The sequence below is a fragment of the Streptomyces sp. NPDC004542 genome (assembly GCF_040610035.1).
Taxonomy (GTDB): Bacteria; Actinomycetota; Actinomycetes; order Streptomycetales; family Streptomycetaceae; genus Streptomyces.
Map to the genome: position 1 here is coordinate 1 of NZ_JBEXLP010000067.1, position 41,396 is coordinate 41,396.

30 protein-coding genes and 3 pseudogenes are annotated in these 41,396 nt (G+C 71.5%); 7 read left to right on the forward strand and 26 right to left on the reverse strand.

The window, feature by feature from the left end:
* Positions 1–665, reverse strand: a 665-nt coding sequence (locus ABZX30_RS28010; RefSeq protein WP_355938216.1) for an ATP-binding protein, incomplete at its 3' end; no start/stop codon positions are given.
* Positions 666–1,114: 449 nt separating this feature from the next.
* On the opposite strand from ABZX30_RS28010, the gene ABZX30_RS28015 reads away from it, so the two are divergent.
* On the forward strand, positions 1,115–1,345 hold the full coding sequence (locus ABZX30_RS28015) for a hypothetical protein (protein ID WP_141357618.1): 231 nt from the start codon (positions 1,115–1,117) through the stop codon (positions 1,343–1,345).
* A gap of 201 nt (positions 1,346–1,546) precedes the next feature.
* Here ABZX30_RS28015 and ABZX30_RS28020 read toward each other — a convergent pair whose 3' ends face one another.
* The 7 genes and pseudogenes from ABZX30_RS28020 to ABZX30_RS28050 form a co-directional block, all read right to left on the reverse strand.
* Positions 1,547–2,374 (reverse strand): serine protease, encoded by an 828-nt coding sequence (locus tag ABZX30_RS28020; protein ID WP_355938218.1) that lies wholly within the window; start codon positions 2,372–2,374, stop codon positions 1,547–1,549.
* A 123-nt stretch (positions 2,375–2,497) separates the two neighbouring features.
* Positions 2,498–4,039: an RNA polymerase sigma factor gene (locus tag ABZX30_RS28025; protein ID WP_355938219.1), complete on the reverse strand. Its 1,542-nt coding sequence runs from the start codon at positions 4,037–4,039 to the stop codon at positions 2,498–2,500.
* 399 nt (positions 4,040–4,438) lie between these two features.
* Positions 4,439–5,326, reverse strand: a complete 888-nt coding sequence (locus ABZX30_RS28030; RefSeq protein ID WP_355938220.1) for a FadR/GntR family transcriptional regulator — start codon at positions 5,324–5,326, stop codon at positions 4,439–4,441.
* A 162-nt stretch (positions 5,327–5,488) separates the two neighbouring features.
* Positions 5,489–7,813 carry an ATP-binding cassette domain-containing protein gene (locus ABZX30_RS28035; protein WP_355938221.1) on the reverse strand — a complete coding sequence of 775 codons (2,325 nt, stop codon included), beginning with the start codon at positions 7,811–7,813 and terminating at the stop codon, positions 5,489–5,491.
* A 63-nt stretch (positions 7,814–7,876) separates the two neighbouring features.
* Positions 7,877–8,635 carry an NUDIX hydrolase gene (locus tag ABZX30_RS28040; RefSeq protein WP_355938222.1) on the reverse strand — a complete coding sequence of 253 codons (759 nt, stop codon included), beginning with the start codon at positions 8,633–8,635 and terminating at the stop codon, positions 7,877–7,879.
* 136 nt (positions 8,636–8,771) lie between these two features.
* Positions 8,772–9,031: pseudogene (locus tag ABZX30_RS28045) on the reverse strand (hypothetical protein); the annotation flags it as partial.
* Positions 9,032–9,088: 57 nt separating this feature from the next.
* Positions 9,089–10,570 (reverse strand): DUF4192 domain-containing protein, encoded by a 1,482-nt coding sequence (locus ABZX30_RS28050; protein ID WP_355938223.1) that lies wholly within the window; start codon positions 10,568–10,570, stop codon positions 9,089–9,091.
* A gap of 141 nt (positions 10,571–10,711) precedes the next feature.
* Between ABZX30_RS28050 and ABZX30_RS28055 the strand changes: the two genes are divergently transcribed.
* Both ABZX30_RS28055 and ABZX30_RS28060 read left to right on the forward strand, forming a co-directional pair.
* A complete protein-coding gene (locus ABZX30_RS28055; RefSeq protein ID WP_355938224.1) occupies positions 10,712–12,877 on the forward strand; it encodes a RecQ family ATP-dependent DNA helicase in 2,166 nt (721 codons plus the stop codon).
* Between the two features lie 232 nt (positions 12,878–13,109).
* Positions 13,110–13,730 (forward strand): hypothetical protein, encoded by a 621-nt coding sequence (locus ABZX30_RS28060; protein WP_355938225.1) that lies wholly within the window; start codon positions 13,110–13,112, stop codon positions 13,728–13,730.
* Positions 13,731–14,015: 285 nt separating this feature from the next.
* On the opposite strand, the gene ABZX30_RS28065 is transcribed toward ABZX30_RS28060, so the two are convergent.
* From ABZX30_RS28065 to ABZX30_RS28075, 3 genes and pseudogenes are all read right to left on the reverse strand, one after another.
* On the reverse strand, positions 14,016–14,645 hold the full coding sequence (locus ABZX30_RS28065) for a hypothetical protein (RefSeq protein WP_355938226.1): 630 nt from the start codon (positions 14,643–14,645) through the stop codon (positions 14,016–14,018).
* Positions 14,646–14,713: 68 nt separating this feature from the next.
* Complete coding sequence (locus ABZX30_RS28070; RefSeq protein WP_355938227.1) at positions 14,714–15,415, reverse strand: ribonuclease HII; 702 nt, start codon at positions 15,413–15,415, stop codon at positions 14,714–14,716.
* Positions 15,416–15,502: 87 nt separating this feature from the next.
* Positions 15,503–15,867: pseudogene (locus ABZX30_RS28075) on the reverse strand (TetR/AcrR family transcriptional regulator C-terminal ligand-binding domain-containing protein); the annotation flags it as partial.
* Between ABZX30_RS28075 and ABZX30_RS28080 the strand changes: the two are divergent.
* Positions 15,850–16,234, forward strand: a pseudogene (locus ABZX30_RS28080) (hypothetical protein); the annotation flags it as partial. The pseudogenes ABZX30_RS28075 and ABZX30_RS28080 overlap by 18 nt on opposite strands.
* Positions 16,235–16,413: 179 nt before the next feature.
* Here ABZX30_RS28080 and ABZX30_RS28085 read toward each other — a convergent pair.
* From ABZX30_RS28085 to ABZX30_RS28095, 3 genes are all read right to left on the reverse strand, one after another.
* Entirely contained in the window at positions 16,414–17,319 is a 906-nt protein-coding gene (locus ABZX30_RS28085; RefSeq protein WP_355938229.1) for an ADP-ribosylglycohydrolase family protein, read from the reverse strand.
* 12 nt (positions 17,320–17,331) lie between these two features.
* The gene (locus tag ABZX30_RS28090; protein ID WP_355938231.1) at positions 17,332–17,991 is read right to left on the reverse strand and encodes a histidine phosphatase family protein; all 660 of its coding nucleotides are present in this window, start codon (positions 17,989–17,991) and stop codon (positions 17,332–17,334) included.
* A gap of 119 nt (positions 17,992–18,110) precedes the next feature.
* Entirely contained in the window at positions 18,111–18,716 is a 606-nt protein-coding gene (locus ABZX30_RS28095; protein WP_355938233.1) for a YdbC family protein, read from the reverse strand.
* A gap of 153 nt (positions 18,717–18,869) precedes the next feature.
* On the opposite strand from ABZX30_RS28095, the gene ABZX30_RS28100 reads away from it, so the two are divergent.
* On the forward strand, positions 18,870–19,400 hold the full coding sequence (locus ABZX30_RS28100) for a TerD family protein (protein ID WP_355938235.1): 531 nt from the start codon (positions 18,870–18,872) through the stop codon (positions 19,398–19,400).
* Positions 19,401–19,449: 49 nt separating this feature from the next.
* On the opposite strand, the gene ABZX30_RS28105 is transcribed toward ABZX30_RS28100, so the two are convergent.
* The gene (locus ABZX30_RS28105) at positions 19,450–22,350 is read right to left on the reverse strand and encodes a vitamin B12-dependent ribonucleotide reductase (protein ID WP_355938237.1); all 2,901 of its coding nucleotides are present in this window, start codon (positions 22,348–22,350) and stop codon (positions 19,450–19,452) included.
* A gap of 164 nt (positions 22,351–22,514) precedes the next feature.
* Positions 22,515–23,063, reverse strand: coding sequence for a transcriptional regulator NrdR (gene nrdR / locus ABZX30_RS28110; protein ID WP_355938239.1), 549 nt, complete (start codon positions 23,061–23,063; stop codon positions 22,515–22,517).
* 505 nt (positions 23,064–23,568) lie between these two features.
* Here nrdR and lexA point away from each other — a divergent pair.
* Positions 23,569–24,348: a transcriptional repressor LexA gene (lexA, locus tag ABZX30_RS28115; RefSeq protein ID WP_355938241.1), complete on the forward strand. Its 780-nt coding sequence runs from the start codon at positions 23,569–23,571 to the stop codon at positions 24,346–24,348.
* Between the two features lie 150 nt (positions 24,349–24,498).
* On the opposite strand, the gene ABZX30_RS28120 is transcribed toward lexA, so the two are convergent.
* The 4 genes from ABZX30_RS28120 to ABZX30_RS28135 form a co-directional block, all read right to left on the reverse strand.
* On the reverse strand, positions 24,499–26,475 hold the full coding sequence (locus ABZX30_RS28120; protein ID WP_355938243.1) for an ATP-dependent DNA helicase: 1,977 nt from the start codon (positions 26,473–26,475) through the stop codon (positions 24,499–24,501).
* Positions 26,476–26,645: 170 nt separating this feature from the next.
* On the reverse strand, positions 26,646–27,440 hold the full coding sequence (locus tag ABZX30_RS28125; RefSeq protein ID WP_355938245.1) for a GNAT family N-acetyltransferase: 795 nt from the start codon (positions 27,438–27,440) through the stop codon (positions 26,646–26,648).
* A gap of 83 nt (positions 27,441–27,523) precedes the next feature.
* Positions 27,524–29,314 carry an IucA/IucC family protein gene (locus ABZX30_RS28130; RefSeq protein WP_355938260.1) on the reverse strand — a complete coding sequence of 597 codons (1,791 nt, stop codon included), beginning with the start codon at positions 29,312–29,314 and terminating at the stop codon, positions 27,524–27,526.
* A gap of 212 nt (positions 29,315–29,526) precedes the next feature.
* Positions 29,527–31,002, reverse strand: a complete 1,476-nt coding sequence (locus tag ABZX30_RS28135) for a diaminobutyrate--2-oxoglutarate transaminase family protein (protein WP_355938247.1) — start codon at positions 31,000–31,002, stop codon at positions 29,527–29,529.
* A gap of 289 nt (positions 31,003–31,291) precedes the next feature.
* On the opposite strand from ABZX30_RS28135, the gene ABZX30_RS28140 reads away from it, so the two are divergent.
* The gene (locus ABZX30_RS28140; protein WP_355938248.1) at positions 31,292–32,515 is read left to right on the forward strand and encodes a hypothetical protein; all 1,224 of its coding nucleotides are present in this window, start codon (positions 31,292–31,294) and stop codon (positions 32,513–32,515) included.
* A 95-nt stretch (positions 32,516–32,610) separates the two neighbouring features.
* Here the strand turns inward: ABZX30_RS28140 and hflX are convergent, their stop codons facing one another.
* The 6 genes from hflX to miaA all read right to left on the reverse strand — a co-directional run bounded on the left by hflX (position 32,611) and on the right by miaA (position 41,080).
* Complete coding sequence (gene hflX / locus ABZX30_RS28145) at positions 32,611–34,101, reverse strand: GTPase HflX (RefSeq protein WP_355938250.1); 1,491 nt, start codon at positions 34,099–34,101, stop codon at positions 32,611–32,613.
* Positions 34,102–34,423: 322 nt separating this feature from the next.
* Complete coding sequence (locus ABZX30_RS28150; RefSeq protein ID WP_355938253.1) at positions 34,424–35,941, reverse strand: M1 family metallopeptidase; 1,518 nt, start codon at positions 35,939–35,941, stop codon at positions 34,424–34,426.
* 92 nt (positions 35,942–36,033) lie between these two features.
* The gene (locus ABZX30_RS28155; protein WP_355938254.1) at positions 36,034–38,238 is read right to left on the reverse strand and encodes an HD domain-containing protein; all 2,205 of its coding nucleotides are present in this window, start codon (positions 38,236–38,238) and stop codon (positions 36,034–36,036) included.
* A 282-nt stretch (positions 38,239–38,520) separates the two neighbouring features.
* Positions 38,521–39,390, reverse strand: coding sequence for a diaminopimelate epimerase (gene dapF / locus ABZX30_RS28160; RefSeq protein WP_355938256.1), 870 nt, complete (start codon positions 39,388–39,390; stop codon positions 38,521–38,523).
* A 139-nt stretch (positions 39,391–39,529) separates the two neighbouring features.
* On the reverse strand, positions 39,530–40,033 hold the full coding sequence (locus tag ABZX30_RS28165; protein WP_355938262.1) for a hypothetical protein: 504 nt from the start codon (positions 40,031–40,033) through the stop codon (positions 39,530–39,532).
* Between the two features lie 108 nt (positions 40,034–40,141).
* Complete coding sequence (miaA, locus tag ABZX30_RS28170) at positions 40,142–41,080, reverse strand: tRNA (adenosine(37)-N6)-dimethylallyltransferase MiaA (RefSeq protein WP_355938258.1); 939 nt, start codon at positions 41,078–41,080, stop codon at positions 40,142–40,144.
* Positions 41,081–41,396 lie beyond the last annotated feature (316 nt).

Sequence of the window (41,396 nt, forward strand, 5' to 3'; positions counted from 1 at the left end):
TGGTGCAGCGTCTCCAGCGAGAGCTTCGCGTCCTTGAGGAAGATCTGCCGGTCGGCCCAGTACCGCACGCGCGTGCCGGTGCGGGTCTTGGGGATCTTCTTGGCCTTGCGCAGACCACCCTTGGCCTCGAACCGGGCGTCCGGTCCGTTGCTCGCGAAGGAACCCGGAACACCGCGCCGGAAGCTGATGGCGTGGGTGTGACCGGCACGGTCGACCTCGACGTCCAGACGGGCCGACAGCGCGTTCACCACGGAGGCGCCCACGCCGTGCAGACCGCCGGAGGCCGCGTACGAACCCCCGCCGAACTTGCCGCCGGCGTGCAGCTTGGTCATGACGACCTCGACGCCCGACAGGCCCGTCTTGGGCTCGACGTCCACGGGGATGCCACGGCCGTTGTCACGGACCTCCACCGAGCCGTCGTCGTGGAGGATCACGTCGATGTGGTCGCAGTAACCACCGAGCGCCTCGTCCACGGAGTTGTCGATGATCTCCCACAGGCAGTGCATCAGGCCACGACTGTCGGTCGAGCCGATGTACATGCCAGGGCGCTTGCGCACGGCTTCGAGGCCCTCGAGGACGAGCAGGTGCCGCGCGGTGTAGTTGGAACCGTCCCGGTCTGCTCCTGCCAGCAGCGCTGTGGACGGCACGGACGTCTCGGCGGTCACGCGGTTCGCTCCTCGCTGAATTTCAGGTGGACCCCACTTGGGTAAGGGTCCGGCTTCGGTCGCCGCTCAGAGGGTACCGAGGCCTGGTAGAGCCGTTGTACCGCCACCCTCGTCACGAACTCACCCTAGTCCAGGCTCGCATACACGTTCGATCCCTCGTTGGAGTGAAGCACACATCACGTTCCCTTCGAGGCATGAACCATTTAGGCTCCGGGCACGTCCTCTTGAACAACCGGCAAGCCAGCCGGGAGGACGGATACCTACTGAACACCGACAGCGCGAACCCGTAAGCATCCAAGACACGCAATACGGCACATTCGCCGCCAACCGGCAACAGACAGCCGCCCCGGGAAAGATTCTTTCGAGGAAAAGCCACGAGCGGGAACGTTTTCGGGCTGGTTGGATGTTGACCCTGGTACGACAGCTCGTCGAGCTAGAGAAGAGGCGACGTGACTACTGTTCTGACCCCCGCGAGCCCGCTGACGGCCGCCGATCGCTGCGACCGCTGCGGCGCCCAGGCATACCTGCGCGTCGTCCTGCTCAGCGGCGGAGAACTGCTCTTCTGCGCCCACCACGGCCGCAAGTTCGAGCCGGAACTCAAGAAGATCGCCGCTGAGATACAGGACGAGACGGAGCGGCTGACGTCCGTTCCCGCGAACGCGTCCGAAGAAGAGCGCTGACATCTCGCACATACGACGAGCCAGCTCCGGCACAGGCCGGTGAACGGGCGGCCGCTCCCGGCTGACAGGAGCGGCCGCCCGTACTGGTTCACCCTCTCGCCCGGGGTCCCGCCGCCATGGCGGCGCCGACCTTGAAGGCCGACAGGGCTCACAGGGCCCCTCAGGTGCCCTTGTGCGGCTCTCGGACACCACTGCCCCTGTTCACACCCACCCCAGGGCCCGCATGACGTCGGAGACCCGCGTGTAGACGCCGGGACTGCCCGGCCGTCCGCAGCCGTTCCCCCAGGACACCAGTCCGATCAAGCGCCCCTGGGCGACCAGGGGGCCGCCGCTGTCGCCCTGGCAGGCGTCAGGGCCGCCCTCGGCCTCACCGGCGCACACCATGGAATCCGAACGGTACGTGCCGTCCGGCCCGCCGGGATAGGCCCGGGAGCAGAGTGCGTCGGCCAGCACACGTACGCGTGCGGCACGCAAGTGCCGCGGGTAGTCACCGGCGCCGGTCGTGTCACCCCACCCGGAGACCGAGGCCTCCGTTTCCGGCGCGTACGCCGGATCACCCTCGGCCGCCATGGGCACGACGAAGCTCTGCGGCAGTGGCTCGGCCAGGGTGAGCACGGCGAAGTCCCCGGAGTCGGCTGCCTTGTCGTAGCCGGGATTGACCCACGTGTCGCGCACGGCGATCTCCTCGCCCTCGCTCGACGACAGGTCCGTACGACCGGCGATGACCTTGAGGTCGCGCGCCTTGCCGGGAGGTGCCCCCAGGACCTCCTCGGCCAGGCAGTGGGCCGCGGTCAGCACCGTGGTCCGCCCGACCACCGCCCCTCCGCAGAACTGCCCCGCCCGCGTACCCCCGAACCGGGCACGGCTGGACAGCGCGACCGTCCACGGGCTCTCGGACACGTTCACGGGAAAGCCCCCCACGACAACGCTGTCGGCCGCCACGGGGACCGCGCCGGCCAACGGTATGGCGGCGGTGACGGCCGCCAGGAACAGCGGCCGGAGCAGCATTCGGGCACAAGGTCGGCGCATAGAGGCTCCTCACTCCAAGGTGTGGTCAGAGCACCAAGAGTCATCCAGAGCGCGACCGCGCGCAGCACGAAGGCCCGGTCCTTCCCGAGGGGAGGACCGGGCCTTCGACGGAGTGTGGGGGACCTAGTCGAGGTAGTCTCGCAGCACCTGTGAACGCGACGGGTGACGCAGCTTCGACATGGTCTTGGACTCGATCTGGCGGATGCGCTCACGCGTCACGCCGTACACCTTGCCGATCTCGTCGAGGGTCTTCGGCTGTCCGTCGGTGAGGCCGAAACGCATCGAGACCACGCCGGCCTCGCGCTCGGACAGGGTGTCGAGCACCGAGTGCAGCTGCTCCTGCAGGAGCGTGAAGCTGACGGCGTCGGCCGGGACGACGGCCTCGGAGTCCTCGATGAGGTCGCCGAACTCGCTGTCGCCGTCCTCACCCAGCGGGGTGTGCAGCGAGATGGGCTCGCGGCCGTACTTCTGGACCTCGATGACCTTCTCCGGGGTCATGTCGAGCTCCTTGGCCAGCTCCTCCGGGGTGGGCTCGCGGCCCAGGTCCTGGAGCATCTGGCGCTGCACGCGCGCGAGCTTGTTGATGACCTCGACCATGTGCACCGGGATGCGGATGGTGCGGGCCTGGTCGGCCATCGCGCGGGTGATCGCCTGACGGATCCACCAGGTGGCGTACGTGGAGAACTTGTAGCCCTTGGTGTAGTCGAACTTCTCGACGGCGCGGATCAGACCGAGGTTGCCCTCCTGGATGAGGTCCAGGAAGAGCATGCCGCGGCCGGTGTACCGCTTGGCGAGGGAGACCACCAGACGGAGGTTGGCCTCCAGGAGGTGGTTCTTGGCGCGGCGGCCGTCCTCGGCGATGATCTCCAGCTCGCGCTTGAGCTTCGGGGCCAGCTTGTCGGCGTTGGCGAGCTTGTCCTCGGCGAAGAGGCCGGCCTCGATGCGCTTGGCCAGCTCGACCTCCTGCTCCGCGTTGAGCAGGGGGACCTTGCCGATCTGCTTGAGGTAGTCCTTGACCGGGTCGGCGGTGGCGCCGGCCGCGGCGACCTGCTGGGCGGGCGCGTCGTCCTCGTCCTCGTCGGAGAGTACGAAGCCCGCGCTCTCGGCACCCTCGGGCTCGTCGGCGACCTTGGTGTCCTCGAGAACCTCCTCCTCGAGGATCTCGGTGTCGTCCTTCTTCGCGCCCGTCTTCTTGGCCACCGTCTTCTTGGCGGCGACGGTCTTCTTCACGGCCGCCTTCTTGGCGGTCACCTTCTTGGCCGCGGCCTTCTTGGCGGGGGCGGCTTCCTCGGCGGGATCGACGGCGGAAGGATCGGGCGCGGCCGGAGCGGCCGTGGTGGCGGTGGCCTTCCTCGTGGTCACCGTCTTCGCCGCGACCGTCTTGGTGGCGGTGCGCTTGGCCGGACTCTTCGCTGCGACGCTCTTCCGGGTCCGCTTGGGTTCCGCGGCACTGACCATCAGCGTCACACCCTCTTCCTCGAGGATCTGGTTGAGGCTGCGCAGTACGTTCTTCCACTGAGTGGCCGGGATCTGGTCAGCTTCGAAGGCCCGACGCACATCGTCGCCGGCGATCTGCCCCTCAGCCTTTCCCCGCTCAATGAGCGCCATGACAGAGACGGACTCGGCGATCTCCGGCGGGAGCGTACGGGATGTGCTGGCCGACACGAACAACCTCTCGGAACGTTGGAAAACGGCTTCCGGCCCCGTCCAGGACGGACAGGAGCCGACCGCCGGCTTGGGGATGGGCCGACGGCGCGGGCGGAAAGCCGGGAAGATGCACAGCGCCATGCATGGCGTCCGTATTCCCTCCGCGGCTGTCACCTCTTAGGTCATCGCGTTGTTCCCACAAGCGTTACGCCCAATCTACGTGGCCCGAGTCACACCCCGTAAACATACAAAAACAGCCAGACGCGGACAGAAGTGGGCAGAAGTGGCCGTAGATGATCACGCCGCCGGATCCGCGGGTTCCCGAAGGATCCGGCGCGGTCCGGCGGCTGGCAGTTCCCGAGGCCGGCTCCGCCACGAGAACGCGGTACTCCGACCCCACCGCCCCCGAGGCGTGGGTCAGTGCTCGCGCGGGGCGGGCACCACACGCTCGACCTCGGGATGCACGGTGAGCAGTTGACGCATGGCCGCCTCGGCCGCCACCCCGTCCCCGGTGCCGAGCCCGTCGACGATCCGCGCGTGCTGGGCCACCGAGGCCTCGTTCGGCCGCTCGCAGCCGGTGAACGGACCGCCGGACACCTGCAGGGCGGCCGAGACGATGCCGTGGAGGTGCTCCAGCATGCGGTTGCCCGCGATCTGGATGAGCAGCGTGTGGAACTCGGCATCGGCACGGGAGAAGGTGAGCGCGTCACCCTGAGTCATGGCGTGGCCCATGATCTCGACCATGTCGGAGAGGCGCTGCTGGAGGTCCTCACGCCCGTGCCCGGCGGCCAGGCGCGCCGCGAGCGGCTCGATCGTCCAGCGCAGCTCGCTCAGCTCCCGGCGCTGGTCGTCCCGCTGCGGCCCGAAGGCGCGCCACTCGATGACGTCGGGGTCGAGGAGGTTCCAGTCGCTGACGGGACGCACGCGCGTACCGACGTTCGGGCGGGCGCTGACCAGTCCCTTGGCCTCCAGGACGCGGAGGGACTCACGGACGACGGTGCGGGAGACCTCGAAGCGCTGGCCGATCTCCTCGGGCACGAGGGGCCGGTCCGCGCCCAGGTCGCCCGAGACGATCATCTGACCCAGCTGCTGCACGAGCTGGCCGTGCAGTCCGCGGCCGCGGCTGCCCGCGGCGCGCCGGCTCACACGTCCCAGTTCGGGGTCCGCGCCCTCCCAGACGGGCGCTCCCACGCGGTCGACGGCGGAGGTCTCGGCGTAGGGGTAGCGGTCGAGTTCGCCCGGGCCGGACAGACCTGAGTCGGCGGAGCGGGCGGCGGTCATCATGGTGTGCGCAAGGGTACTCACGGATCCTTTGTCGGCGTTGTCTCCAACTCCCTTGAGGTCTTTGGTGAAAAGCACACGAAAGGGTGATCGCTTACCCCGTCGCACTTGACGCCTTATCGGAAAGAAATGGGCTTTCTGTGGGGAGTTGTGGGCATGATGAGCTCAGGCGAGCACGCACAGTAGTCACCGGAGCCTGCTCCTCAGGGTCGTGAGCAGATACGCGCAGAGCAGAGCGGTGAGCGACAACGCCAGCGCGCCGCCGACGGGTTGGGCGATGACCCGGGCCGCCGCGAGCAGATAGCGCTCGCCCCCGAAGGGCCACTGCAACAGGAGGACCTGATGCATGCGCAGCGGGAAGTCCGCCGCCATCCGCACAGCCGGGCCCCCGAGCGCCTTCTCCACGAGGGGGACGACCACGACCGGTACGGCGACCACCGCGGCGAGCCCGGCCGTGGTGGACCGGAAGACTCCCGCGGCCAGCACGCCGGCCCAGGCGCACCCGACGACGAGCCCGAACCAGCTCGCGCCGAGGGCGAGCCAGTCGCCGGGAACCTGCGTGAGCTCCCGTCCGTAGACGATGTAGAGCGCTTCGGCGTCACAGCCCACGGTGAGGAAGGCCAGCATCCCCGCCGTGGCACCGGAGACGAGGAGTTTCGCGGTCAGCAGCCCCAGCCTGCGGGGCACGGTGCCACGGTCGGCCGCCAGCGCGGGATGACGGAACTCGTCACCGAAGGCCAGCGAGCCGAGCAGCGCCGCGCCGAGGGCCGCGGGCGGCAGGGGCAGTTCCCGCGGCCATGCGGCGAACAGGCGCGCCTGGGGGGTGTGGCCGAGGCGCGCGAGCAGCACGGCGGCGAGCGCGGACACCACGAGCACGGCGCCGCAGGTGAGGAAACCCGTGCCGATGCCGCAGGCGCGGCGGAGTTCGTAACGCAGCGGGCGCAGGGGGCTGGGGGCGGCGCGCACGGCGATGGGGGGTGGGAGCGGAGACAGGGGGTCAGGGACGGGGCCGGCGGCGTCGTGTCCGAAGGCGGGCCCGGATCCGGCGGTGGGGCCGGCGCCGTTCGGGGCGGTCCGACCGTCTGCCGGATCATGCCCCTCGTGCGGCGCGTACGTCTCGGCGAGGGACGTACGGCCGGCCGCCGGGACGGCGGAGGTCTCCGCGGGCGCCTGGGCGGTGGCGGAGTCCTGAGCGGAGTGCGTGGCCGCGGCGGTCGTGACCGTCACCACGGACGACGGGGCGGGAATCGACGGTGCCGCGTCCCCGGCGGGTGAGTCGCCGTCGCTCTGCCGCTGCCCTCGCGTCCGGAGCGCGCCGCCCGTCGAGGCGCGGTCCGCCGCCGACCGCTCGGGGGTGGCCTGTGCCCGGTCCGGGGGCGGGGTCTCGTGTGCGCCGTGCGCTCGGTCGACGGCCGACAACTCGTGGGCGGCCTGCGCCCGGCCCGTCTCGGGCGCCTCGTCCGTGCCGGAACGCTCGCCCTTGCGCGGCTGTCCGACGACGGGATGGCCGTCAGCGGTCTGCCGCCGGCTCGCCGACGCGGCTTCGTCCGCGCCGCGGGGCCCGGCACCCGCCGACGGCCGGCCGACGGCGACTGTCTGCCCGTCCGCCGGCTGCGCTCCGGCACCGGGCCCCATGTCCCCCACCTCGTCAGCGAGTTGATGAACGAGGATCCCGTGGCGGAATGCCGTCTCGCCGACCTCGGCGGTCGTACTGCCGTACACGGACAGGTGGTTGCCGCCCTCCGGTACGACCTCGACGGAGCGCCGGGCGGTACGGGCCTCTTTGGCGAGGAGGGCGGCGAGGCGTGGCGCGTGCGGGCTGCGGACGGCGACGCGGGGGCGCAGCCGGGTGCGGCCGAACTCCCTGGCGTCCTGGTCGGCGAGGAGCCTGCCCCGCTCGAGGGTGACGACGCGGTCGGCGGCGCGGGCGGCCTCCTTGGGGTCGCTCGTGGTGAACAGGACCGTGCCGCCCTGTGCCGCGTGCGCGCGCAGCATGCCGTGCAGCCAGCGGCCTTCCCTGACGGACAGCCCGTCGGTGGGATCGTCCAGCACGAGCGTGTGCGGGTCGGGCAGCAGGGCGCAGGCCAGTCCGAGCCGACGGTCCGTGCCGCGCGAGAGCGTGTCCAGGCGTTCCTCGCGCAGGCTGACGAGTCCGACCGCCTCGAGCACCTCGTCGGCCCGCCTGGCGGGCACTCCCGCCGCGGCGCAGAGCATGCGCAGGTGACCGCGGACCGAGCGTGCCGGGTGTCCGGGGACGTCGCCGAGGAGCACGCCGACCTCGCGGGACGGGTGGGCGATACGATGCAGGGGCAGACCTCTGAAGTACGTGATCCCGCGCCCCGGTTCGAGTTCCAGCATCAGTCTGAGCGTCGTCGTCCTGCCCGCGCCCGGCGTTCCCAGGAGCGCGGTGACACAGCCCGGCCGCGCCTCGAAGGAGACGTCGTCGACGGCGGGCGGGCATCCCTTGCGGGCGTTGCTGGTCAGTCCGATGGCCTGGATCACCCGCAGCAAGATAGCGCGATATGTCCGAATTTTCGGGTACCGTTTCGCTGTCGTCGCCCGGCGCCGGAGTCCTCAGACCTCGGGGCGCAGCATCGGGGGGTTCAGCAGCGTGGCGCCACCGGCCCGGAAAAGCTGGGCCGGACGGCCTCCTTGGCGCGTGGTCGTACCGCCGGTGGGGACCAGGAATCCCGGGGTGCCGGTGACCTTGCGGTGGAAGTTGCGGGGGTCGAGTGCGACACCCCACACCGCCTCGTAGACCCGGCGCAGTTCTCCGACGGTGAACTCGGGCGGGCAGAACGCGGTGGCCAGCGACGAGTACTCGATCTTGGACCGAGCACGCTCCACCCCGTCGGAAAGAATCTGGGCGTGATCGAAGGCGAGCGGTGCCACCGGCTCCCCGTCGCGGCCGTATCCGCCCTGCTGCAGCAGTTCCCCGACCGGCGCCCAGCGCGCGTTGCTGGCGTCGCCGCCCGCGCGAGGTGCGGGCAGGTCGGGGGCGAGTGCCAGGTGCGCGACACTGACCACGCGCATGCGTGGGTCACGCTTGGGATCACCGTAGGTCGCCAACTGTTCCAGATGCGCCCCGTTGTCCTGGGCCGGCGCGTCCGGGTCGTGCGCGCGCAGCCCGGTCTCCTCGACGAGTTCGCGCGCCGCGGCCTGTGCCAGGTCCTCGTCCTCCCGCACGAAACCGCCGGGCAGGGCCCAGCGCCCCTGGAACGGCGGCTCCCCCCTGCGCACCGCCAGCGCGCACAGGTCATGGCGGCGTACGGTCAGCACGACCAGGTCCACGGTGACGGCGAAGGGCGGGAACGCTGACGGGTCGTAGGGCATGCCGCGATCATAGTCGTCTGCCTGACGATAAACACGTCCTTCGCCGGTCGCATCGGCGTCTGGTCCACTTCGGCCCGCCATGCGGCACATGGCCGGCTCCAGCTGGTGTCGTCCGCTGCGTCGTCCGAGGTCGCACTCCCCGTCGCAGGGCGTCCGCGGCCTCCTCGACCCTGGCCGGACCGAGTCTGCCGCCCCGTACGGAGAGGGGCGCGCCCGCGTCCCGCACCCCGGTCAGGCCGATCTCGCCCAGGGGTGCGCCGCGTATGGGGCGCAGGGTGAGCGTGGGGCGGGTGCGTCGGGGCGGCTGCGTCGGGGCGGGTGCGTCGGGGCGGCTGCCGCGAGCGTGGTGACGACCGGCACCCCGGAGGCCGCCGCCGTGGCCGCCGGGCGACAGGCCGTAGAACCGGAGCGGGCCGTTGAGCGGGGCCGCCGGCGGTCGGCCGCGGCCGTTGTTCACGCGTCCCCCTCCACGCCGGTGCCCGCGGATCGCGTGGCCTCCGGCGCGGCGTCGCGGCGGCCGCGGCTCCTGCCCGCCGCACGCGTGCGCGTGCCGCCCGGCTTCGCGGTGCCGGGGCGGGTGCGGCCCGGGGCCGTGGAACGGGCTCGCGTGCCCTCCGCCGCTCGTGCCGGGCGCACAGGGGCGTCGGGGCGCTCGCCGGAGGAGGCGCGGTGCCGTCGATGGCCGCTGTTCTCCGGCACGCCCTGACCGGTGGCGTCGGCGTCCGCCCGCGTGACGTCCTCGCCCGTGCCGTCCGGCCGTGCGCCTCCGGCGCGCAGGCAGCGGCGGATGGATTCGGGGTCCAGGCCTTCGTTGCATGCCTGGTGCAGGAGGCGGGCGAAGAGGTAGTCGGGGTCAGCGCCCAGCGCCATGGCGAGGGCTTCACGGGCCTCGAGGTCGTCGCCGGTGGACCATGCGACCCAGCCGGCCAGGGTGAGGGGTGCGGCGGCGTGTTCCCCGTAGGGTCCGACGCAGCGGCGGGCCAGGGCGCGCCAGAGCCGCAGGGCCGGGCCGGCCTCGTCACCTTCCATCCACGCGGCGGCGCGGTCCCGGGTGGTGCGGTCCTGCAGGCCGAGGATGAGCGCCGCGGCTTCGTCGTGTCCGAGCAGTTCGTCGTCGCGGCGGTCCGCCTGGAGTGTGCCGGGCACGGAAGGTGCCGCCGCCAACCGGTTGATGATCCGCTCGGCCAGGCCGAGGGTTTCCTCCGCCACGTCGGCGCGGCTCGCGTCGTCGAGGATCCGGGGCACCAGATCCATGCCGGCGGCGTCCAGGACGATTTCCTGTTCCAGCGCGGCGGTGGTGTCCCAGGGCAGCAGCCTGGCGTGCAACTCACGCAGAGTTCCGCGCACTTGGATGCCGGCATAGGCGGCCGCGGCAGCCACCACGGAGGTGCCGGGCAGGCCCATCGGGGTTCCCTCCGCCGGGCAGCAGCCCTCGTGCGGGCAGCAGTACGACCAGAAGTGGCCGCCGGAGATGCACAGCGCCTCGATCACCGGTACGTCGAGGCGGCCGCACTCGGTGCGCAGCAGCTGGGCCAGCGGACGCAGACGCCGCATGACCTCGCCGCCCGACTCGCCCTTCCGGGGTTCCTGGCAGACGTAGGCCACCATCTGCTCCGGACGGGCGCCCCTGCGTTCGCTGCCGGTCACCAGGCCGTGGGCCAACTGCCGGGCGGCTGCGGCCCAGTCGTCGGAATGCGCGGGGATGCCGAGCCGGGCTCGCCCGCCGAACCGGCCGCGGCCGTCACGGTCGTGGAGGGCGACCAGGACGATGCTGTCCTCGGGGCGGTACCCGAGCAGGTAGGGCAGGGCGTCGGCCAGCTCGGCCGGGGTGCGCAGGGTGACCTGCGCCTCGTGTGCGATGGGCGTGTTCAGTGCGCCACGTGCGGTGACGTCACCGTTTTCGGCGGGTCCGGTCGTTTCGCTGTGGTTCGTCATGCACCGACGATCTCGCGGATCACAAGATTCCGCTTGAGCCTGTGGATAAGTCCGAGCAGGGACACATCAAGCACGCGGCACGTCCCGCTCCGGGCACCGTGCCGCGCACGCTTGTCAGTGCCGTCCTGTTGTATGGAACGCATGGAGCACAGGAGCAACGCGGATCTCCGGACACAGGCCGACGCCGTCCTCGCCCGCCTCGTCGGGGACGCCACCGGCGCCGCCCGGCTGCGCGAGGACCAGTGGCGCGCGATCGAGGCACTGGTCGCCGACCGGCGCCGGGCCCTGGTCGTCCAGCGCACCGGGTGGGGGAAGTCCGCGGTGTACTTCGTGGCGACCTCGTTGCTGCGGGCCCGCGGCAGCGGTCCCACGGTGATCGTGTCGCCCCTGCTGGCGCTGATGCGGAACCAGGTCGAGGCGGCGGCCCGCGCCGGCATCCACGCCCGGACGATCAACTCGTCGAACACCGAGGACTGGGAGGCCGTCCAGGCCGAGATCGCCGCGGGCGAGGTCGACGTCCTGCTGGTCAGCCCGGAGCGGCTCAACAACCCGGACTTCCGCGACCAGGTCCTGCCCAAGCTCGCCGCCGCGACCGGGCTCCTCGTCGTGGACGAGGCTCACTGCATCTCCGACTGGGGCCATGACTTCCGCCCGGACTACCGCCGGCTGCGCACCATGCTCACCGACCTCCCGCCGGGCGTCCCCGTGCTGGCCACCACCGCCACGGCCAACGCGCGCGTCACCGCGGACGTCGCGGAGCAGCTCGGCACCGGCGGCACTTCGGACGCGCTGGTGCTGCGCGGCCCGCTGGACCGGGAGAGCCTCACGCTGAGCGTCCTCCGGCTGCAGGACGCGGCGCACCGCATGGCGTGGCTCGCCGACCACCTCGACGATCTGGCGGGCTCCGGGATCGTCTACACGCTCACCGTGGCCGCCGCCGAGGAGGTCGCCGCCTTCCTCCGGCAGCGCGGGCACGCCGTCGCCTCGTACACCGGCAGGACGGAGAACGCCGACCGGCAGCAGGCCGAGGACGACCTGCTCGCCAACCGCGTCAAGGCGCTCGTCGCGACCTCGGCGCTCGGGATGGGCTTCGACAAGCCCGATCTCGGTTTCGTCGTCCACCTCGGCTCGCCCTCCTCCCCCATCGCCTACTACCAGCAGGTCGGCCGCGCGGGCCGGGGCGTCGAGCACGCCGAGGTGCTCCTCCTGCCCGGCAAGGAGGACGAGGCGATCTGGGAGTACTTCGCGTCGCTCGCCTTCCCCGCGGAGGACCTGGTGCGCCGCACCCTCGACGTGCTCGCCCGCGCCGACGGCCCCGTGTCGCTGCCCGCCCTGGAGCCCTTGGTGGAGCTGCGCCGCTCCAGGCTGGAGACGATGCTGAAGGTCCTCGACGTGGACGGCGCGGTCAAGCGGGTCAAGGGCGGCTGGACCGCCACCGGCCGGCCGTGGACGTACGACTCCGAGCGGTACGACTGGGTGGCACGCCAGCGGAAGGCCGAGCAGCAGGCGATGCGCGAGTACGCCGCCACCACGGGCTGCCGGATGGAATTCCTGCAACGCCAGCTGGACGACGAGGGCGCGAAGCCCTGCGGCCGCTGCGACAACTGCGCGGGTGCGCGTTTCACCGCGGACGCGTCGACGGCCGCGCTGGACGCCGCACGTGCCGACCTGGGCCGGGCCGGCGTGGAGGTGGAACCCCGCCGTATGTGGCCGACGGGACTCGCGGCGATCGGCATCGAACTCAGGGGCCGCATCCCCGCCGCCGAGCAGGCTGCGCCGGGGCGGGCGCTGGGGCGTCTGTCGGACATCGGCTGGGGCAACCGGCTGCGGCCGATGTTCGCGCCCGGGGCCCCCGACGCACCTGTGCCGGACGACGTCGCACAGGCCGTGGTGGGCGTGCTGGCCGACTGGGCGAAGGGGCCCGGCGGATGGGCCCCTGGCGCATCCGACGCACAGGACCGCCCGGTGGGCGTCGTCACCGTCGCCTCGCGGACCAGGCCGCAGCTGATCCGTTCCGTGGGGGCGCGCATCGCGGAGATCGGCCGGCTGCCCCTACTGGGCTCCGTCGGATACGCCGGCGACGTGCCGCGTGCCTCCCGCAGCAACTCCGCCCAGCGCCTCAAGGCCCTGGACGGTGCGCTGACCGTGCCGCCGGAGCTCGCCTCGGCCCTCGCCGAGGCACAGGGGCCGGTTCTCCTCGTGGACGACTACACCGAGACGGGCTGGACGCTCGCGGTCGCGGCCCGGCTGCTCAGGAGGTCCGGCGCGCGGGGAGTGTTGCCGCTGGTCCTCGCCGTCCAGGGCTGAGCGTCTGCCCCTTGCGTCGCCAGGCGACCCCATGGGTAGGGATATAAGCCACGCACCACCAGATAACAGTCGGTGGTCCCAATTGCTCGTTGCCGCATCCAAGTTCGACAGGAAGAATTGAGGTCCGCTCCCCGCACGGCTCGTCCGTGATCCGGCTGGGCTTTGCTGCGGTGCGCGCTCCCCCGAAATCCGACCCCGCCCGCAGTGTGGGCGCGTAGCCGAAGGGAGAAACGTGACCTTCGGATTCGCTCCGTCCTCGGCGGCATCGCTGTCGACGTCCGCGTCCGCCGCTTCCGCCAGTCGCCTGCTCGAGCCGGCGGAATGGGCCGCCGCCGGTATCCCGCTGCTGCGCAACCCCCGCGAGGTGGTCAGCGGGCTGCATGCCCGACACCGTCCCAGGCCGGCCACCGCGGTCGTGGCCGTCCTGGACCCGGACGAGCGGTTGTGTGCCAGTGCCTCGTTCACCCGCCGTGCGGCCCAGGCCGACGGCTGGATGTTCCGCAACGCACTGCTGGCGCAGCTCCGCCGGGTCATTCCGCACGATCTGCGGCGTCGGACCCCGGTGCGCACCGCCGTGCTGCTCTACTGCCGCGAGGGGGACGCGCGTTGGACGGAGGAGGACGGCGCGTGGATGTGGGGACTGCGTGACGCCTGCACCCTGCACGGGCTGCGCTGCGGCGCGTACATCACACTGACCCGGGACGGTTGGCAGGTCCTCGGCGAAGGCCGCGGTGGACGCCGTCCGAACGCGGACTCGGCGCCGGAGTCCCTCGCCGCTTCGGATGCCGCGCCCCCGCTGCCCCGGACCGGCGGCGCCGTCTCGGAGGTCCTTCGCCGCGCGGCGGCCCGCTGAGCGGGGCAAAGCGGTCACCGTCGACCATGCATGGCTCCGGTACGGCGCCCGGGGTGGCCGGCGAAGGCGACGTCGCACTGCGGTGACGGTCGTACTGTGACAACGTACGACCGTCACGTTCTCGTGGTGCGACGCGCGAGAACCTCGCGCGCGATGCCCCGCACCCTGCCTCGCGGGGGCCGCCGCCCCGACCGTCACGCGGGCATGCCGAAGTCCGCGCCGTGCGGGTGCCGCCGCGGCGGCACCACCGTCACCTACGGCACCCCCGGACGGGCCGGACGCGGATCAGACGCCCGCGCCCGGCACCGAGTTGATCTGCTGCGGGTCGCCGCAGACGATCAGCAGGGCGCCCGCCCGCGTGTGGGCCAGCGGAAGGGTGGTGGAGACCGCGGCGTCGGAACCGCCGTTGACGGCGACGACGACCACGGGGCGGGAGGCGGCGCGGGGGGCCAAGGCGGCATCGGTGTAGAAGACGTCGTCGCCCGCGTCGTGCTGCGCCCAGTAGGCGGCTTCACCGAAGGTCAGCTCGTGGGCGGCCCAAGGGTGTGGTTCGCCGGTGGTGATCACCAGCACGTCACCGGGGGCACGACCCGATTCCAGGAGCAGGTCCACTGCTTCCTCGGCGGCGTCGAGGGCACCTTCGGCGGAGGCGGGGATCAACTGGATCTGCGGGGTCGCCGTGGCGGCGGCAGCGGCCGGGCCCGTCGGGCCCGGCTTGACGGTGGCCGTGTCCCGCGGCGTGCGTTGCACCGGCGGCGCGGGCCGGAGAGGGCCGGGACGACCGGGACGCGGCGGAGCCGCGGGGCGGGGGCCGGGTACGGGGCGAGGGGTCGGCGCGGTGCGGCCACTGGCCGGGGTGGCGCGGGGACCCTGGGCACTCTCGTGAATCTGAGGCTCCTCGGGAATGAGAGGCATGAGCTGATATTTATCAAACGTTGGTGCGGCTCGCATGACTGGGTGGCACATCAGTGCGAGTGGAACCGTCAGAAATCGAAGCCGAGCTGACCCTCGATCTCCGGAACGCTTCCATCCGCCCCACCGCGGACCTTCTTGAGGTGCCGCCACTGGGGCAGCCCATCAAGATACGCCCACGACAACCGGTGGTACGGGGTGGGGCCCCGCTCCTCCAGCGCGGCCTTGTGCACGGGTGACGGATACCCGGCGTTGTCCGCAAAACCGAAGTGTGCATGGTCGATACCCAGTTCGGCCATCATTGTGTCGCGTTGAACCTTGGCGATCACCGACGCCGCCGCGACAGCCACGCACGACCGGTCCCCCTTGATCACCGTGCGCACCCTCCAGGGCGCGCCGAGATAGTCGTGCTTCCCGTCGAGGATGACGGCCTCGGGCCGGACGGGCAGGGCTCCCAGGGCACGGACCGCAGCGAGCCGCAGCGCGGCCGTCATCCCGTGATCGTCGATCTCCTCCGGGGAGGCGTGTCCCAGCGAGTAGGCCGTCACCCACTGACGCAGCACCTCGGCGAGTTCCGTTCGCCGCTTGACGGTCAGCAGCTTGGAGTCGGTGAGGCCCAACGGCGGGCGGCGAAGACCGGTGATCGCCGCGCAGACGGTGACCGGCCCGGCCCACGCGCCGCGCCCCACCTCGTCGACACCGGCAATGACCTTGGCTCCGGTCGTGGCTCGGAGTGAGCGCTCGACGGTGTGAGTAGGTGGTTCGTACGGCATGGCGCCCTTAGCCTACGCCGCCCGGTTCCCCGCGCGACACCCCGGTCGCCCCACCACGGCCGAGCCCGTCACGGCGGGGGGCCAGGGGCCGTTGGGGCGCAGCAGCGGAAGCATCGGCCGGTCGATCATCTCCTCCGGATCGACGTCGCTCCATTCGCTTCCGCCAACCTTTGAGCGGCACATCATCATCACTGGAATGCGTCGAAGCCACAGCCGTTCATCGCGTCAGGGCGGACCCGACAACGCTCTTTTCCACGACTGATGCCCTCACGCAGTCGCTTGGTCGTCGACTTCACGACACCGTTGAAGATCACACCGTGGAAGCGCTCCGCCCGCACGGGATCGCATTCGTGCATGACAGCACGCAGTGCGGATCCGGGGCGGGAGAGCATGGCCCGGCGGGCCCGGCGGCGGAGCGCGAGCAGATCCTCACGAACGCTGCCCAGGTCGGGCGTTCCTTGGGCGGCCAGCGGTTGGTGTTCGGCTTCGGCATGGACCTGGACCTGGACCTGGACCTCATGACGGTGACGGTCACGGCGGTCTCCGGTGTCGCGCAGCACACGAGGCCGGTGCGGCCTCCGCCGGACTGCTCAACGCCACGCAACAGGTGGAGGTTCGCCGGGGTTGTCGATCCTGACCACGGTGTTGGGCTCCGCCAGCACGGACGAGGCGAAGAAACAGCTGCCGAAGTTCCTCGCCGACGGCGCGTCCCGGCAGCAGGCGGAATTCGCCAAGACGCACCAGCCGCCCACCCCTTGGAGACACGAGGTGCTGGCCCATGGCATCCAGACCGCCCTCGTCCCCGCTGCCGCGAGGGCCGCCCGGGCCCGCCACCAGCACGTACACCACGCCCCCACCTCCCGCTGCCCCGAGCGGCCCGATGACCGCGAGCGCTCCCTCGTCGCACGACGACCGTCCGGACACGCACGGCAGTCACGCAGAGTTCCCGTCGCGCACGGAGAGTCGCCGGGCGAGCCGGGTTAAGGCGCCCACGGGCGTCACGCGGTCGTGGGCGCCCACTCCGGCAGCGGTTCGGTCCGCCGCACCCACTCCGCGGGCGGGCTCCCCGCCTTTCCCGCGGCCAGCACACCTCCGACGATGGCGCAGGTGGTGTCCACGTCGCCGCCGACCTGGGCGGTGGTCCAGAACGCCGATTCGTAGTCGCCGAGGGCCCGCGCTGCCGACCAGAGGGCGAAGGGCACGGTGTCGTGGGCGCTGGTACGCCGGCCGCAGCCCAGCACGGCGGCGACGGTGCCCGCGTCACCGTAGTCGAGCATGTCCCGGGCGCGGCGCAGACCGGCGCCGACGGCGCTCTTGGGGACGAGGGCGACGACCGAGTCGAGAAGTGCTCCGGGGCTCGGCGGACCGCCGGGGGCCGCGACCAGGGCGGCGGCCGCGGCGACGGCCATGGCGCCGACGACGGCCTCGCGGTGCTGGTGCGTGGGGTACGCGGAGATCTCCGCCTGGTGCGTGGCCTGCTCGGGGTCGTCCGCGTACCAGGCGCCCAGGGGCGCGATGCGCATGGCCGCGCCGTTGCCCCAGGAGCCCTGTCCCTTGAAGAGCGCCGCGGCCAGCTCCCGCCAGTCCTCGCCCTCCCGGACGAGACGCAGCAAGCGGTTGACCGCCGGGCCGTAGCCGCGGTCGAAATCGTGGTGGTGGGCGAAGGAGTGGGCCAGGGCGTCCTGGTCGATGCGGTGGTGGGTGGCCAGCACGGCCACCACCGAGCAGGCCATTTCCGTGTCGTCGGTCCACTGCCACGGCCCGGCGGGCAGCTCGCGCCGCTTGAGCAGGGGGTAGTGCGCCGGAACGAAGAACTGCGAGCCCAGCGCGTCCCCCACCGCGAGGCCGCGCAGGCTGGCCAGGGCGCGCTCCAGGCGACCGGGAGGTGAGGAGTCAGCGGTCATCGCTCTGCCACTCTAGCCGTCGATCCAGTACGGCACCGGTTCCCGCCAGCGCTCGAAGGGCCGGTCGAGGGTGTATCTGCCGTCGTCCCCCAGAACGAGCATGCGCATCTCGGCGTTCCCGGGGTTGGACAGCGACTCGAACTCCGCGACCGTCCAGTGGAACCAGCGCATGCAGAAGAGGCGCATCGCCAGGCCATGGGTCACCAGAAGTACGTTCGGCGGATGGTCGGGGGCCTCGAAGCTGCGGAACAGGCTCTCGAGGAAGCCGCCGACCCGGTCGTACACATCGGCGCCGGACTCCCCCTGCGGGAAGCGGAAGAAGAAGTGCCCGTAGGCGTCCCGGTAGGCCTTCTGCAGGCGTACGTCGTCACGGTCCTGCCAGTTCCCCCAGTCCTGCTCGCGCAGCCGGGGCTCCTCGCGCACGCGTATGAGGTCCGGGTCGAGGTGGAACGCCTGGAGCGTCTCGTGGGTTCGCCGGTAAGGGGAGACGTACACGCTCACGCGTTCGCGTCCGAACACCTCGCGGAGTGTCTTTCCGGTCTCTTCCGCCTGCCGCCGGCCCCGCTCGGTCAGAGCGAGGGCGTGGTCGGGCTCCCGCTCGTACACGGAGTCATCAACATTGCCCGTTGACTCCCCGTGCCGGACAAGAACGATGCGCCGTGGTCGTGCCATGCCAGAACCCTAGATCGAATGAGAGCCGGTCGAGCACTAGTACGGGCTCCATACGGCATAGGTCACATGATTCCCGCACCACCGGCCACCACAAGCACATGCGGCCGGGGGTGCGGCTGTCAAACCGTCCAGCTCGGCTCCAGTTCCACGATGTCCCCGGTGAGGGCGGCGATGTCCGCCTCTGTCTGGGCACGCAGAGCGAGCCGTTCCACACGCTCGGTGCGGTACTTGCCGTGTTCGGCCGCCGATCGCCACATGGACAACACCATGAACTCCTGCCCCGGAGCCTCACCGAACATGCCGCGGATCATGCCGGGCGAGCCGGCCATCGCGGGGTTCCAGACCTTCTCCTGCATGAGCATGAAGTGCTCGACGCGTTCCTCGTGGACGCGGCAGAGGGCCACCCGGATCAGGTCGGCGTCGGTGAACCGCGGTTCGAAGCCGGTCTTCACGTCGAAGCGGTACTCGAACAGCTTGGCCTGGCTGTCCTTGAAGGTACCGGACTGCGACGCCGCCAGCCGGTCGTGCGAGCGGGCCATGAAGGAGTCATAGAAGGCGCGGCTCTCCCAGAAGGCGAAGATGTGCGCCACGCCGGGCCGCTGCCGGCTCCACCCTCCGCCCTGTCCCCGGAATCCCGGCTCCCCCAGAAGCCCCGCCCACTTTCGCTGCCCCCGCTCGAAGCCGCGGCGGTCCACCACGGTGCAGCGAATCCACTTGACCAGCACCGCGCCATGGTAAGGCCCCGGGGGTGGCGTCTCGGTCACGCTCCGGCGGAGATCGCCCGCGCACGCGCCCCCTCGCTCATGGCACGATGGACAACGACCTGTCGCTGCCCAGGAGTTGGGGCAGTGAAGCCTCAAGGGGGAAGGGGACGCCCGGTGACCGGCTTCAGCAAGGGGATCCGCAAGGCCGAGGTGGCACTCAAGTGGGACCCGAGTCCGGCGGGGCAGCCGCCCACCGATCTGGACATCGTTGCCGCGCCGTTCCTCGCGGGTGACCCGTACGGCGCTGCGGCGTACGTGGTGCACTTCGACCGCCGGTCCCCCGACGGCACCATCAACCTCAACCGGGACAGCACCGACGGCAAGGGCTTCGGCTGGGACGAGGTCATGACCCTCGAGCTCGACCGGCTCGACACCCGGTACGCGCGCGTGGTGGTCGGGGTGGTCATCCAGCAGCGCCCCGTGGACCGGACCTTCGCCGGCGTTCTGAACCCCGCGGTGCGCATCCGGGAGGGGTACGACGTGCTCGCCGAGGACGACTTCGGCTCGGTGCCCGGGGCGACGGCGGCGACGGTCGCGGAGTTCGTCCGTGCCGAGTCCGGCGGCTGGAACTTCCACCCCGGTGTGCACGGCTTCGAGGACGACCCGGCGACCTTCACCGGCTCCATGGGCCGGATGCGACGGTGAGGGGCGCCGGCCCAGGGCCGGCGCCCCTCACCTCAGGGCGTGCCTGTCATCAGCTGCAGCCGCTGGTCGAGCCGCAGCCCTCGCAGATGTAGCAGGAGCCGGCCCGCTGCATCTTGGTGCCGCAGGAGAAGCACAGCGGGGCGTCGGCCTGGATGCCCAGCTGCATCTCCACCAGCTCGGCGCTGGTGTGGGCCTGCTTCGGGGCGGGCTTGGCCGCCCCGACCTCGGCCTTGGGCGTGGCGACGGCCTTCAGCTCCTGGGCGCGCGGCGCCGACTGGGCCAGTCCCTCCACGTCGACTTCGTCTTCGTCGATGGACTGCTCGTAGGAGCCGGTCTCCAGGTGACGCTGGCGCTCCTCGGCGGAGTGGATGCCGAGCGCGGAGCGCGTCTCGAAGGGGAGGAAGTCCAGCGCCAGGCGGCGGAAGATGTAGTCGACGATCGACTGCGCCATCCGCACGTCCGGGTCGTCCGTCATACCGGCCGGCTCGAAGCGCATGTTGGTGAACTTCGAGACGTACGTCTCCAGGGGCACGCCGTACTGCAGACCCACCGAGACGGCGATCGAGAACGCGTCCATCATGCCCGCGAGCGTCGAGCCCTGCTTCGACATCTTCAGGAAGACCTCGCCGAGACCGTCGTCCGGGTAGGAGTTGGCGGTCATGTAGCCCTCGGCGCCGCCGACGGTGAAGGAGGTGGTGATGCCGGGACGGCCCTTGGGGAGGCGCTTGCGGACCGGGCGGTACTCGACGACCTTCTCGACCGCCTCACGGATGGTCACCTCGGCCTTCTCCGTGACCTCGGCCTTCTCCTTCTCCTTGGTCTTGGCGGAGAGCGGCTGGCCGACCTTGCAGTTGTCACGGTAGATGGCGAGGGCCTTGACGCCCATCTTCCAGGCCTCGAAGTAGATCTCCTCGACCTCCTCGACGGTCGCCGACTCCGGCATGTTGACCGTCTTGGACAGGGCGCCGGAGATCCACGGCTGGATCGCGGCCATCATGCGGACGTGGCCCATCGGGGAGATGGCGCGCTCGCCCATGGCGCAGTCGAACACCTCATAGTGCTCGTGCTTGAGGCCGGGCGCGTCGACCACGTTGCCGTGCTCGGCGATGTGGGCGACGATCGCCTCGATCTGCTCCTCCTGGTAGCCCAGGCGGCGCAGGGCCTGCGGGACGGTGCCGTTGACGATCTGCATCGAGCCGCCGCCGACCAGCTTCTTGAACTTGACCAGGGCGAGGTCGGGCTCGAGGCCGGTGGTGTCGCAGGACATCGCGAGACCGATGGTGCCGGTCGGGGCGATGACGGACGCCTGGGAGTTACGGAAACCGTTCTGCTCGCCGAGGCGCAGGACGTCCTGCCAGGCCTCCGTGGCGGCGGCCCAGACCGGGGTGTCCAGGTCGTCCGTGCGGTGGGCCACGGCGTTGGCGTCGGCGTGCTGCTTCATGACGCGCTTGTGGGCGTCGGCGTTGCGGGCGTAGCCGTCGTACGGACCGACGACCGCGGCGAGTTCCGCGGAGCGCTTGTACGCGGTGCCGGTCATGAGGGAGGTGACCGCACCGGCCAGCGCGCGGCCGCCGTCGGAGTCGTAGGCGTGGCCGGTCGCCATCAGCAGCGCGCCGAGATTGGCGTAGCCGATGCCGAGCTGGCGGAAAGCGCGCGTGTTCTCGCCGATCTTCTGGGTCGGGAAGTCGGCGAAGCAGATGGAGATGTCCATCGCCGTGATGACGAGCTCGACGACCTTGGCGAAGCGCTCGACGTCGAAGGACTGGTTGCCCTTGCTGTCGTCCTTGAGGAACTTCATCAGGTTCAGCGAGGCGAGGTTGCAGGACGTGTTGTCCAGGTGCATGTACTCGCTGCACGGGTTGGAGCCGTTGATGCGGCCGGACTCCGGGCAGGTGTGCCAGTGGTTGATGGTGTCGTCGTACTGGATGCCCGGGTCGGCGCAGGCCCAGGCGGCCTCGGCCATCTTGCGGAAGAGGGACTTGGCGTCGACCTCCTCGATGACCTCGCCGGTCATCCGCGCGCGCAGGCCGAAGGTGCCGCCCTGCTCGACCGCCTTCATGAACTGGTCGTTGACCCGGACGGAGTTGTTGGCGTTCTGGTACTGGACGGAGGTGATGTCCTCGCCACCGAGGTCCATGTCGAAGCCCGCGTCACGGAGGGCGCGGATCTTCTCCTCCTCCTTGACCTTGGTCTCGATGAAGTCCTCGATGTCGGGGTGGTCGACGTCCAGGATGACCATCTTGGCGGCGCGGCGGGTGGCGCCCCCGGACTTGATCGTTCCTGCCGAGGCGTCGGCGCCGCGCATGAAGGAGACGGGGCCGGAGGCGTTGCCGCCGGACGACAGCAGTTCCCTGGAGGAGCGGATGCGGGAGAGGTTCAGGCCGGCACCGGAGCCGCCCTTGAAGATCATGCCCTCTTCCTTGTACCAGTCGAGGATCGACTCCATGGAGTCGTCGACGGACAGGATGAAGCAGGCGGACACCTGCTGGGGCTGCGGGGTCCCGACGTTGAACCAGACGGGGCTGTTGAAGCTGAAGATCTGGTGCAGGAGCGCGTACGCCAGCTCGTGCTCGAAGATCTCGGCGTCAGCGGGCGAGGCGAAGTACTTGTAGTCCTCGCCGGCCTTCCGGTACGTCTTCACGATGCGGTCGATCAGCTGCTTGAGGCTGACCTCGCGCTGCGGGGTGCCCACGGCACCGCGGAAGTACTTGCTGGTGACGATGTTGACCGCGTTCACGGACCAGAAGTCCGGGAACTCGACGCCACGCTGCTCGAAATTGACCGAGCCGTCGCGCCAGTTGGTCATGACGACGTCACGGCGCTCCCAGCTCACCTCGTCGTACGGGTGCACGCCGGGGGTGGTGTGGATGCGCTCGACACGCAGCCCCTTGGTGGCCTTGGCGCCCTTGGATCGGGAACCTCGTGCCGGACCGCTCGCCGTCTCTGTCATGCCGCCTCCCTGTACGGGCGTAAACGCCCTTAAATGCCACGATGTTCCCGTGACACGGTGTTCTGTCTTGTGTTGCGGACACCCTCACGCTGCCGTCCGCAACAGGTCTGTGATCGCCGCCGTCCTGTCGGAACCGGGGTCTCCGCCCTGTTCCGGCCCGCCGGTCAGTCGGCGGCGTGGGCGGGCACGGGAACCTGGGAAGTCCCTCCGCGCCCGCGGTCTTCCCCGCTCCCCGCTCCCGCGTCCCCGTCGGCCGCGGCGGGGCCCCGCGTCGCCTCCCTGAGTTCCGCGATGGCGGCCTCGAAGTCCTCGAGCGAATCGAATGCCCGGTAGACGGAGGCGAACCGCAGATAAGCGACGAGGTCGAGCTCCTGCAACGGGCCGAGTATGGCCAGCCCGACGTCGTGGGTGGTCAGCTCGGCGCTTCCCGTGGCCCGCACCGCCTCCTCGACCCGCTGGCCGAGCTGGGCGAGAGCGTCCTCGGTGACAGGCCGCCCCTGGCACGCCTTGCGCACGCCGTTGATGACCTTGGTACGGCTGAAGGGCTCAGTGACTCCGGACCGCTTGACCACCATGAGCGAGCACGTCTCCACGGTCGTGAAACGACGGGAGCAGTCGGGGCACTGGCGGCGCCTGCGGATCGACGTGCCGTCGTCGGTCGTACGACTGTCGACCACGCGGCTGTCGGGGTGCCTGCAGAAGGGGCAGTGCATGATCTCCAACCCTCCTCACAGCAGACTCAACAGCCCCGAAAGGACTCCTGGGCCCCTCGAAGCAGCCACCAGCATAGGGGATCCCAGAAGCACCACTGACACCGGGGACCACAACTTATGGGTGGCAGTAGCCATCCAACCACTACATGTAGGGCTTGGCTCCTGCACCAACACGCGCGCGTGTCGCAGACGTGTCGCGGGGGCCGATACGGAGATACCGTGGGCGCCGCACGGAGGACGCGTAGGACTCCGGCACAGAAGGCGTTCGGTACCGGGTTGACGGGCTTCCGGATGGCAGACTGGGGGCGCGACCCACGAGGCCGCCACCCCGGCGGTGAAGAGTACAACAATGAGCCCTTTTGTCCGCCAGGTGCCGCGTAGGCCATACACCCACACACGTGATCGCGTCAGGTGAATCTCGTTTTTTCACTCGAACGTGTGTTTGGCGCAACCTTTCGAAAGCAACTACCGTTGTCCAGCAGGGAGACCATCGAGAGGGGCCGACGTGACCACCACCGCAGACAGTGCCACCATCACCGCCCAGGACCGCTCCCAGGGCCGACTCGAGACGGTGCACGCGATGAACGAAGCCACGAATCCCGAGGGGCAAAAGCGCTCCCTGCCGGGCCGACCTCCAGGCATCCGGGCGGACAGCTCCGGACTCACCGACCGGCAACGCCGGGTGATCGAGGTCATCAGGGACTCGGTACAGCGGCGGGGCTACCCGCCGTCCATGCGCGAGATCGGCCAGGCCGTCGGTCTCTCCAGCACATCCTCGGTCGCGCACCAGTTGATGGCGCTGGAGCGCAAGGGCTTCCTGCGCCGTGACCCGCACCGCCCGCGCGCGTACGAGGTGCGCGGTTCCGACCAGGCGATGACGGTGCAGCCCACCGACACCGCGGGCAAGCCGGCCGCGTCGTACGTCCCGCTGGTCGGCCGTATCGCCGCCGGCGGCCCGATCCTCGCCGAGGAGTCCGTCGAGGACGTCTTCCCGCTCCCCCGGCAGCTGGTCGGCGACGGCGAGCTCTTCGTCCTCAAGGTCGTCGGCGACTCCATGATCGAGGCCGCGATCTGCGACGGCGACTGGGTCACCGTCCGCCGCCAGCCCGTCGCCGAGAACGGCGACATCGTGGCGGCCATGCTCGACGGCGAGGCCACCGTCAAGCGCTTCAAGCGCGAGGACGGCCATGTGTGGCTTCTCCCCCACAACTCGGCCTACGAGCCGATCCCCGGCGACGACGCGACCATTCTGGGCAAGGTCGTCGCGGTGCTGCGGCGCGTGTGACGACCGCGGCGGACGGCCGGAAGCGGCTCGTCCACTGACCGGGCCCCGGAACCCCTGCGCCGGTTCCGGGGCCCTGTACTGCGCGGCCGAGGGCCTGCGCGGTGCAGACGTCAGGGTGGCCCGTCCCGCAAGGGGACGGGCCACCGCTGATCAGTTCGGTTCCGTCTGCTTCGCCGCCGCGTCGATGGCGGCCAGTGACTTGCGGACCTGATTGCGGTCCGTGGTGTACCAGAAGTCGGGCAGGGACGCCTTGAGGTAGCCGCCGTACCGCGCGGTGGCCAGCCGCTGGTCCAGTACGGCCACCACACCCCGATCCCCCGACGCCCGCACGAGGCGGCCGGCGCCCTGGGCCATGAGGAGCGCGGCGTGGGTGGCGGCGACCGCCATGAAACCGTTGCCGCCGGCGTCCTCCACCGCCTTCTGGCGGGCGCTCATCAACGGGTCGTCGGGGCGCGGGAAGGGGATCTTGTCCATGACGACCAGTTGGCAGCTGGGGCCGGGGACATCCACACCCTGCCACAGCGACAGCGTGCCGAACAGGCAGGTCATCGGGTCCGCCGCGAAGTTCTTGATCAGTTCACCCAGGGTCTCCTCGCCCTGGAGCAGTATCGGGTACTCCGGAATGCGGGACCGGAGCTCCTCCGCGGCGAGCTGGGCGGCCCGCATCGAGGAGAAGAGTCCGAGCGTGCGACCACCGGCGGCCTGGATGAGCTCGGTCAGTTCGTCGAGCATGTCGGCGCGGTCGCCGTCGCGCGCGGGACGGGCCAGGTGCTTGGCGACGTACAGGATGCCCTGCTTGCGGTAGTCGAAGGGCGAGCCGACATCGACTCCCTTCCACTGGGGGACGTCGTCCCCTTCCGTGCCCTCGGGGGCGAGCCCGAGGGAGGCACCGACGCCGTTGAAGTCGCCGCCGAGCTTGAACGTCGCGGAGGTGAGGACGACGGAACGGTCCGCGAAGAGCTTCTCCCTCAGGAGGCCGGAGACGGACATGGGGGCCACACGCAGGGAGGCGCCGAAACGGTCGTGCCGCTCGTACCAGACCACGTCCCACTCGGAGCCGTTCACGACGCGCTCCGCCACGTCGTGCACCGCCTCCACGGAGGCGAGGGCCTGCTTGCGGACCGCGTCCTCGTCCTGGACCGACTTGTCGCGGGTCGCGCCGATCCCCGAGATGACCGTGCGCGCAGCGTCCCGCAGTGCCATCAGGGCGTAGGCGAGGTCTTCGGGGATCTCCTCCAGGCGGCCCGGCAGAGCGAGCTCCATCAGCCGCTCGAAGCCCTCGGCAGCGGTCTGCAACTGGTCGGCGGCCTTCTCGTTGACCAGCTTGGCGGCACGGCGCACCGCGCGGTTGACCTGGCCGGGCGTGAGCTCGCCGGTGGCGACACCGGTGACGCGCGAGACGAGCTCGTGCGCCTCGTCCACGACCAGCACCTCGTGCTGCGGAAGCACCGGCGCGCCCTCGATCGCGTCGATGGCCAGCAGAGCGTGGTTGGTGACGACGACCTCTGCGAGCTTGGCCCGTTCGCGGGCCATCTCGGCGAAGCACTCGGCTCCGTACGCGCATTTCGAGGCACCCAGGCACTCCCGGGAGGACACCGACACCTGGGACCAGGCCCGGTCGGAGACGCCGGGTGTGAGGTCGTCCCGGTCGCCCGTCTCGGTCTCGTCCGACCAGTCACGCAGCCGCAGCAGGTCCTGGCCCAGCTTGCTGGTCGGAGCCGCCGCCTCGAACTGGTCGAACAGACCCTCCTCCTCGTCCTGCGGCACGCCCTCGTGCAGACGGTGCAGGCACAGGTAGTTCGACCGGCCCTTGAGCATGGCGAACTCCGGGCGGCGGCGCAGCAGCGGGTGCAGCGCGTCCACCGTGCGCGGCAGGTCGCGTTCCACGAGCTGGCGCTGCAGGGCCAGAGTGGCGGTCGCCACGACGACGCGCTCTCCGTGCGCGAGCGCCGGCACGAGGTAACCCAGCGACTTTCCGGTGCCGGTGCCGGCCTGGACCAGCAGGTGGGATCCGTCGTCGATCGCCTCGGCGACCGCTTCGGCCATGGTGACCTGGCCGGGGCGCTCCGTGCCGCCGACGGCTGCGACAGCCGCGTGCAGGAGTTCGGGGAGAGAGGGCTTCGTCATAGCGCGTCAACCCTACGGCCCGGCACTGACAAACGGGTGATCAAGTCCGGAACCGGGGGTGGGAACGCGGAGGCGCGGAACGGGATCAAGAAATTTCCAATTCGTCCGGCGGGCTGGGAACCCGGTCGGCTCGGGCTTCGTTCCATCTGTGACGACGTCATTACGCAGTGCTACATCAGATGGCGCAGGGTCCGGTCCCGCAGCATGAGGGCGGCCCGCTTGGCAGGCAAGTCGACCTCGGCACCGAACCGGAAACCGGCGCTCAGGAAGGCGGCCACGGAGGGGGTGTTGCGAAGGTCGGGTTCCGCGACGACGCGCGCGCAGGCCGGGCGGTGGTCCAGGACCAGGTCGGCGACCGATCTGAGCAGGGCCGAGCCGAAGCCTCGCCCACGGTCGGCGACCGCGCCGATGAGGAGGTGGATCCCGGTGTCGTGCGGGCGGGCCGGGTAGTGGCGGGCCAGCGGGTCCAGGTCGGCCCGGTACACCTCCCAGTAGCTCATCGGGGTGCCGTCCAGCATGCCGACACACGGGACGCTGCGTCCGTCACCGTCGAGTTGGGCGCGCAGGTGCTCCTCGGTCCGCGCCGGGGAACCGGCCAGTTCCCAGAACGCGGAGACGGCGGGGTCGTTCATCCAGCGGCTGATGAGCGGCAGGTCACGCTCGGCCCGGACCCGTGTCAGCCGGAACGTGCCCACGGGCGTGGCGGTCGGGCCCCAGCCGCCGACTCCGTCGAGCAGGTCGTCGGCGAACGGGTTCGGCGCGCCGGTCTCCCCTGTGCCGTCGCGCGCGTGCCCGTCGGCAGGCGCGCACCTGCCGCGGGGGGCGGTGTCCGTCGTCTGCGTGGTGAACAGAGCGACGAGTTCGCCGGACAGCCGCAGTTCCAGGGTGTCCTCGCCGTCTTCGCCCGGATCCGGGCAGTCCGGGCGGACGGGACCGGTGTCGGTGCTCGCGTCGGTGGGAGGCACGGCGCGCTCCTCTCAGGAGACGGGTGGGTCATGTTCCCTGGAAGTGAAGGAAGTCGGTGCGGTCGTGCGGTCGTGCGGTCGGTTCAGGAGTGAAGGGGGTTGGCGATGGTGACGTAGACGGACTGGGTGTCGACCGGGCCGACCAGCTCGTCGAGGCCGTGCAACCGGGTCAGCAGGTTGGCCTTGCAGCGCAGCACGGGCGAATCGAGCAGGAGGGCGGGCAGGGCCGTGCGCAGCGCTGCCGGGCCCGATGCGACGTCGCCGAGGAACCGGCGGAAGGCGGCGAGCAACAGCTGTTCGTCCGACAGCTGCTGGGACCCGAACGCACCGATGAGGCCGAGCACGTTGTTGATGGCGAGGTAGTACGCGAAGCGTTCGTTCGTGACCTCGTCGGAGACGAAGGTGTCGCTGTGCGCGCCGATCCCGGGCAGGCGCGCGTCGAGTTCGGCGCGCCGGGACTCGCGGAAGTAGTAGCCCTGGTTGTCGCGGTAGCGGCCGCCGGCCGGCCAGCCGTCGCCGTCCAGGAGAAGCAAGGTGTTCTGCTGGTGGGCCTCGAGGGCGATGCCCGCTTCGCCGTCCAGCCACAGGACGGGCCGCACGACCTGCTCCAGGTAGCGCAGGAACCACTCCGCGGCGACGGCGCCACGGGACCGGCCGGTGCGCTCGGCGAGCCGGGTGACGACAACGGCCAGCCGGGATCGGAGGGGCCGCGTCCCGGTACGGGCACGTGCGTCGCCGGTAGCCGGGTGGACGCCGGGCCGGGGTGACACGAGGCCGGCGACGCAGGAGACGTCGTCGGACGGGGTGAACGGGTTGTGCCGGATCATCACGTCGAGCCCGGGGACCGGCCGGCCGTGCGGGTCGTCGACGGCCAGCCATGCCGGGTCCCGGACGATGTCGAAGTCCGGGTGCGCGGCCTGCCACTGCCGGGACAGGCCGCCGCGCAGCAGGCGGTGCACCTCCACGCCGCGGTGGAGTTCCTTGCGGAGGTTCTCGCGCCGGGAGTTGGTGATCCGCAGGCCGAGGGACAGCTTGAGCATGGCGGCGGCGCCGGACCGGTGGACCGTCCGCACGGAGGAGGTGGGGTGCCACGGGGAGCCGTGGGAGCCGAGTGACCTGAGCAGCCCGGCGTCAAGGAGGGCCGCGGTCGTCTCGCGGTGCCGGACCTCGCGCCACTGCCAGGGGTGCAGCGGCAGGGCGGCGTATCCGTCGGGCAGGGGCAGTCCCGGGCCGGCGAGCCGGGCCGTGAGCCGGTGGGCCGGCACAGGCCGGCCGCTCTCGGTCCAGGCCGAGTCGGCGGCGAGCAGCGAGGGGGCCACGGCGACCCAGTGGAGCGGGAAGGACCCGCGCAGTTCGGGTGAGCAGCGGAGGGATTCGGAGTCGGTCAGGCCCTCGCGGCTCTTCGGGGCCGGGTGGAAGGGGTGTCCGAGCAGCAGTGCCTGCTCGGCGGCGAGGAAGCGGTCGGGGCCGTCGGCGGGGTGTGCGCGCCGGTCCTCGATAAAGGTGACGGAGCGGCGGAGGGAGTCGCCCACGCGCGCGACGAGGTCACCGCTGCCGGCGGCTGCGGCGTCCGGGCCCGCGTCGGTGCCCTCGGTCCTTCCGTGTGCCTCCCGGCTGATCAGGGCCGCCAGTGTCACCGCGTCGAGCGGTGGGGCGCTCCGGGGGGCGCCGGCGAACCGGGGCAGTCCGAAGCGGTGCCAGCCGGTCGGGGACCAGTGGTGGACCGGTGTGATCACAGCTGTGGCGCTGGCGGGGAACGGGATGCGCAGGGCGCCGGTGTCCGGTGCGGCGAGGCCTGTCTCACGGACCCAGCAGCGAAGGAGGTTCTCCATGGCGGCGGCCTGCGCGGCGGTGTGCGGGTCGAAGTGGTCCAGGAGATCGGTGCCGGCTTCGCGCGCGGGATCGGCTTCCGGCCGGCGCGGTGTGTGCGGGGGCGCCGCCTCGGGATCAGGTACGGGAGGGGAAGGGATGCGGTGGGCACGGAGGTGTGGGACGTGGGCACGGCGGTCCGGTGCCGGAATGTCGTTCAAGTCTGGTCCTCCGGTGCTGGTGCGGGGGGCGGCGCGGTGGGCGAAGGGGGCATGCCTCAGATCCAGGGCGTCCCGGCCATGTCGGCCGGGGAGCCACCGCGGGACACGGCCGCGACCGCGTCGGCGAGGCGGTCGAGTACGGCGGCGGCCTGGTCGTCGCTGATCGTCAGGGGCGGAAGGAGCCGTACGACGCTGGCGTGGCGGCCGCCGAGTTCGACGATCAGACCGCGGCGCAGACACTCCCGCTGGACGGCAGCGGCCAGTTGGGGAACGGCGGGCCGCGGGATGCGGGGACTTCGGGGTCCGGGCGGCGGCGTCGCCGGACCGCCTTCCGGACGGGCGGCCGGTCCCGGCACCGCAAGGGTCTCGCCCGGCCCGTCCGCGTCGGCTTCCCCGCCCCGTTCCGGATCCACCACCTCGACGCCGATCATCAGGCCACGGCCCCGCACGTCGCCGACGCACGGGAATTCGCCCCGGAGTGCGTCCAGTTGGGACAGCATGCGCGAGCCGAGCAGGGCGGCGCGTTCGGCGAGGCGGTTCTCCCGGACGTGGGCGAGGGTGGCCGTGCCCGCGGCCATGGCGAGCTGGTTGCCGCGGAAAGTGCCCGCGTGGGCGCCCGGCTCCCACACGTCGAGGTCGTCGCGGTAGACGACGACGGCGAGAGGGAGGCTGCCGCCGATGGCCTTCGACAGGACCATCACGTCGGGCGTGACGCCGCTGTGTTCCACGGCCCAGAAGGCGCCGGTCCGGCCGACTCCCGTCTGGACCTCGTCGGCGATCAGCGGGACGGACCGGGTGGCCGTGATCTGCCGCATGCGGCGCATCCAGTCGTCCGGGGCGGGAATCACTCCGCCTTCGCCCTGGACGGGTTCGAGGATCATCCCTGCGGGCAGTGGCACACCCGACTTGGGGTCGTCGAGGACGGACTCGGTCCAGCGCGCCGCGAGTTCGGCGCCGTGCCGGCCGCCGACGCCGAACGGGCAGCGGTAGTCCTGCGGATAGGGCAGGCGGGCGACCCGTACGTCGCAGGCGCCGCCGGACGCGGCCAGGGCGCCGCTGGTCATGCCGTGGTAGGCGCCGGTGAAGGCCAGGATGCCGGAGCGGCCGGTCGCGGCGCGCACCAGCTTGAACGCGGCCTCCACGGCGTCGGTACCGGCAGGCCCGCAGAACTGCACGCGAGCCCGGTCGGCCAGCCCGGGAGGCAGGGTGCGGAACAGCTCGGTGATGAAGGCGTCCTTGACAGGGGTCGCCAGGTCGAGGACGGACAGGGGGGCGCCCGAGTCGAGGACCTTGCGGATCGCCTCCAGGACGGCCGGGTGGTTGTGGCCGAGGGCGAGGGTACCGGCGCCGGAGAGGCAGTCGAGGTAGCGGCGGCCGTCGGCGCCCTCGATGGTCAGGCCACGCGCCCGGACCGGCACGATCGGGAGGGCGCGTGCGTAGGTGCGCGCCGCGGACTCGCGCGCCGACTGACGCCGCAGGATCCCCTCGTGTGCTTCGCGCGCTCCCCCGGACACCGACTCCGTCACGGCCACGGCCTTGTCCTCCCGCTGTCCAGAGGCGGCTTGCTCCCTCAGGGGGACCGGGCACAGGCAGCAGGCCCCCCACCGCTACCAACCTCCGACCGGCCCGCCGGTTACGGGTTGCTTCAAGATCCTTACCGTGACGGAACCGTTGCCGTTCCGTCGGAAGTCCCCCACAGCGAGCGCATAGTGTGTGATGCCGTTCCCAGACGTCCGTGACACGGGCGTGAACTCCCCATGAGTTCCGCCGGATGACGCGGGCACAGCGCCGAGTTCCTTTACAGCAGGGGGAGTCAAGACCATGCGATCCATACGGCCGTCGTCCACCGTCCGCCGGGGGAGGGGCGGGCCGCGCAGAACCTCCCCCGTGCTGGCGGCGGTCGCCCTCGCCTCGGCGCTGGCGCTGACCGCGACCGCCTGCGACGGCGGCGGTGACGACAACGCCGACAGCAGGCCGACCACCGCCGCGACCGGCGGCGACGGAAAGATCAAGATCCCGGACGACATCAGGAACAAGCTCAAAGAGCACGGGATCGACATCGACAAGTGGAAGAACGGCGCCTGGAAGAACTGGGACAGGGACGACTGGCTGCGCGAGGCCAACGACTTCGTCAACCCGATCATCAAGGGCCTGTGGGACCCGGACCGCATGCGGGACGCCGACGATCCGGACAAGGGTGTCGACGACAACGACATCTCCGGTGACCAGGGGGTGACGGACCCGCCGCCGGCTCCGGTCAAGGCCCAGGCGGTGCAAGCTCCGTACCACGTCAACGCGGCCACGGCCGGCAAGGTCTTCTTCGACTCCCCCGAGGGCACGATGGTGTGCTCGGCCACGGTCGTGGAGGACCCGGCGCACCCGGGCAAGTCGAACCTCATCTGGACGGCGGGCCACTGCGTGCACGCCGGCAAGAAGGGCGGCTGGTACCGCAACATCGCCTTCGTGCCGTCGTACAACAACACCGGCATGTCAGCGCAGCAGTTGGAGAGCGCCACCAGGGAACAGGTCGCCCCGTACGGGGTCTGGTGGGCCGATGCGGCGCAGACCTCCCAGCAGTGGATCGCGCAGGGCGGTGAGACCGGCGGGAACGGCGCATCGTACGACTTCGCCGTCATCCACGTCACGCCGGAACAGGGCAATGGCGGCAAATCGCTGGAGGAGACGGTCGGTTCGGCGCTCCCGGTGAACTTCGACGCGCCGGCGGTGCCGAAGGTGCAGAGCATCACGGCGACCGGCTACCCGGCGGCGGCGCCGTACGACGGCCGGCTGGCGTACCAGTGCCAGGACAGGCCGGGGCGGTTGTCGATCCAGAAGTCGGACCCGACGATGTACCGGATCGGCTGCACGATGACGGGCGGTTCGTCCGGCGGCGGCTGGGTGGAGACGGGCTCGGACGGCAAGCCGGCGCTGGTCTCCAACACCTCCATCGGTCCGGTGTCCGCGGGCTGGCTGGCGGGTCCGCGGCTGGGTGACGTGGCCAAGGGCGTGTACAGCAAGGTCAGCAAGCAGTTCGCCGGACAGTAGGGCCCGGTGAGCCGGCCTGACGCCGGTGTGCGAAGGCCCGCCCCCGCGACGAGCGGGGGCGGGCCTTCAGCGTTGTGCGCCGGAGCGGCTGTGCGTCAGAGCGCGGGAGCGGGCGCGTACGGCGCGAGATCCGCCGCCAGCTCCTCGTGCACCCGCACCTTGAGCAGGGTGCCCTCCGCGGTGTGCTCCTCGGAGATCACCTCGCCCTCGGTGTGGGCACGGGCGACCAGCTTGCCGTGCGTGTACGGCACCAGCGCCTCGATCTCGACGGACGGCCTGGGCAGCTCGTTGTCGATGAGCGCCAGCAGCTCGGGGATGCCCCGGCCGGTGCGGGCCGAGACGGCGATGGAGCGCTTCTCGATCCGCATGAGCCGCTGGAGCGCCAGCGGATCGGCCGCGTCCGCCTTGTTGATCACGACGATCTCGGGCACGTCGGTGGCGCCGACGTCCCGGATCACCTCGCGCACGGCGGCCAGCTGCTCCTCCGGGTTCGGGTGCGAACCGTCCACGACGTGCAGGATCAGGTCGGAGTCGCCGACCTCCTCCATGGTGGAGCGGAACGCCTCGACCAGGTGGTGCGGCAGATGCCGGACAAAACCGACCGTGTCGGCCAGGGTGTACACCCGGCCGCTCGGGGTCTCGGCCCGGCGCACGGTCGGGTCGAGGGTCGCGAACAGGGCGTTCTCGACCAGCACGCCCGCGCCCGTGAGGCGGTTGAGCAGCGAGGACTTGCCGGCGTTGGTGTAGCCCGCGATGGCGACGGACGGCACCTTGTTGCGCCGGCGTTCCTGGCGCTTGACCTCGCGGCCGGTCTTCATGTCCGCGATCTCCCGGCGCATCTTCGCCATCTTCTCGCGGATCCGGCGCCGGTCCGTCTCGATCTTGGTCTCACCGGGACCGCGCGTGGCGAGGCCACCGCGACCGCCACCCATCTGCCGGGACAGCGACTGACCCCAGCCGCGCAGCCGCGGCAGCATGTACTGCATCTGCGCGAGCGCGACCTGCGCCTTCCCCTCTCGGGACTTGGCGTGCTGGGCGAAGATGTCCAGGATCAGGGCCGTACGGTCGATGACCTTGACCTTGACGACGTCCTCCAGCTGGATCAGCTGGCCCGGGCTCAGCTCACCGTCGCAGATGACGGTGTCCGCGCCGGTTTCGAGGACGATGTCCCGCAGCTCGGCGGCCTTGCCGGAGCCGATGTAGGTGGCCGGGTCGGGCTTGTCGCGGCGCTGGATGACGCCGTCGAGCACGAGCGCGCCGGCGGTCTCCGCGAGGGCGGCGAGCTCCGCGAGGGAGTTGTCGGCGTCCTGGGCCGTTCCGGTGGTCCACACCCCGACGAGGACGACGCGCTCCAGGCGGAGCTGGCGGTACTCGACCTCGGTGACGTCCTCGAGCTCGGTGGAGAGGCCCACGACGCGGCGCAGAGCCGCGCGCTCGGAGCGGTCGAACTGGTCGCCGTCCCGCTCTCCGTCGATCTCGTGGCTCCAGGCGACGTCCTCTTCCATCAGGGCATCGGCCCGAAGACCTTCGGGGTAGGCGTGCGCGAAGCGCTTGGTGTCCTGGGAAGGGGAAGAAGAGGAGGTCATTTGATCCTTACGTCGATGAGGAGATCCGATGGGCGGTCCTGATGGGATCCGTCCGTCACTGTGCACAACGCACGGGTGCCCGGAGAGATTCCCGTCTCCGTGCCGCGCCGACCCGAAGATGGTCGCACGGCACGACCCGTCTCGTCACCGCCTTATCGCGCGCTGCCGGGCGGGGGCCGGCCCCGGAACGGCCCTGCCCGGCCGCCCGTCGGCACGCTCCCGGCCCGCACCCGCCCCGGAGCGGCACGGCGCCACCGCACGGCACGGACGGGCGGCGCGGCACCGCGCCCGTCACCGCCCCTCCCCCGGCCCCACGAGTCCGCTATTTCTTCGCCACCCGCTGCGCCGCCGCCTTCCAGTCGGGGTGACCGGGCATGGGCGGGGTCTTCTCTCCGTACAGCCAGGCCTGGAAGAAGCCGGTCAGGTCGCGGCCGGCGATGTCCGCGGCGAGGCGGGTGAAGTCGGCTGTGGTCGCCGTGCCGTCGTGGTGCTGACGTACCCAGGCCCGCTCCAGGGCTTCGAAGGCGGGGCGGCCGATCTCCTGGCGCAGGGCGTAGAGCACCAGCGCGGCTCCGTCGTACACGTTGGGCCGGAAGATGCCGATCTTCTGCCCGGGCTCGGGCGGCTCGGGCCGTGCGGGCGGGCCACCGGAGGCGCGCCAGCGGTCGGAGGAGCGGTACGCCTCCTTCATGCGGTCGGCCAGGGACTTGTGCGCCTTCTCCTGCGCGTACAGGGCCTCGTACCAGGTGGCGTGCCCCTCGTTGAGCCACACGTCGGACCAGGTGCGCGGGCTCACACTGTCGCCGAACCACTGGTGGGACAGCTCGTGCACCATGATCGACTCGACGTACCACCTGGGGTAGACGCGATCGGTGAACAGGTCCTCCTCGAAGAGGGAGAGGGTCTGCGTCTCCAGTTCGAAGCCGGTGGCGGCCTCGGCCACGAGCACGCCGTAGGTCTCGAAGGGGTAGGCGCCGATCTTGCTCTCCAGCCAGGCGATCTGGTCCGGGGTCTTCGCGAGCCAGGGTTCGAGTGCCTTGCGGTCGGCGGCGGGGACCACGTCGCGCACCGGCAGTGCGTGCGGTCCGGTGCGGTGCAGCACCGCGGAACGGCCGATGGACACCTGGGCGAGTTCGGTGGCCATGGGGTGCCGGGTCCGGTACGTCCAGGTGGTGGAGCCGCCGGCCCTGGTCACGCCGGCCGGCATGCCGCCCGCGACGGCGGTGTAGCCGTTGGGGGCGGTGATCCGGATGGTGAACATCGCCTTGTCGGAGGGGTGGTCGTTGCACGGGAACACCAGGTGCGCGGCGTCGGCCTGGTTGGCCATGACCAGCCCGTCGGCGGTCCGCACCCAGCCGCCGTCCCGGCCTTCGTCCTCTCTGGGGTCGCTGGTGTGCCGCACGGTGATCCGCGTCCAGTCGCCCTCGGCCAGCGGTGTCTCGGGCGTGATCACAAGGTCGTCGCCGGCGCCGGTGAAGGCGGCGGGCCTGCCGTCCACCTGGACGGACTCGACGGTGCCGTGCGCGAAGTCGAGGTTGAGCCGCTCCAGCGGGGCGGTCGTGCGGGCGCGGATCGTGGTGACGGCCCGGAGGGGCTTGTCGTTGCGTCCGGGGTAGGCGAAGGCGAGGTCGTACGACGCCACGTCGTACCCGGGGTTGCCCAGGTACGGGTAGAGCCGGTCGCCGACGCCCAGCGGGACGGCGGGGGCGCTCGCGGCGAGCAGACAGGCCGAGACGGCGGAGGCCAGGAGGACGGCGGCCCTCCTCCGGCGGCGGACGGTGGTGGGGCGGGCACCGGGGACACCGGGGCGCCGGTCCGGCAGGCGGGGCGTGAGCAGCATGGACCACGGCTACCAGCGCGCGCCCGCCCTGCCGCGACGGCGCGCGACCGGCCCACCCGAACGGGTGCCGCCGGATTGCCGGGGCGCGTGCCTCAGGACCCGGGTCCCTGGTGCTGGGCCCGGCCGACGTCGTACACGCCCGGCACGTTCCGCATGGCGCGCATGAGGGCCGGGAGGCGGGCCGCGTCGGGGAGCTGGAGGGTGTAGGTGTGGCGGACGCGCTGCTGGCTCGGCGGGGCGACGGTGGCGGAGACGATCTCGGCGCCTTCGAGGGCGATCGCCTCGGTGAGGTCGGCGAGCAGGTGGGGGCGGCCGAACGATTCGGCGACCAGGGTGACCCGGCACTCGGCGGTGTCACCCCAGCGCACTGCGACCTCCGCACGCCCGGCGCTCATCATGCGCGACGCTCCGGCGCATCCCACGCGGTGCACGGTCACCACCCCGCCGCGTACGGCGAACCCGGTGACCTCGTCGGGCGGTACGGGCGTACAGCACCCGGCGAGCCGCACGGTCGCCCCGGGCCGGTCGACGACGGCACTGGTCGCCGCGGGGCGGGCGGAGGGGGCGTCGGTGACGGAGCCGGTGCCGGGGCGGGAATCCCGTTCGGCCGTGGTCTCGAAGGGCCGGCCCGTGGCGCCGTCCGCCCCGCCGGGGGACTCCGCGCCGCTCCAGCGGTCCTCGTCCGCTTCCCGTGCCGCCGCGTCGCCGGCCTCCGGGTGGGCCGCCAGCCACCGCTGGATGGCGATGCGGGCGGCCGGGGTGTGGGCGTGGTCCAGCCATTCCCGGGAGGGCTCGGAGGCGGGGTCCTGGCCCATGAGGAGCTGAACGGTGTCACCGTCCCTCAGCACGGTGCTCAGGGTGGCCAGCCGGCCGTTGACGCGTGCGCCGATGCAGGCGTGCGCGTCCTCGCCGTACTGCGCGTACGCGGCGTCCACGCAGGTGGCGCCCTCGGGCAGGCCCAGGGTGCCGCCGTCGGGCCGGAAGACGGTGATCTCACGGTCCTGGGCGAGGTCCTCGCGCAGGGTGGACCAGAAGGTGTCGGGGTCGGGTGCCGCCTGCTGCCAGTCGAGGAGGCGGGAGAGCCAGCCGGGGCGGGTGGGGTCGACACGCTCGTCGGCCGCGGCCTGCTCCTCCGGAGGGGGCGCGTACGGATTGCCGAGCGCGATGACACCGGCCTCGGCGACCTTGTGCATCTGATGGGTGCGGATGAGGACTTCGACGACCTGCCCGTCCGCGCGCGCGACGGCGGTGTGCAGCGACTGGTACAGGTTGAACTTCGGTACGGCGATGAAGTCCTTGAACTCCGAGACGACGGGGGTCATGCAGGTGTGCAGTTCGCCCAGCACGCCGTAGCAGTCCGCGTCCTCGTTGACCAGCACCAGCAGCCGACCGAAGTCGGCGCCGCGCAGTTGCCCGCGTTTGCGGCCGACACGGTGGACGGAGACGAAGTGCCGGGGGCGGATGAGGACTTCGGCCTGGATGCCGGCTTCGCGCAGGACCGCGCGGGCCTCGTCGGCGACCTCCGCGAGGGGATCGTCGGGACGGCTCGCGTTCTCGGCGATCAACTCGCGTGTGTGCGCGTGCTCCTCGGGGTGGAGGATCGCGAAGACGAGGTCCTCCATCTCGGTCTTGAGCGCCTGGACTCCGAGACGCTCGGCGAGCGGGATCAGGACGTCCCTGGTCACCTTGGCGATGCGCGCCTGCTTCTCGGGGCGCATCACGCCCAGGGTGCGCATGTTGTGGAGCCGGTCGGCGAGTTTGATGGACATCACGCGGACGTCGTTGCCGGTCGCGACCAGCATCTTGCGGAAGGTCTCGGATTCGGCGGCGGCCCCGTACTCGACCTTTTCGAGCTTCGTGACCCCGTCGACGAGGTAACGGACCTCCTCGCCGAACTGCTCCCGCACCTGATCGAGGGTCACATCGGTGTCCTCGACGGTGTCGTGGAGCAAAGAGGCCGTCAGGGTCGTGGTCTCGGCGCCGAGTTCGGCGAGGATCAGCGTCACGGCGAGCGGGTGCGTGATGTACGGCTCGCCGCTCTTGCGCATCTGGCCGCGGTGCGAGGACTCGGCCAGGACGTAGGCGCGGCGCAGGGGTTCGAGGTCGGCGTCGGGGTAGTGGGCGCGGTGGGCCTCGACGACGTGGCCGATGGCGTCGGGGAGCTTGTCGCGGCCGCCGGGGCCGAGCAGCGCGGCCCGGCCCAGTCGGCGCAGGTCGATCCGGGGGCGGGCCTTCCTGCGGGGCACTGTAGGGGCTACAGGACCAGGGGTCGCGGGGTTCGTGGCCTCCGCACTCATGGGCACCTCCGGCTCGTGGACCGGCGGACGGGCCCCCAGGGCATATACGGCTCAGGGATGGCGACGTTCCCCCGTCCGTGCCGGTGCTTGATGCTACCGAGCCCACCGGGCCCGACCGACCGCCTCTCGCCGAGCGTGAAACGGATCACCCATTCGAGCGACGGCTGAGAGGTTTACGGTTTTGCGTCACGCGGTCGCCGACCTGTCGTCGTTCCGCGGCGAATCGGCGGCCGGAAGGCGCGAATCGGCGGCCGGGGCCGCTCGTGACCACGGTTCCCGTGGTCAACGGACCGCGTTTTCCAGCCACTCGGCGTCGATCTCGCCCTCGGCGACGATCACGGCGGGTCCGGTCATCTCGATCTCGCCGTCCGGCCGCTCGGTGATCACCAGTCGCCCGCCGGGTACGTCGACCGTGTAGGTTGCCCCGGTGCCGGTGACGGCCGGGTCGGCGCCGTCCCGGCGCGCGGCCGCCACGGCGACGGCGCACGCGCCGGTGCCGCAGGAACGGGTCTCGCCGGAACCACGCTCGTGCACGCGCATCGCGACGTGACGGGGACCGCGGTCGACGACGAACTCGACGTTCACCCCGTCCGGGTAGGCGGCCGCCGGGCTGAAGGGCGGCGGTGCGAGCAGGTCGCCGGCGTGCGCGAGGTCGTCGACGAAGGCGACCGCGTGCGGGTTGCCCATGTTCACGTTGCGCGCGGGCCAGCTGCGCTCACCGACGCTGACGGTGACGTCCCCTTCGGGGAGGCGCGCGCTGCCCATGCCGACGGTGATGTCGCCGTCCTTGGCGATGTGGACGGCCTTGACGCCCCCGCGCGTGGCGATCGCGGTGTCCCCTTCGCCCACGTGCCCGGCGTGCTGGAGGTAGCGCGCGAACACCCGCACTCCGTTGCCGCACATCTCCGCGATCGAGCCGTCGCCGTTGCGGTAGTCCATGAACCACTCGGCCTCGCCCGCCATGTCCCTGGCCTCCGGGTGGGCGGCGGACCGCACGACGTGCAGCACTCCGTCGCCGCCGATGCCCGCGCGGCGGTCGCACAGGGCGGCCACGGCGGCCGGGGTCAGGTCGACGGCGTTCTCGGGGTCCGGGACGATCACGAAGTCGTTCTCCGTGCCGTGACCCTTGAGGAAGGCGATCCGCGTGCTCATTCCTCGATCGTACGGGAGCGCTCGGCCGGTGGGTCGGCGCGGGGACGGGAGGGGCGGTGGCGGCCGTCCGCGGACGATCGCGCCCACACGGCACGGCCACGGGCCGGCACCGGATCCGCCCCCCTGACGGAGGAGCGCTTCAGCGCAGCCGTGCCACCCGCCACACGGCGAGGATCACCACCACGGTCACCAGCAGCACGTATCCGAGCACGACCCGCCAGTCAGGGCGGCAGTCCGACCCCCGTGCCGGCAGGCCCGGCCAGGTGTGGCCGACGCGGCGCGCGGCCGTCATGCCCCAGCCGGCGGCGCAGGAGCAGATCAGCAGGCCCAACATGGCGATGACGGCACCGCTGTCGCCGAAGTCGAAGGCCAGCGGGAAGGCGAACATCAGGGAGCCGACCGCGGCCAGGCCCACGATGGGCGCGAGCTGCCAGAGGCGCAGCCGGCGCTGCGGGCGCAGCTCGACCTCGACCTCGGGGCCACCCGCGAACATCTCCTCGGGCTCGGGGCCGTCGGCGGTCACACCGTCCGGCGTCTCGTCCGGTCCGTCGGGGCTGAGTCGCTCCTCGCCCTGTTCCGGTTCGCCGCCGTCGGTGGTGACGTACTCGGTGCTTCGTGCGGTGTCGCGAGGGCCGGCCTCCATCGCCACGCGCCCTCCCAACTAGGACTCCACTTGGTCGATCGAAGCTCGATGATGGCACGGCACCGGAGGCCGCGATGACCGGCGGCGCATCCCGATGCCATGACGTGATCAGGCTGTGACCGGTCGTTCGACCAATGCCATGGCGAGCCGCGGAAGTTCCCTGCGGTCCACCGCCGCCCCACTCAGCCACTGCACCCGCGGATCGCGCCTGAACCATGAATCCTGGCGGCGCGCGAAGCGTTTGGTGGCGCGTACGGTCTCGGCCCGGGCCTCCTCCTCGGTGCACTGCCCGGCGAGCGCCGCGAGGACCTGCTGGTAGCCGAGCGCGCGCGACGCGGTACGCCCCTGGCGCAGGCCCCGCGTCTCCAGTGCGCGTACCTCGTCCACCAGCCCCGCCTCCCACATGCGGTCGACCCGGCGCGCGATGCGCTCGTCGAGCTCGGGGCGGGCCACGTCGACGCCGATCTGGAGGGTGTCGTAGACGGAGTCGTGGCCGGGGAGGTTGGCGGTGAAGGGCCGGCCGGTGATCTCGATCACCTCCAGGGCCCGGACGATCCGGCGGCCGTTGCTGGGCAGGATCGCCCGCGCGGCCTCGGGATCGGCGGCGGCCAGGCGGGCGTGCAGCGCGCCGGAGCCGCGCAGCGCGAGCTCGTCCTCCAGGCGGGCGCGGACCTCGGGGTCGGTCCCGGGGAACTCGAGGTTGTCGACCGCTCCCCGGATGTACAGGCCGGAGCCGCCGACCAGGATGGGCCAGCGCCCCTCGGCGAGCAGTGCGTCGACGCGGGCGCGGGCCAGCTTCTGGTACTCGGCGACGGAGGCCGTGACGGTGACGTTCCAGATGTCCAGCAGGTGGTGCGGGACGCCGTCGCGCTCCTCGGGCGTCAGCTTGGCGGTACCGATGTCCATCCCTCGGTAGAGCTGCATGGAGTCGGCGTTGACGACCTCGCCGCCGAGCTGCCGGGCCAGGAAGACGCCCAGATCGGACTTTCCGGCCGCGGTGGGTCCGACGACGGCGATGACGCGGGGGGCGGGGGGTGCGCTGCTCACCGCACCAGTCTCGCAAACCTCCCGACCGCGCCTCGAACGAGTTACGTGACGACCCGGGGCCGGGATCGTTGCCCGTGGCGAGGTACCTGCCGTCCGCTACCGGAGGCGGTGAGCCGGGTCGCGCATACGGGCGCACCGGGCCACGCGGGATTCGCCCGCATGAGCAATACATGGAGTGAACATGGGTGTGTTTGCGCGACTCCTGCGGAGGTCGAAGGCGGCGGAGGGCGCTCGCCAACTGCCACTGGATGCGCGGGTACGTGTACGCCCAGGACGGTGAACTGGAGCGCGCCGAGCAGGAGTTGCGCGAGGCGCT

Bases quoted from the DNA above. Each gene is read 5' to 3' on its own strand.
- ABZX30_RS28020 (WP_355938218.1), bottom strand. From the start codon at position 2,374: ATGCGCCGACCTTGTGCCCGAATGCTGCTCCGGCCGCTGTTCCTGGCG.
- ABZX30_RS28040 (WP_355938222.1), bottom strand. From the start codon at position 8,635: ATGCCCTACGACCCGTCAGCGTTCCCGCCCTTCGCCGTCACCGTGGAC.
- ABZX30_RS28050 (WP_355938223.1), bottom strand. From the start codon at position 10,570: ATGACGAACCACAGCGAAACGACCGGACCCGCCGAAAACGGTGACGTC.
- ABZX30_RS28055 (WP_355938224.1), top strand. From the start codon at position 10,712: ATGGAGCACAGGAGCAACGCGGATCTCCGGACACAGGCCGACGCCGTC.
- ABZX30_RS28065 (WP_355938226.1), bottom strand. From the start codon at position 14,645: ATGCCTCTCATTCCCGAGGAGCCTCAGATTCACGAGAGTGCCCAGGGT.
- ABZX30_RS28070 (WP_355938227.1), bottom strand. From the start codon at position 15,415: ATGCCGTACGAACCACCTACTCACACCGTCGAGCGCTCACTCCGAGCC.
- ABZX30_RS28085 (WP_355938229.1), bottom strand. From the start codon at position 17,319: ATGACCGCTGACTCCTCACCTCCCGGTCGCCTGGAGCGCGCCCTGGCC.
- ABZX30_RS28090 (WP_355938231.1), bottom strand. From the start codon at position 17,991: ATGGCACGACCACGGCGCATCGTTCTTGTCCGGCACGGGGAGTCAACG.
- ABZX30_RS28105 (WP_355938237.1), bottom strand. From the start codon at position 22,350: ATGACAGAGACGGCGAGCGGTCCGGCACGAGGTTCCCGATCCAAGGGC.
- nrdR (WP_355938239.1), bottom strand. From the start codon at position 23,063: ATGCACTGCCCCTTCTGCAGGCACCCCGACAGCCGCGTGGTCGACAGT.
- ABZX30_RS28120 (WP_355938243.1), bottom strand. From the start codon at position 26,475: ATGACGAAGCCCTCTCTCCCCGAACTCCTGCACGCGGCTGTCGCAGCC.
- ABZX30_RS28140 (WP_355938248.1), top strand. From the start codon at position 31,292: ATGCGATCCATACGGCCGTCGTCCACCGTCCGCCGGGGGAGGGGCGGG.
- hflX (WP_355938250.1), bottom strand. From the start codon at position 34,101: ATGACCTCCTCTTCTTCCCCTTCCCAGGACACCAAGCGCTTCGCGCAC.
- ABZX30_RS28150 (WP_355938253.1), bottom strand. From the start codon at position 35,941: ATGCTGCTCACGCCCCGCCTGCCGGACCGGCGCCCCGGTGTCCCCGGT.
- ABZX30_RS28155 (WP_355938254.1), bottom strand. From the start codon at position 38,238: ATGAGTGCGGAGGCCACGAACCCCGCGACCCCTGGTCCTGTAGCCCCT.
- dapF (WP_355938256.1), bottom strand. From the start codon at position 39,390: ATGAGCACGCGGATCGCCTTCCTCAAGGGTCACGGCACGGAGAACGAC.
- ABZX30_RS28165 (WP_355938262.1), bottom strand. From the start codon at position 40,033: ATGGAGGCCGGCCCTCGCGACACCGCACGAAGCACCGAGTACGTCACC.